The sequence below is a fragment of the Thermus kawarayensis JCM 12314 genome (assembly GCF_055393575.1).
Window position 1 is genome coordinate 222,646 of record NZ_AP043757.1, and the last position, 55,439, is coordinate 278,084.

Genomic DNA, 55,439 nt, shown 5'->3' on the forward strand with positions numbered 1-55,439 from the left:
GAGATCTCTGTGGAGTAGTCACCAGCGTAGAGCCTAGGCCATAGTTCGGCCACTACCTTCACGTCCGGCTTAAGGGCTAGGATAGTGGATTTGAAGAGTTCCCAGGAGTCCCGGCCCCAGGCGTAATCCTGGTTAATCCCTGCTATGGTACGGATGTTGGGGTTAGTCTTGAGAACATAGAGGGCCGCTGCTACGCTGTCCAGGGTAGCGTGGGCTGCCGTCCGGAAGACGTAGGTGTAACGCCGCTCCTCAAAGATCTGGGGAGTACCGCAGTCAAAGAGGATAAGGGGTACCTTGAGCTCTTCGGCCACCGGGGCTACCGCCAGGCAGTCTGCGCTGGAGATGTATCCGATGACCACATCCACCCTTTCATCTAGGACCAGCCGTCGCAGCTCTGCCACTTGCTTTTCCGGACCACCTGCTTCATCCACCACTATTGGGCGGAGGCGAGCACCTGCAATCCCACCCTCCCGATTCCAACTCTCGATGAGCAGGTCAGCAGCGTTCTTTGCAGGGACGCCAAAGACCGATGCGGGGCCGGACAAGAAGGTAACAATGCCCACTTTAACTTCTGAAGGCTTCTGAGCCATCGCCACAAGGCCGAACAAACCCAACCACAACGCCCACAACCTTTTCATTGGTCCACCTCCCCTTTACTTTCCCTGGCGCAAAAGGCCTTTGAGAACCTTCCCTCCCGCATTTCTTGGTAGGCTTTTGCGGAATTCGATCTCTTCCGGGACCTTGTAGTGGGCCAGTCTTTCACCTATAAACCGCTGCAGCTCTTCAGGACTTAGATCTACCCCGGGCCTCGGAACTACCACCGCCTTTACCCTCTCTCCAAAGACTGGATCTGGGATTCCTACAACGGCCGCCTCCAAGACACCGGGGTGCTGGTAGAGAACGTTTTCTACCTCCTGGCTGTAGATTTTTTCTCCCCCGCGGTTGATCACCTCCTTTAGACGGTCTACTACGAAAAGGAACCCCTCTTCGTCCAAGTAACCCAGATCTCCTGAACGCCAGTAACCCTCTTCTGTAAAGGAGCGAGCGGTTTCCTCGGGTCGGTTGTAGTAGCCAGGCGTCACCATGGGGCCTCCAATAAGTATCTCTCCCACCCCATCCAGGCCTGGTTCGGCTATGCGGATTTCCCCCTTAGGAACCGGTTTCCCCACAGAAAGCGGTTTTCTCTCCGTTTGAGAAGCTGGCATAAGCGTGGCTGGGCTTGCTGTTTCGGTGGCTCCGTAGGCGTTGCGCAGATCTAAGCCGGGGAGGGTTTCTCGGAGACCTTGGAGGACTGCCAAGGGCATAGGAGCCCCCCCATAGGCGGCAAGCCGCCAGGAGGATAGGGATCGCCCCGCGAGTCCATGAGCGAGGAGAAAAGCATAAATGGTAGGCACGGCAAAGGTGAAAGTGATACCCTCCCTTTCCAGAGCATCTAGGAAGGTTTCTGTCTGATATTTAGGCAGGAGTACGCTGGTACCGCCAACAAGTAACATGTGGAGAAACTGACCAATAAGGCCCGTTACGTGGAAGAGAGGGACAGCCACAAGGGTGCGATCCTCGGGAACCGTACCGAAAACTTCTCGGTAATGGAGGAGGCTATGGATTACGTTGAAGTGGGTAAGGATTACACCTTTGGGGCGCCCAGTGGTACCAGAAGTATAAATCAGAAAAGCCGGGTCATCCTCGGAAAATCCTTCCTCCACTCGGGGGGCGTTTTCACCCTCCACTTCTTCAGCCTTTACCACAGTGTAACTAGAAAGAACGGAGCTTAAGTGGAGAGCCTCTTCTCCAGCTACAACCAGCTTGGGGAGGCTATCTGCAAGGATGACGCTCACCTCTTCTGGGTGGAGGCGAAGGTTCACGGGCAAGACGACAGCCCCTGCTCGGAGAGTTGCTAGGGACCACAGGGGGAAGAAAACGGTGTTACCCAGGGCTAGTGCAACCCGATCACCAGGTTGTATCCCTCTCTTTTGGAGCCAAGCGGCTAGCCTTTCTACCTTGTCTGCTAGCTCGGCGTAAGTAAGTCGGGCACCCCCTATTTGGACTAAAGAGTCCTTATCGCTAAAACTTTTTGTGCTCTCAACAAGGATACTTTCAAGGCGCCTAGGGCGTTGAGGATACACCCGCACCTCTCTTTTGTAGTGGATTTCCGTTATAGCCTCCATACTTGGTCTCCCCTCCCAAGCGGGAGACTTCCTTTACCCCGTTTTTCTAAACCTGCGCCCTTTTGGCAGAAGAGGCTTTTCTGACCAAACCCCACTATCTGCTTCCGGAGGAGCTCCAACTGCAGCGCCTCCAAACGGCTTCGAGGAAGGGTCTCTACCTCGGGTTGCCAATACCGGGACACAGGGGCCTCCGCTGAGAGGTTTGCCCATACTATACGCGAAGCGCCCGGGACATGTCAAGTATGAACATGCGTGTACATCTTGGACAGCGCGTGGTACATTGGGGTTGTGGAGTCCTCCCTCCCCTCCCTCTACTCCCTGAGCGACCTGGCCCGGGCAGCGGGGATCAGCCGCAGAATCCTCCAACACTACGCCCAGCTCGGGCTCCTGGAACCCGGAGCCCTAACCCAGGGAGGGCGGAAGCTCTACACGGAGTTCGCCCTCTTTCTAGTCCAGGATATTCAGGACTTGAACCAGCTCGGCTTTTCCCTGGAGGAGATCCGCAAGATCATGCTCCTCAAAAAGGCCATCTTCCGCCCCGACGGCACGTACCGGGAAGACTGGAAGCGGGAGGACATCCCCCTCTCGGACGAGGAGCTCCTGGCCATGTGGAGGAAAACGGGGGAGGTGCTGGCCAGCATGGAGCGACAGGAACGCATGATCCGGCGCTTCTATCGCTTCTTGACCAAGCACTTCGCCCCGGAGGAGGTGCAGGATGGACTTCGGCCTGGACCGGGAGACGGAGGCGCTTAGGGAAAGGGTGTGGGCCTTCCTGGAGGAGGCGGTCATCCCCCGGGAAGTGGAGGTGGCCCGGGACCTGACCCGCCTGGAGGCGGTGACCCAGGAGCTCCAGCGGGAGGCCCGGGCCCGGGGGCTTTTCCTACCCCATCTGCCCAAGGAGCTGGGGGGGCTTGGGCTTTCCTGGACCCAGCTCGCCGTGGTCCTGGAGGAGGCGGGGCGGAGCCTCCTCGGGCCCAGGGCGCTGAACGCCGCTGCCCCGGACGAGGGCAACATGCACCTCCTCCACAAGGTAGCCAGCCCCGAGCAGAAGCGGCGCTACCTGGAACCCCTGGCCGCCGGGGAAGTCCGGAGCGGCTTCGCCATGACCGAACCCATGGGGGCCGGGGCCGATCCTACCCTCCTGAAGACCACCGCCAGGCGGAAGGGGAAGGGCTTCGTCCTGGAGGGGCGGAAGTGGTTCACCACGGGGGCCGAGGGCGCGGCCTTCTTCCTTGTCCTGGCCCGGGCGGAGGAAGGACCCACCATCTTCCTGGTGGACCGGGAAAACCCCGGCCTCAAGCTGGTGCGCACCATCCCCACCATGGACCACTGGACCGTGGGCGGGCACGGGGAGCTGGTCCTCGAGGGGTGCGAGGTGGGGGAGGAGGCGGTCTTGGGCGAGGTGGGGAGGGGCTTCGAGTACGCCGAGCTCCGCCTGGACCCGGCCCGGCTCACCCACTGTATGCGCTGGCTGGGGGTGGGGGTTCGGGCCACCGAGCTCGCCCAGGAGTATGCCCTCCGGAGGGACTCCTTCGGACGGAAGCTTGCCGAGCACCAAGGGGTCCAGTTCATGATCGCCGACAGCCACATGGAGCTTCACGCTGCCCGGCTCATGGTCTGGCACGCCGCCTGGAAGCTGGACCAGGGAGAGAGGGTCCGCCACGAGGCCTCCATGGCCAAGGTTTTTGTGGCCGAGGCAGTGGGCCGGGCGGTGGACCGTGCGGTGCAGATCACCGGGGGCCTGGGGGTCAGCGAGGACATCCCCCTCTCCATCTTCTACCGGGAGGTTCGGCCCTTCCGCATCTACGATGGGCCCAGCGAGGTTCACCGAGCAAGCATCGGCAAGCGGGCCCTATTCAAGGGGCTTAGGCCATGAGGGAAGCCCTGGAAGCCGCCTTACGGGAAGTCCTGGGACCGGGGGAGGTCCTGGAGCTCAAGCGCCTCCCCGGAGGAGCCTCCAAGGAAGCCTGGGCGGTGGATTACCGGACCCGGGAGGGTACCTATCCCCTCTTCCTCCGCCGGGCAGGAGGTGGGGTGATCTATCAGGGCACCCTCCCCCTGGCCCACGAGTTCCGCCTCCTCCAGGTGGCCCAGGCCCACGGGGTCAAGGTGCCCGAGCCCCTTCACTACTTCCCCGACCTCGAGGGCCGGGAGGCCTTCCTCATGCGCCGCCTCTTTGGGGAGGCCATTGGGGCCCGGGTGGTCCGTCGCCCGGAGCTGGCGCGGGCCCGGGCAGCCCTGCCCGAGGCCATGGCCGAAGAGCTCGCCAAGATCCACGCCATCCCCCCTGCAGAACTCCCCTTCCTAAAGCCCCCACCCCTCCCTCCCTGGCGGGCCGCCCTGGAAGAGGCCTACCGGGACCTGGACGCCCTTCAGGAACCTCACCCCGCCCTGGAGTGGGGCCTGCGCTGGCTCTTGGACCACCCGCCCAGGGAGCTTCCTCCCCTGGTGGTTCACGGGGACTTCCGCATCGGGAACCTCCTGGTGGACGGGGAGGGACTGGTGGCGGTCTTAGACTGGGAGTTCGCCCACCTGGGCGACCCCCGGGAGGACCTGGCCTGGCCCCTGGTGCGGGCCTGGCGCTTCGGGGAGGACGGGAAGCGCCTTGGGGGAATCGGGGAGGTGGGGCCTTTCCTGGAGCGGTACAACGCCCTCACCGGACAGGGCATTGCGGAGGAGGAACTCTTCTGGTGGGAGGTTTTGGGCAACGTGCGCTGGGGGCTCGGAGCCCTGAAGCAGGCGCGTAGGCACCTTAGAGGGGAGGAAAGGAGCGTGGAACTCGCCGTGCTAGGAAGGCTGGCCTCCGAGATGGAGTACGAGGTCCTCTACCTGCTGGAGACCCATGGATAGGCCCAACCTGGACGAACTGCTGGAGGCCCTCGGGGAGTTCCTGGAAGAAGAAATCCTCCCCGGACTTACCGACCCCCGGCTCCGCTTCCGGACCCTGGTGGCCTTAAACGCCCTGGGCATTGCCCGGAGGGAGCTCCTTCTGGGAGGGGCCCTGGCGGAGGAAGACCGGAGGGAACTCGGGGCCCTTTTGGGCCTCGAGGCACCTTTGGAGGAGCTCTTGCGGGCTCTAGGGGAAAAGATCCGCGAGGGCAGGGCCCCGCCGGGGACCCTCTCCTTCCTCAAGGCTCACGTAGCCCGGAAGCTCCAGGTGGCCAGCCCCAAGTACCTGGAACGTTACCCATGAGGAGGCGGCTTCTCCTTTTGCGCCACGGGGAGGTGGAATATTTCCCTCAAGGGAGGCCCGTCCCCCCCGAAGGGGTAAGGCTCACGGAGCGGGGAAGGGTCCAGGCCCTGGCGGTGGGGGCTCTCCTCCGCAAGGTTCCCCTGGACCTCGCCGTCCACACCGACCTCCCTCGTACGGAGGAAACCCTGGCCCTGGTGCTGAGGGCCAGCGGCAGGGAGGTGCCTGTGGAAGCGTGGCCCGAGTTTCGGGAGATCCGCCCAGGCAGGCTCAAGGACCTACCAGATCCGGAGCGGGCCTTCCGGGAAGCCTTTTACCCCAGAAGCCTCGAGGAGCGTTTCCTCGGGGGGGAGTCCTACGGTGCCTTCCTGGAACGCATCCTTCCCGCTTACGAGCGCCTCCTCGCCCGAGAGTGGAACACCCTCCTCCTCGTGGCCCACGGCGGCGTCATCCGGGCGCTCCTCTCGTACGCCCTCACCGGCAACCGAGGCTTTCTGCCCCTGGAAATCCACCCTTGCGGCCTCTCCGTCTTGGACATCGGAGAGAAAAACCTCCTCAGGGTCCACAACCTCCTCGTCTACGACCCCCTCCCCGACACCCGCCTTACCAGCATGGAGGAGCTGTGGCAGGCTTACCGGAGCTAAGTGCCCACGCATAGACCTTGCGACACCCCCTGCCCCATCCGCTCCCGCAGCCTCTCAAGGGCCTCGGCCACCGCCCCCCTCAGCTCCCCCACGCTCCCGTAGTGCCTCCGGGGCGTCAAAAACCCCTTCACCCGCCGCCACACCCCCTCACCGGGTTCAGGTGCGGGCTGTACCGCGGCAGGTAGGCCACCACCTCCCCCGTCCCGCACCGCCTCCCCCTTCCTCGCCCAGGCGTAGGTGGGAGGCAGGGAGAGCCCAAACCCGCTCTCATCCAGAAAGAACACCCTCAGCCCCCCCTTTCCGCCTCCCCCAGGGCCGCCTTGAACCCCTCCACCTCCTCCTCCTTGGGCTTCCCCGTGGGCACATAGCGCGTCCGTTTCCACCGGTAGCCCATCTCCAGAAGCCTCCGCCGCACCGTCCCCGGGTGGAAGGTCACGAAGAAGCGCCTCTCCAGAGCCTCCAGAAGCCGGGGGGCCGTCCAGGCCTCCTCCCCCCGCAGAAGCTCCCGCAGGAAGGCGCTCATGGCCGGGGTCCACCGGGGCCTGGCCCCGGGGGGCTTACCGTCCTCAAGCCCCTCTATCCCTCTCTCCAGCCACCGCCTGAGGTCGCGGTGGAGGGTGGTGCGGTCCAGGCCCAGGTGGCGGGCGATCCGGGGGGCCGTCCACCCCTGGGCGGCCAGGCGTACCGTCTGGGCCCGGCGCCGGACCTTGTGGGGGACCACGGGGTTGGTCTCCAGCTCCCGGAGCTGGGCCTCCTGCTCGGGGGTCAGGTGGATGCGAAGGGGGGCAGGCATGTAGATAGTTTAATGCATGGACACTTAGTTACTAGGGGAGGTTAGCCCGTTTCAATCCTCTATGAGGCTAACGAGCTTTGCAACCGCCTGGGCGAAGGCCCGTTCCTCCTCCGTCCACCCGTTTCAATCCTCTACGAGGCTAACGAGTTTTGCAACCCTCCAAGACCCTCAGGTGCGGGCTACGGTGGAAGTGTTTCAATCCTCTACGAGGCTAACGAGTTTTGCAACGCCGGGGGGCTCGATCCCTTCACCGGGGCCCACGCGTTTCAATCCTCTACGAGGCTAGCGAGTTTTGCAACACTCCCGTTCCGGGCTCGCTGGGGCCGGTCGTGGGAGTTTCAATCCTCTACGAGGCTAACGAGTTTTGCAACGCTCCACCCGGTCGTGTAAGGATTTATGTGTAAGGGTCCGTGTTTAATAGGGGGGCACACCTTAGCACGAGGAGGTGCCCCGTGGACCAGGATACCTTGCGGATCTTGCTGAGGGAAGCGGTGCGGGAAACAGTGACCGAGGTTTTGCAGACGGTTCTGGAGCTGGACCGGACGGCCTTCCTGCAGGCGCACGGGGGCCGCAGGAACGGCTACTACCCCCGCAAGCTGGAGACCACCTTCGGCCAGGTGGACCTGAAGGTCCCTAGAGATCGGGAGTCTCGGTATTACCCGGCTTTCCTTAAGCCCTACGCCCGCCGCCTGGTGGACGTGGGAGAGGTGGCCGTGGCCTTGTACGCCGCCGGGGTCAGCCAGCGCAAGGCGGCCGAGATATTGAGCCTGCTCTTAGGCCACCGCTACTCCCACGAGACCCTAAGCGCTCTGACCGACCAAGTCCTGGAGGCGGCAGGAGCCTTCCGCACCCGGCTTTTGCCCGAGGAGATGGCCTTCGTCTACCTGGACGGGCTTTCCCTAAAGGTCTTCAGGGAAGGAGAAGGGATCGTGCGGGAAAGCGTGTATGTGGCCCTGGGCATCGCCCCTGATGGGGAGAGACGGGTCCTGGGGTTCTGGCTTTTGCCCACGGAGAGCGCCCTGGGATGGGAGGGGGTCCTGGGGGAGCTTTGGCAGCGGGGCCTGCGGCGGGTATTGCTCTTCATCACCGACGGGCTGCCCGGGCTTCCCGAGGCGATCCGCAGGGTCTACCCTCAGGCGGAGTGGCAGCGGTGCGTGGTGCACGGGGTGCGGTGGAGCCTGTCCCAGGTGCGGGCGCGGGACCGGGCCCTGCTGGCCGAGGACCTGAGGCGGGTGTACGGGGCGGAGAGCCGGGAAGAAGCTCTTGGGGCCTTGGAGGAGGTGAAGGCCGCCTGGGGTTCGCGGTACCCGGGGGTGGTGGGGCTGTGGGTGGGAGACTCCGGGGCCTTCCTACGCTTCTACGGGTACCCCAAGGTGCTTTGGCCGTACTTGCGGAGCACCAACCTGATGGAGCGGTTTATCCGGGAGGTACGGCGGGGGACGAAGGTGCGGGACCACAAGTTTCCTAAGGAAGAGGCGGTGTACAAGCTTCTTTACCTGGAGTCGGAGAGGCAGGCTGCTTCGCGAAGCGAACATCTTGCAGGGAAGTGGGCAGAACGGAAACTAAAGGGGTTCTCGGAGGTGAAGGAGGTGCTGGAGAAGATGCTTCAGGAGCGGTATGCCCCCCGTACACAGACTCTTACACAGAGTCCTTGACACGACCCTCCACCCAGAAGGGGGCGGTGATGGCGGGGCGCGTTTCAATCCTCTACGAGGCTAACGAGCTTTGCAACTCGTTGAGCTTCTCGGCTCAGTTGTCCCCGACATGATGGTTTCAATCCTCTACGAGGCTAACGAGCTTTGCAACGTGGGGTGTGTCGTAAAGTTCCCGCTGGACCCGCATGTTTCAATCCTCTACGAGGCTAACGAGCTTTGCAACCATGAACTCCGAGGGGGAATCTGCATCTGTTGTAGTGTTTCAATCCTCTACGAGGCTAACGAGCTTTGCAACCCGCCCGCTTGACCACCTCTTGGGCGTCCATACCTGTTTCAATCCTCTACGAGGCTAACGAGCTTTGCAACTCTTCGGCCAGGTGATCATGCTTGAAGGATACTGCACCCCGTTTCAATCCTCTACGAGGCTAACGAGCTTTGCAACTGAAAAGATCACTCCTAGTAGTCACAGGCATTTCACGTTTCAATCCTCTACGAGGCTAACGAGCTTTGCAACCTTGTAGCGGTCCAGGAGGGCCCGGTGTTCGTACTGTTTCAATCCTCTACGAGGCTAACGAGCTTTGCAACTAGCGGTGTGCCCCCCGGCCGTAGCGCCTAGGCTCGCGGTTTCAATCCTCTACGAGGCTAACGAGCTTTGCAACGGCTCCAGTAGGTGCTCCTGGCCCGCAGCGTCCCGGTTTCAATCCTCTACGAGGCTAACGAGCTTTGCAACACCCCGTGGAGGAGATCCGCCACCTGGCCCTCGCCTTTGTTTCAATCCTCTACGAGGCTAACGAGCTTTGCAACCCTGCACCTGGCGCAGGGTGGCGCTGGCCTGGTCCCTGTTTCAATCCTCTACGAGGCTAACGAGCTTTGCAACCCGGACAGGGCGGACACCTGGACCGTCTCTCCCCGTTTCAATCCTCTACGAGGCTAACGAGCTTTGCAACGCCGCTCCACGTGGACGAAGCCGGGAGCCACGAGCCCGTTTCAATCCTCTACGAGGCTAACGAGCTTTGCAACCCGTCCTCCTCGTACCCGTGGAGTTGGTAGAGCCGCCAGGTTTCAATCCTCTACGAGGCTAACGAGCTTTGCAACCCGTACATCTCCGACGCGGCCCCGTACGTTTACGCGGGGTTTCAATCCTCTACGAGGCTAACGAGCTTTGCAACGGCGATGACCGCCATGTGCCCGTTGCGCACACTCTGTTTCAATCCTCTACGAGGCTAACGAGCTTTGCAACGGGCGGCCTCCTCCAGGCGCTTCGCCGCCTCGTCGGCGTTTCAATCCTCTACGAGGCTAACGAGCTTTGCAACGCTGCGGGCCGCCCAGGGGCTCGCCGAAGCGTTCGCGGTTTCAATCCTCTACGAGGCTAACGAGCTTTGCAACATCCGGTCTACGACCGCTTGCGGCGGGCGTACCCCAAGTTTCAATCCTCTACGAGGCTAACGAGCTTTGCAACGGTGTAAACGCCCCGACTTCCAACGGGGCCATAGGCGTTTCAATCCTCTACGAGGCTAACGAGCTTTGCAACGCCGAGGCCAGGAAGCCCTTCAGGGCCTCCCGCCCGGTTTCAATCCTCTACGAGGCTAACGAGCTTTGCAACGGTGGCGATGCGTTCCAGAACACGCCCCCACTCCGGGGTTTCAATCCTCTACGAGGCTAACGAGCTTTGCAACCCTCCAGGCGGCCCACGAGAACGGCGGGAAGCTCAAGGTTTCAATCCTCTACGAGGCTAACGAGCTTTGCAACTCCACCGCCTCCTTCAGCTCGGCCACGATGCGCCAGTTTCAATCCTCTACGAGGCTAACGAGCTTTGCAACAGGATAGGGATGGCTATGCGAGCCGGCGCTTCTCGTTTCAATCCTCTACGAGGCTAACGAGCTTTGCAACTCCCCGAGGAGGTTATCACCCTTCCGCGGGGCCAGGTTTCAATCCTCTACGAGGCTAACGAGCTTTGCAACCGCCTGCCCGTATTGGACCCGGAGGGCCACGCCGCGGTTTCAATCCTCTACGAGGCTAACGAGCTTTGCAACTCCCCGTGGTGCCCGCCCGCCCCGAGCGGGATAAGCTGTTTCAATCCTCTACGAGGCTAACGAGCTTTGCAACAGGATGGCCGCCATAAAGGTGGCCCAGATACAGGAGTTTCAATCCTCTACGAGGCTAACGAGCTTTGCAACATACTTGGAGATGTACCGGAATAGGTACTCCCGGCTGTTTCAATCCTCTACGAGGCTAACGAGCTTTGCAACGCTCACCACTGTGGAGGTCATCTGGGGCGAGGACATGTTTCAATCCTCTACGAGGCTAACGAGCTTTGCAACCTCCCGGGCAAGGCGCTCCCAGGACATGCCGCTCTGGTTTCAATCCTCTACGAGGCTAACGAGCTTTGCAACTGACCACGCAGTACGCCGCCACCACCTCTGGCACGGCTGTTTCAATCCTCTACGAGGCTAACGAGCTTTGCAACAGGGCTGGCATTTCGGGGAGCCACGCTCCCCTCCGGGTTTCAATCCTCTACGAGGCTAACGAGCTTTGCAACCAGAGCATGCTACGCCCAGTGTGCTACCGGGAGTTAGTTTCAATCCTCTACGAGGCTAACGAGCTTTGCAACGCTCATCTGGGCCCGGCTGGTGTCCACGGCCCCGATATGTTTCAATCCTCTACGAGGCTAACGAGCTTTGCAACTCCTCCAGCTCGGTGAGCCGGGCCTCCAGGTCCCGGTTTCAATCCTCTACGAGGCTAACGAGCTTTGCAACGGCGGACCTCGCGGAGACTGGGGCCGCCAAACGCCTGTTTCAATCCTCTACGAGGCTAACGAGCTTTGCAACGGGTGCGGACGCGGGAGAGGGTAGCCTGCTGGGCGTTTCAATCCTCTACGAGGCTAACGAGCTTTGCAACCGCCATGGCCCTGCAGGTGGTGGGAAAGGGGAAGGTTTCAATCCTCTACGAGGCTAACGAGCTTTGCAACCCCCTGGGCCCGGTCCTGGAGGGAGATGAGGTAGCTGTTTCAATCCTCTACGAGGCTAACGAGCTTTGCAACCTGGTGCCCGGCACCCGTCTCCTCCTGGAGGTCTAGTTTCAATCCTCTACGAGGCTAACGAGCTTTGCAACATCCGAGAGGCCGCCCGCGTCCGTGGCGGACACGGAGTTTCAATCCTCTACGAGGCTAACGAGCTTTGCAACCTGGGCGATGACCGACCGGGAGGTGGAGCGGGTAATGTTTCAATCCTCTACGAGGCTAACGAGCTTTGCAACTGGGAAGAGCGCTGGGGGGCTAGCCTCCCAATGCGCGTTTCAATCCTCTACGAGGCTAACGAGCTTTGCAACCCTCATGGCCTGCTCGTGCGCTCTCCGCTCCTCCTCCGTTTCAATCCTCTACGAGGCTAACGAGCTTTGCAACACCATAGACACCTACCGCTCCGTCCTAGCCGACTTCGTTTCAATCCTCTACGAGGCTAACGAGCTTTGCAACCGTGCTCGCCACGGAGGAGAAGTGGCGGAAGGTGGGGTTTCAATCCTCTACGAGGCTAACGAGCTTTGCAACCGCGAGGGCTGGGGCCCATGGTGGGAGCTCCTGGAAGTTTCAATCCTCTACGAGGCTAACGAGCTTTGCAACGTGAGCGGTAGTAGATGGGCACGGGGTCCACTGCGAGTTTCAATCCTCTACGAGGCTAACGAGCTTTGCAACGGTTTGTTTCCCGTGAGCTTCGTGGCTTCTGTTCTCGTTTCAATCCTCTACGAGGCTAACGAGCTTTGCAACCCGCTCTCCGGGGCGGGGAGTGTACCCCTCGTAGTAGTTTCAATCCTCTACGAGGCTAACGAGCTTTGCAACCATACGACATCAACCCTAGAGCGGTGGAAACCTACAAGTTTCAATCCTCTACGAGGCTAACGAGCTTTGCAACCGCCAGTGGAAGGAGAACCGGCCCTTCGGGTCCCCCGTTTCAATCCTCTACGAGGCTAACGAGCTTTGCAACGCCTGGCACTTAGCTAGGAGCATACGCCGTTTTCTTGTTTCAATCCTCTACGAGGCTAACGAGCTTTGCAACGGGGGGCTCGCCCTGACCGCCGTCGCCATCCACAACGGTTTCAATCCTCTACGAGGCTAACGAGCTTTGCAACGGGAGCTTTCCCCCGAGGGCCTCCTCCGCCTTCTTCTCGTTTCAATCCTCTACGAGGCTAACGAGCTTTGCAACTTCAGGCGGTTGATCACGTGCCAGTAGTAGCGCTCCTCGGTTTCAATCCTCTACGAGGCTAACGAGCTTTGCAACCGGAGATCTGGGCCACCTTTTCCCCAGGAGGAGGTTTCAATCCTCTACGAGGCTAACGAGCTTTGCAACCGAGCGCCACTCCACCCCCACAGCAACCTCCACAGGTTTCAATCCTCTACGAGGCTAACGAGCTTTGCAACTTCTCCCCCCGGTCCCTCTCGGGCGCCTTCTCCACCTCGTTTCAATCCTCTACGAGGCTAACGAGCTTTGCAACTTTCTTGCCTCCGGTTGGGGTAGAACTTCGCCCTGGAGTTTCAATCCTCTACGAGGCTAACGAGCTTTGCAACCCACATGGCGGCCAACGGCCCGGCTAGCCAGGAGGTTTCAATCCTCTACGAGGCTAACGAGCTTTGCAACGGCCCCCTCCAGAAAGCGGCTCCAGGCGGGGGATCTTGGGGTCATTTTCGCACGCGGGAGGATTATGCGTCAAGCTGGGGGAGGAGCCGTGCGACTAAAGTGGGACTTTTCTTCTCCAGGACGAATGCGCACGCGAACGAGGGAAGAGGGCGAGTATGCAATTCAAAAGAGCAGCCTTCTGTATAGCAAAAACCCCCGATATGGCACCGAGGGTTTACATAAGGTGGCCTTCGCACTCGCTAGAGGGGGACTACCAGGCCCATGCCGTAGGGGGTCTTAGCCCCCACGCCGCTGAAGAAGGCTAGGGCGTGGAGGCGCCCCAGGGCCTCCCGGGCCTCGAGGCTCTGGCTCCAAAGCCTTAGGGTCATCTCACCCGTGAAACCCGGGAAAAAGCCCTTCCCCGCCTGTACCCGGTGGAAGCGCAGGTTGCGGAAACCCCCCACCTCGAGGTCCAACTCAAAAAGCTCCCGCAAGGCGGCCTCTTCCTTTGGGTTGTAAGCAAAGGGGCTGTGAGCCTGCCACTTGTCCAGGAGGGAGCCTGCGATAAGGCGGGGGTCGGGCAAAGGAGTGTAGCGGGTGCGCCCGCCCGGCTTAGAAGTGGCGAAGACCGTGGGGGTGAGGAAACGAAAGGCGGCCTTTTCCCGCTTGGGAGCCTCCTTGAGCTCCTCCCAGGAGGTGGCCCCGGCCAGGGGGTGCCCCTCGCGGGTAGCCAGGACCCGCGCCAGCCGGTAGGGATGATCCCCCAGGAGAAGCCCCTCCGTGGCCGCTTCCAGGAGGACCCGGAGAAAGGGGGCAAAAAGACCATCGTCCAGGGCGGTAAGGCGGAGCCTCAGGGTCCCCTTCAAGGTAGCCCCTTCGGAGCCAACCCTGGGAAGCGGCGCCAGGGTAAAGGGCTTGCGCGGAGCCTCGTGGAGCTTCCGGGCTAGCTCCGGGCTCACCCGGGAAAGCAGGGCAAAGAAGAGGCCGTGGGCATAGCGGGCGGGGTAAAGGGGGGATTTTTCCCCCACGAGCTCGAGGACCACGGCCTGAGGCATCAGTCCCCCTCTTCTTCCTCTTCCTCGGTTTCTTCGGCCGCCTCCCCCCTCTGGGCGGGCTCCGCCCAGGCCGACTCTCCCAGATACCAGAGAACCCGCTTTTCCCCACTCGTTACCTGATCGGTGTCCATAACGCCTTCCGGCGCATGGCCCGCATCCTTTTCCGGGGCGTAGAGAAGCTGGACCCGTTGGGGGTCGGGATGGCGAAGGCGCTGAAACACCTTGGGCAACTCCACGAAGCCCAGCTCTGCGTCGTATGGGTAGGGGTAGTCCAACACCAGCTCCCGCCCGTAAAGCTCCCCAGAGCGCAAGGGAACCTCTTCCCAGCGCCGGTTGCCCTCTTCTCCATCGGTCAAAAACCGCTCCACAACCCGGACGGGAGTAAGCTCCTCTTTCCGGCCAACAAGCCGGTCTATGGGAACCTCCACCTCGTCCTCCCCCTTGCGCAGGCGAACGCTGGGCGTCCAGCTTCGGGTAGCCACAAAGCCCTTGCGGTGGAGGGGCTCTTGGGTAAGGTCCAACCCGTAGACGTAATCCTGCAAAGCTTCAAAGAGGGTTTCCGCCCGAGGGTCCAGGTACCGGGGGTAGCGGATGGCCTGCCGAAGAGCCTCCTCCCCCCCTTGGGCCAGGTCTTGCCCGTGCAGTTTCTTCAGGAGTTCCAAGTAGCCCTCCGGTAGGCTCCCCAGGTAGTCGGGGTAGGTTTCCCCAACCACGTAGGCTTCCCCCTGGCCCCTTCCCCTCCGGTTCACCCTTCCCAGGCGCTGCAAGAGGTTTTCCGGCGGGCAGGGGGTCGTGATAAGGACCTCCGCGTCCAGGTCCACGCCCACTTCAATGGCGGGGGTGGTAATCAAGGTGTAGGGTTCCTTGACCTCGTCCCGGCGCTTGACCTCCCCAAAGACCCTTCTCCTTTGGCACTCCGCCAGGCGGCCATGGTAGAGGAAGACCCCCTCCCCTTTGAGCCCCTTGTAAAGCTCCGCCGCCTCCTTGACCTCCTCCAGAACTACCAGAACCCGCTTGCCCAGGTTGATTCGGATGATTTCCATGAGGTTGCCCCGGGGCATGTAGTGGAGTACCCGGCTCGGCCGCTTTTCCAGAGGGTGCTCCAGGGTGCCCTCGAGGAGCAGCTCCTCCCGGTACGTCCTGGGCATGGTGGCGCTCATCACCAGAAAGCGCACGCCCGCCTTGTACAAGGAGGCGATCAGGTGACGGAAGTTCACCCAGGCGGTGGCCTCGTAAAGGTGCACCTCGTCAAAGACGAAAAGCGTCCTCCGGTCGTGGATCCGCCGGGGGAAGGTGTAAGATTTGGCCCCCTCGGCGTAGCCGAAGTAGCGGTAGAGGAGCTTGTCCAAGGTGGTGAGGATGACATCGGCGTGGTAAAGGTGCCGCTCCTTGGTGGCCTCCTCCTGGCCATCTGGGCTAAAGCGAAAGCGCGCCTGGCGGTGGCCGGTATCCACCACCAAGACCTTGGGCCGCCCCTCCCCCTGGGCCAGGGTTTTGAGGTAGCGGCGAAAGCGCCCCTCCAAGTCGTCCACCAGGCTCCGCGTGGGCAGGGCGAGGACGAGCCGCTCCCCCCGGGCCAGGGCGGGGAAGGCTACGGCCTCGGTCTTCCCCGTTCCCGTGGGGGCGAGGAGGAGGTGGGCCGGACGGCCTTGGGCCACCTCGAAAACCTCCCGCTGAAAGGGAGTGGGCTTTAGGCCAAACCGGGTGTAGAAGGCCTCGGGGTCGTCCGTTTTCCTCGCCCCGCCCGCCCAGGGCCTGAGGCGCACCCGGCGCCTTTCCTCTTGGAAGGCCTCGGGCACCTTCCCCTCTTCCAAAGCTCCTACCAGGGCCCGCCCCCATCCCTCCACCACCTTGGCCTCCTCGCCCCGGTAGGGGTGGAAGTAGACCAGGAAGTCCAGGGCGACCTCGTCCACCTGGAAGGGCCAGGGGTCCAAGAGGAACTCGCCTTCGCCGTCAGGTAACAGGTCAAACTCCACGAAGGGCCGGACCTCCCCTGCCCGCCCCTCCCATAACCGCACCGCAAGCTCCGCCTCCAACTGGTCGGCCATCATGAGGAGGAAGAGGTCCTCGGGGAAGCGGTGGCCCAAGCCCTCCTCGAGGAAGTCCGCGGCCAGGTTCACCACCTCGCGGGTGGAGTAGTCATGATGGCCTCGGATAAGGGCCTGGGCGTAGGGGTCTCGGACGGCCTGGGCTACCCGGAAGCGGTGCCCGCGGAAGCTATAGATGAGCCCGCCCTTCCCGTCGGGAACGATGCGGAAGGTGAAGCGCTTTCCGTCATCGTGGTACTGCGCCGCAAGGAGGAGGCGCTCCTTGGTCTTTGGAGAAAGCGCTAAGGGCTCATCCCCTTCCCGCCACGACGTCAGGAGCTTGACCACAAGCCCCTGGTGGTTGGAAAGGGGCTGGAAGCCCACCTTGTCCTCTAGAAAGAAGACCCTCCCGATGCCCTCGCCCATAGGAACTCCACCAGATCCCAAGCGAAAAACCGCCCTTCCAAGGAAAAACCTTTGGCCGAGCCCCGCCCGTGGGGGAGGACAAAATAGGCCCCCTCGTACCCTATGACCGGACTGGGGTCAGGGCTTGCGGGGTCCGGGTCTTTGGCTTCCCCAAAGCGGAAGCGGTAGAGGGGGTAAGCCCCCTGGATGGCCCCGCCCCAGGTTTCCGCCCGCACGGGGGTGAAGGGCCCATCCCCCTCCTCGGGGCGGACCTCCAGGGGCTCGCCCACGGCCTCGAGGTAGGCGAAGCCCTCCTTGCCCAGCTTAGCCCCGTAGCCCACCAGGCCCTTGAGGCGCCGGAGGTCCTCCTCCTTCTCCGCCAAAACCGCCCCCAAAAACTCCTCGGCCAGCAGGTACTCCCAAGTGTGCAGCTGAAGGTCCCCTCCCTTAGGGGGCTTGCCTTCCCGGCGCAGGCGGGAAAACTCGCTGTGGGTGAAGGCCCTTGGCCCATGCCGATGGGTGCGGTGGACCCTCCACTCCCCCACGGGGTACGCCCCCAGGGGAAGGTACCGCCGTGGGAGGACGTAGAAGCGGGGAGTGTTCCCCTCCCTCTGGTCCGGGGGAAGGAGGCCCCTTTGAGCCCAGAAGAGCCGCCTTAGCCACCCCGAAAGGGTGGTGGGCGGGACAAAGGGGTAGGTGGCGATGTCCAGGATGGAGCCGGGAAGCACCCGGAAGGTGAGGGCCGAGGTGGGCTGGATCCTGAGGGCGATGGCGTACATGTCAGGAAGCGGAAGCCAGGGCCGGAAGGTCTTCCTCCACAAAAGCCTTGGCCAGCTTCTGAAGCGCCTCCAAGGCCGCCCTCCCCCGGTGGCGCTGGAAAAGGGCTTCTCCTTGGGGAGCATCCTCCGCCCGGCGCCGGAACTCCGCCAGGGCCTCCCCGGGGTCCTTAAGGGTGGGTGGGAGGACCACCCGCCGCCCCAGGGGGGCCTTGTAGCGGTCCAGGACCAGGTAGGGGCCGAAGGCCTCGTCCTCGTAGAGGTCCAGCCCCTTGGGGTTCCCCGCCCCGAGCCGGGGAAGGCTTTCCAGGAAGGCGTAGGCCACCGCCCGGAACTCCCTTTCGCTCGCGGCAAGGACGTGGTTGTACACGGGGAAGAGGAGGCCCGGAGCTCCGTACTGCCGCCTGAAGGGCTGGGGCTCCTCCCCCGACTCCCGCCTGAGGTCCGAGGGATGCATGGCCCGCTGCTTCTCCAAGGGCTCCAGGGCGGGTATGGCCACACCACCCCCATGGGTCAGCCGACCGATAAAGGTAGTGCGTTCCACGTTTCCACGCTTCTCGGTAACCAAGGCTCCATAGACCCGGCAGACGGGGCAGGTTTCCCGGCCACAGGTGTTGGGGATGCCGCAGTCCAGGAGGTCGGTGAGGTAAAGGTGCTGTCCATTCCGCTCCACGGGGGCGTAAAGGAGGGCCCGCCGCTCCACCCCGCGGCGCTTGGTGGGGGAAAGGTAAACCCGCTCGCTGCCGTCGGGGAGGCTTACGGTCTCAATGAGGTTCACGTTCACCTGGGTCTCGTGGCCGAAGTAGACCTCCTGGGGGGCGTAGAGCAGGGCGTAGATGTCCCAGTGGTAAAGGGCCTCGCCTTTGGGGGTGATTCCGCTCGCCATCCTAACCCTCCTTCTCCATCCGGATGTACTGGGGGAACCTCGAGGCCAAGCTCAGGCGGACCTCGTAGATAAACCCTTCCCAGGCCTTGCCCGGATAGCGCGCCGCCAGGTGCGTGTAAACCTGGTGGAGGTCGTCCTGGGAGACGGCCAGGAAGCGGCCCGAGCCTTCCTCCGCCTCCTGCACCCTGGCCCCCGCCTCCTGGAGGAGCCGCTTGGCCTCCTTGTAGAAGAAAGCCCCGCCCACCTCGTAAAGCCGGGCCTGGGTGCTGTCCAGGTGGTAGGCGGCCACGTACAGGAAGTCCCCGGGGCGCTCTAGGTTGTCCAGAAGCTTCACCACCGCCCGTTTGGCTTCCTGGGTGTTCCGGCCCACCTGGCCCTCCACGTACCCCACCCAGGCGCTGAGAAGCCCGGTGAGGCCGGCCACGTCCCGGAAGCGTTGGGAAAGCTCCACGTTTTCCTTCATGCCCACCTCCTTTTCCAAAAGGCCCGCATACCGCATCAGGCCATCCTCCAGCGAAAACCGATCGGCCACCCGGCCATAGCGCCGCGCCAAGGTGTACAGGGCGTGCCAGGGAAGGTCGCTCAGGGCGTAGCGCAGGGCTTCCCCCAGGGGGCGGTTGACCTTACCGCCCTCATCCGGCCGGGAGGCAAAGGCCCTTTGCAGGACGTGGGAAAGCCAGAGCGCTCTAGGGGGAAGGGGGATTTCTTGCGCGCCCTCCACAAGGTAGAAGGGAAAGCGCTCCAGGACCTTAGGGTTTGCCTCTTGCCCCAAGGCCTGGAGGGCGTAGACCACGCGGCCCAAGGCTTGGGCCAAGGGCTTTCCCCCCACCTGTGGGCTATTCAGGAGCAGGTAGCGCCCAGCCGCCACGTGCAGGGTCCCCGTAACCAGGAGGCGGGCGAAGTGCTTGGCCGCCTCCGGAGCCCCATAGCTTCCCACCCGCACCAAGACGCTCCCCTCCCCGGGTTTGATGGGGGAAAGGAGAGCAAGGGCGGCGCAGGAAGGGCAGACCCAGGGCTCTTCCTGGACGCTTCCGCTTTGCAGGCGCTGGCTCGGGCGGGCGAACACCAGCTTGCTGGCCTTGAGCTTGCCCTTATCCAGGGGGCGCCCGCACCCGTAACAGACATCGGCTTTATCCCCCGGCTCCCTTAGGTCCAAGGTAAAGGGGGTTTCGGAAACCGGAGGCGGCACCTCCACATCAGGGGACGAAAGGCTGAGGAGGCGGAGGAGCTCCTCGAGGATTTTGGTAAACTTGTCGCCCGCGGGGGTGTTGAGCTGCCCTTTGGCCAAAGGGCCGAAGCGCCCCAGGTACGGCTTAAGCCTCTGGATCGCCCCGGGAGCCTCAGGGCTTTCCGGGTCCAGCCACGTCCAAAGCCGCCCGGGGTCCTCCTTGGCCTGTTCCAGACCCTCCAGGGCCCACTGGGCGAGGGGAGGCTCGAGGGCCCGGAGCTCGTTCTCAAGGCGGGGCCTGTCCTTGGGCTTGGCCCTTTGCAACCGTTCCTCCAGCTTACGCCGCTTTTCGGCCCTTTCCTTCTCCTCTTGGACGATTTTTTTCCACTTCTTCCGAAGCGCCTCCCCGTATTTCCCAAGCTCCTTCTCCTGTTTCCGCCGCTGCTTTTCCAGCTCCCGGAGCTTCCTGGACCTCTCCGCACCCTCAGGAAGGCGGGAAACCTCCTCCTCTAGGCGGCGTATCTCCTGATCCCGCCAGGCTAGGCGCTCTTTGACGGAAAGCAGGTTGGCGAGGTACCAGGCGGCGAGGAAATCCCGGGCTTCCAGGGTGGGTACGGGCACCTTGGGGGCGCTGATGCCCTGCCCGGCTAGCCGCACGGAGTTCAGGAGGGGAAGAAGCCTGGCCGAAAGCCCTTCCAGGCTAAAGGCTGCCTCTATGTAGGCCTTCCAGGACCCCTCGAGGTCCAAGGGCGGGGCCTTAGGGCTGACGTACACCTTCACCCAGCCTGTACCCCGCTCCACCACGGGGTAACCCTGGGCCTCCAGGTGGTCCAGGAAGCCCTCGAGGGCCACCTCGTAGGCCGCCCGCATCTGGCGCTCACCGGGCAAGGGATGGAGGTACAGGAGCAGGTCCTTGCCCTTGGGAGAGAGGGCTTGCGAATCCCCAGGCGCCACACGCAGGTAGCGTATAAGCCGGGGCTCTATCCGCTCCAGGAAGGCCCCAAACTCCGGGTCGGCAAGCACCTCTTTATAGGCCAAAAGGGCTTCCCTAAAAGCCTCGCCGAAACGCACATCGGCCACAAGCCGCTTGGCCCTAGCCACGGTAGAAGCTTGCACCATTACCCGCTCCATCCTAACCCCAGGCCAGGTTAACCCAGCCCCGTCACCCCTTCCGGTGACAAAACGCCCTCGTTTGCCGCCACCGCCCCCTTCGCCCACGCCACCACCCGCCGCCTCAGCTCCTCGGGCTCCAGCACGGTGGCGTGGGGGCCGTAGCCCGCGATGAGGTGCACCAGGTCCTCGGAGAGGGGCACCTCCACCTGCCAGACCACGCTCCCGTCGGGGAGGTCCTCCACCACCTGGGTGGGGTGGCGGCGGGTCCGGCGGATGAAGCCCGCCTTCTCGGGACTAAAGCGCACCCGGACCCGCACGGGAGGGCCTTCCCCGGCAAAGGCCCGGAAGCGGCTTTGCGCATAGGCCCTCACGTCAAAGCGGGGCTTCCTAAAACGCTCGCGAGTAAGCCGGAGGTCCAGAATCTGGTCCAGCCTAAGGTCCTTCACGGGGTCGTGCCCCGCCCGCCGGGAGTTGTGGTTGGCCCCCACCAGGTAGAGGTGGGGGTCCCGGGCGATGAGGGCGTAGGGGTCAAAGCGGTAGGTCTTGACCTCCCCCTTGGCGTTCTTGTAAGTGACCTGGCAGGTCCGCCGCTCCCTGATGGCCCGCACCGCCCGCTCAAAAAGCCACTCAGGGTACTCGTCCACGAGCGGGGTGTAGACCACGGGTTCCTGCCACCCTTTCCCCGTGGAGGGGAGAGCTTTGAGGGCCAAGTGCTCCAAAGCCCTACTGGCCAAGGGGGTAAGGTGCGCCACCCGCTCCACCGCGGCCCTTAAGGCCTCGGCCTCCTCGAGGGTAAGGCGGAGGGTCACTTCCAAGGGAGCCTCGAGGCGCATCCACCCCGGGGGGACCTCGGGGTTTTCTCCATGGGTTTCCACCCACACCCCGAGGCTTTGGGCCTTGTCCCTCAAGCGGTAAACGCTCTGCCGCCTCACTCTGAGCCGGGCAGCGATCTCCCGCACGGGAAGCCCTTTGGAGTTTTCCCTAAGCAGGCGAAGGAAATCCGGTAGGCGGCTTTCCATAGGTTGGCCCCATTCTACCACAAACCCCTTCTTCCCTCAAAGGTCACCCGGCTTACCGCCCTTCCCCCAGAAGCGCCGCCATCTTTTAGACCAAGGGGCCCTTCCCATAGGAAAAGCCCGAGCTCTGAACGCGGGCCCGAGAGAGGGAAGCAGCCGTTAGGGGCATCCACGCGCCAGCTGGCCTCCTGGCTCGAGCGGGTACCCCGGACTTCCCCCACGTACACCCACCCAACGTCTAAAGAGGGCGTAGTGGGAACCGGAAAGAACTCCGCCCTGGTCGTGGAGGATAAAGCGCGTGGTCATAGCGTCATAGGGATAGTTCCGGTTCGTGGCCACACCTTCCCAGGTGCCGCTGGCGTTGTACCTACCACCGTTGCGGGCGGCCAGTCCCAAAACAAGAAGGGTCAAAGTGCACCGTAAGCGCAAGGCTCACCTCCAAAGCGCCAACCTAGAGGCTTTTGGTCACCCCTCTCGGTGACAGGCCGGCGTCACCTAAGGGCGTGACGCCCCTGGGGTAGGTCTAAGGCATGGGCCATGGGGAAGCCATGGAATACCTACCCCTCTCCAAGGTGAACACGGTGGTCTACTGCCCCCGGCGCTTCTATCTGGAGTACGTCCTGGGAGAGGTGCACACCAACCACCACCTGATCGAGGGCCACTACCTCCACACAAGGGCCTACACCGAGCCGGGGGAGGAGAGCGGGCTTTGGGTGTGGTCGGACCGGCTTGGGCTTCTTGGGGTGGTGGATCGGCTGGAGTGGCGGCGGGGGGAGGCCTGTCCCGTGGAGTACAAGCTGGGCCGGGCCAAGGAAGAGGCCTACCTCTCCGATGCCGTGCAGCTTGCCGCCCAGGCCCTTTGTCTCCGAGAATCCAGGGGTATTGAGGCCCAGAGGGGGTTCGTCTACTACCACAAAAGCCACACCCGCCGGGAAGTGGTTTTCACCCCGGAGCTCTTTCACGCCGTGGAGGCGGCTGTAGCCCGAATGCGGGCCCTTCTCCAAAGCCCTCGCCTCCCAAGGGTAGACGTTCCCCCCTCCAAGTGCGAGGGGTGTAGCGTGCGGGGCGCCTGCCAGCCCGAGCTGTGGCGGAAGGGAGGGGTGGGATGGGCGTAGTCTACATCCTGGAAAATGAAGCCTACCTTTCCAAGGAGGGGGGAACCCTCAAGGTGTCCCGGCGGGCTGGGCGGGAGGTGCTCCTGCAAAAACCCCTCATCACGGTGGAGGAGATCGTGATCCTGGGCAACGCGGTGGTAACCCCAGCCCTCCTCAAGCACTGCGCCCAAGAGGGCGTCGGTATCCACTACCTCTCCCCCACCGGGACCTACTACGCGGGCCTCACCCGTACCCTGTCCAAGAACGCTCCTGCTCGGGTAGCCCAGTTCAAAGCCCACCTGGAGCCTACGTGGAAGCTCACCCTGGCCCAGCGCTTCGTTTTGGGGAAGATCCGAAATGGCCTCGTCTTCCTAAGGCGCAATGGGGCCGAGGGCTGGGAAAGGCTCAAGGAAACTCTTCTAGAAGCCGAGCGCGCCCAAGATGAGGAGGCGCTAAGGGGCGCTGAGGGCCGGGCTGCCGACCTCTACTTCCGGGCCTTTGCGGAACTTTTGCCGGAGGGGTTCGCCTTTGGGGAGCGGAGCCGCCGCCCACCCCGGGACCCGGCCAACAGCCTTCTCTCCCTGGCCTACACCCTCCTCGCCAAGGAGTGTGAAAGCGCCCTCCTCGTGGCCGGGCTTGACCCTTATGTGGGCTACCTCCACGAGGTGCGCTACGGCCGCCCCTCGTTGGCGTTGGACCTGATGGAGGAGTTCCGGAGCGTCCTCGCGGACTCGGTGGTTCTAAGCCTTCTCAACAACCGCCGGGTGACCCTCGAGGACTTTGACGACAGCGAAGGTTTCCCCCGTCTACGGAAAGAGGCGTGGCCCAAGTTCTTGAGGGCTTGGGAAGAGCGACTAAACGAGCGGGTACAGCACCCCCTTCTGAGAAAGCGCCTGGCCTATCGCGAAATCCTCTTAGCCCAAGTCCGGATCCTGGTCAAGCACCTTTTAGGGGAGCTTCCCCGCTACGAGCCCTTTGCGGTGCGATGAGGGAACTGTACCTGGTCATCGCCTACGATACTCCTGACGACCGTCGCCGGGCGCGGCTTGCTAAGCTGCTAAAAGGCTTTGGTGAAAGGCGGCAGTACTCCGTGTTTGAAGCCCGATTGACCCGGGAGCAGTGGGCCCACCTCAAGGGCAAGCTGGAAGCCCTGGTCAACCAGGAGGAGGACGTTTTGGCGGTGTACTTCTTGCCCCCAGAGGCGGTGGGACGCACCTGGCGCATCGGCCACGAGGGGTTGAAGCGCCTTGAGGATCCCGACTTCGTCTAGCGAGCGCGAAGGCCACCTTATGCAAACTCCTGGTGTCAAACCGGGGGTTTCCGCTATCTGGAAGGTCTTTTCTTGGATGCGCATACCCACCTCCTCTCCCTCGTCGCGCTCGCACCGCTCTAGGACGGGGAAAACACCCTTTTCCCTCAAGCCTTCCTCCTACACGTTGACGCATAATCCTCCCGCGTGCGAAAATGGCCTCAAGATCCCCCGCCTGGAGCCGCTTTCTGGAGGGGGCCGTTGCAAAGCTTGTTAGCCTCGTAGAGGATTGAAACCGCCCATCATCCGCCCTCCCCCCATGCCTGAAGGCGGTTGCAAAGCTTGTTAGCCTCGTAGAGGATTGAAACATAACGCCTCCCGCAACGCGCCGAGGGCGCGGTAAAGGGGTTGCAAAGCTTGTTAGCCTCGTAGAGGATTGAAACAATCCCACCGACCGCACCTCGCATCATCTGGGTGACGTTGCAAAGCTTGTTAGCCTCGTAGAGGATTGAAACCGGAGGAGCGGTATGACCTGCTCGGCGCTAAAGCCGGTTGCAAAGCTTGTTAGCCTCGTAGAGGATTGAAACGCGGTGCGGGCCGCCCGGGAGCTCGGCCTCCTGGGGATGTTGCAAAGCTTGTTAGCCTCGTAGAGGATTGAAACTGACCAAGGAGGATGTGGGCGAGGGGGACTCCTTGAAGGTTGCAAAGCTTGTTAGCCTCGTAGAGGATTGAAACCGGGTTGCCGAAGCGGGTGGGCCTTCCCACGTAGACGTTGCAAAGCTTGTTAGCCTCGTAGAGGATTGAAACCCCCGACCTTGCCATGCGGTACTTGGGGGTGAACACCAGTTGCAAAGCTTGTTAGCCTCGTAGAGGATTGAAACACAAGCGACCCCACGGTTGAGTTTGCCCCACGCCCAGTTGCAAAGCTTGTTAGCCTCGTAGAGGATTGAAACATGGCAAGGCGGGCCGCCCTGCCTATGCCGTCCTTAGTTGCAAAGCTTGTTAGCCTCGTAGAGGATTGAAACCGGGACGCGGTCCTCCTGAAGCCCGGGAGGCTCACGGTTGCAAAGCTTGTTAGCCTCGTAGAGGATTGAAACCCACCACCGCCACGCCAGGGCGAAGACCTCCTGGGTGTTGCAAAGCTTGTTAGCCTCGTAGAGGATTGAAACAGGAGGGACCGCACCAAAAACCCCATCCCGGCCAGGGGTTGCAAAGCTTGTTAGCCTCGTAGAGGATTGAAACCCGGGATGTGGCGGAAATACGGGATCGCCTGGCCCGGAGTTGCAAAGCTTGTTAGCCTCGTAGAGGATTGAAACCAGGACGTCTTTCCACTCCATCAGCAGACCACCCCCGTTGCAAAGCTTGTTAGCCTCGTAGAGGATTGAAACAAGGAGCTTCGGGAGCGGGTGGAGGCGCTGGAGGTGGTTGCAAAGCTTGTTAGCCTCGTAGAGGATTGAAACTGGGAGGACGCCCAGAAGGGAGCTACCGCCGCCGTGGGTTGCAAAGCTTGTTAGCCTCGTAGAGGATTGAAACGAATAGGCCTAAGGTGGGAAACCTGCCCCCGGAGGAAGTTGCAAAGCTTGTTAGCCTCGTAGAGGATTGAAACGAATAGGCCTAAGGTGGGAAACCTGCCCCCGGAGGAAGTTGCAAAGCTTGTTAGCCTCGTAGAGGATTGAAACCCGGACCGCTCCACGGAACCCGTGGGGAGCTTCGCGTTGCAAAGCTTGTTAGCCTCGTAGAGGATTGAAACATCGCTGAGGGGAATGTGGAAGGCATCCTGGCGGCCACCGGTTGCAAAGCTTGTTAGCCTCGTAGAGGATTGAAACTCGAGGAGGTCCTGGCGCATGGCGGGGGCCTTGCGGGCAGGTTGCAAAGCTTGTTAGCCTCGTAGAGGATTGAAACGTGGAGCTCGTGCTCCCGGACAGGGCGGACACCAGAGTTGCAAAGCTTGTTAGCCTCGTAGAGGATTGAAACGCGGTCAGCCCCTCCTGGATGCCCTGGGCTATCTCGCGTTGCAAAGCTTGTTAGCCTCGTAGAGGATTGAAACAGGGGTTGGAGGAGCCCGTAAGCCCGGGCCTGCCAGAGTTGCAAAGCTTGTTAGCCTCGTAGAGGATTGAAACCAGGACGTTTTTCCACTCCATCAGCAGACCACCCCCGTTGCAAAGCTTGTTAGCCTCGTAGAGGATTGAAACAAGGAGCTTCGGGAGCGGGTGGAGGCGCTGGAGGTGGTTGCAAAGCTTGTTAGCCTCGTAGAGGATTGAAACTGACCAAGGAGGATGTGGGCGAGGGGGACTCCTTGAAGGTTGCAAAGCTTGTTAGCCTCGTAGAGGATTGAAACCGGGTTGCCGAAGCGGGTGGGCCTTCCCACGTAGACGTTGCAAAGCTTGTTAGCCTCGTAGAGGATTGAAACCCCCGACCTTGCCATGCGGTACTTGGGGGTGAACACCAGTTGCAAAGCTTGTTAGCCTCGTAGAGGATTGAAACACAAGCGACCCCACGGTTGAGTTTGCCCCACGCCCAGTTGCAAAGCTTGTTAGCCTCGTAGAGGATTGAAACATGGCAAGGCGGGCCGCCCTGCCTATGCCGTCCTTAGTTGCAAAGCTTGTTAGCCTCGTAGAGGATTGAAACCGGGACGCGGTCCTCCTGAAGCCCGGGAGGCTCACGGTTGCAAAGCTTGTTAGCCTCGTAGAGGATTGAAACCCACCACCGCCACGCCAGGGCGAAGACCTCCTGGGTGTTGCAAAGCTTGTTAGCCTCGTAGAGGATTGAAACAGGAGGGACCGCACCAAAAACCCCATCCCGGCCAGGGGTTGCAAAGCTTGTTAGCCTCGTAGAGGATTGAAACCAGGCGGTTTTGAGCGCCAGCGTAGCCCGAGAGGAGTTGCAAAGCTTGTTAGCCTCGTAGAGGATTGAAACCCAGCAGAGCCTGCCAGGGGATGGGCAGTATGCGTTTTCCTCTTCTCATCTCTCCTCTTGCTGTGAGTTCTGGACGGCAGAAACCCCGAAAAACCCCCGTTATTCGCCCCACGCATATTCCAGACTTCATCTTTCTCACAAACCTCCCCTCCCGGAACCCCGTCCAGGACGAAGTTCTCAATGGGGTAGAGTTGCAAACCACTTAGCCCCGTAAGGGGATTGATACTGTCTTGAACGTCAAGCCACCCCCTGGGCCCACCGACCGGCGTAGTACTCCCTGAGCCTCCCCATCATCCGCCTGAGGAGCTTGTGGGCCACAGCCACCAAGGCCTGCTTCTTCCTCTTTCCCCGCGAGAGCAGGCGGTGGTAGAAGGCCCGCATCTCCGGGTCGTGCCGCACCGCCACCAGGGCCCCCATGTAAAGCTTCCGCCGCAAGAGAGGAGGCCCTTTCCTGGAGAGCCGGCTCCTCTCCACGCTCTTCCCCGACTCCTCCCGCTCGGGAATGAGCCCCGCGTAGGAGGCCGCCGCCTTCGCCCGGCCCCAGAGCTCCGGGGGCAGGAGGGCCAGCACCGCCGCCGCCACCTGGGGCCCCACCCCGGGCAGGCCCATCAGCACCTCCGCCTCAGGGAGGGTGGCCAGGAGGGCCTGGACCCTGGCCTCCACCTCCCCAAGGAGCCCCCTCACGCAGGCCAGCTCCCTCTGGAGGAGGGCGAGGACCCCCTCACTCCCCGCCCACTCCACCGCCTCCATCTGGTTCAGGATGGCCCGCTCCCGCCCGGCTAAGTCCTCCCGGTAGCCCACCAGGGCCCTGAGCTCCCGGAGGGCTTCTGGGGGGAGGGTGTAGGCCCGGAGCTCGGCGTGGTAGACCCGGGCGTAGCGGGGGAGGGGGAGGGCGTCGTGGCGGTCGGTCCCGTGGCGCTCCTCCGCGGCCCTGCGGAGGGAGGATGAACGGTAACAAAGCTTGGCACAAGACGGCTCCAACCCTCAACCACACGAGCATGAGCCGATAGGTGCGAGGAAAATCAAGTTGTAGTCCAGGTTACCGGGAAGTTTCGGAATAATCTGAATTGATTCCGGTTTATCCTGCGGTGATGTTGACTTCCCTTAGTTGATCATTAAGAAGATCTTTTGAATAAATGATGATCATCAACAGGGGGCGGGGGCCGGGGCAGGCCAGGCCCGTGGGGGACGCAAATGGGCTCTGCGAACTCCCCAAGTCTTCCGATAGAACTCCCCAAGTCTTCCGATACCAACTCCCCAAGTCTTCCGATACCCCAAGGCCCCAACTCCCCAAGTCTTCCGATAGAACTCCCCAAGTCTTCCGATATCAACTCCCCAAGTCTTCCGATAGGGGGGAGGCGCAAACTCCCCAAGTCTTCCGATACCCCAAGGCCCCAACTCCCCAAGTCTTCCGATACCGGGGCAGGGGCTAAAAGGCCCTTCGGGATGGCCTTTTCTGGCAGGGAACCCCTCGGGGCCTAGGGCCACGCCCCAAGTCTTCCGATACCTACTCCCCCAAGCGATTCCGGAAGGAGTCCAGCCACTCCTCCAGGGTTCCCCTGGCCGAGGCCTCTTTCAGCTCCTCCACCAGGGCTTTGGGGTCCAGGACGTCTTCCTCCATGAGGCGGGCCAGGTCCTCCAGCTCTCCCACGCTCACCCGGGAGCGCAGGACCAGCTGGGCCACCTGCAGGGCACGGCGCACCCGGGCGTCCTTGGGCAGGCTCTGCCACTCCCGCTCCGCCTCCTCCTCCACCCGCCTGGCCTCCTCCTCCTCCAGGCGGGCCTGGGTCCTGCGAGCGTTAGGGGAAGGGAGGGCCTGGGCGTACTTGCCGCTCTCGTCCCGGATCACATCCACAAGGAAGCCCAGGCGATTTTTGGGCTTGTAGCCCGAGGCCAGGATGGCCCTGAAACGCTCCACCCGCGCCCGGATGTGCTCCAGGGAGTAGCGGCGGGCCAGGGAGTAGGCGGAGGTGAAGGAAAGCCCCTCGGCCATCAGGAGCTCCACCGCTTCCGCGTCGGGGACGGAGCCCGCTTCCTCGCCGAAGACGTAGACCACGGTTTGGTTCTGGCCCCGGCCCACGTACTCCACCGACTGGAGGTAGCGCCGCTCCAGAAGCTCCTGGTGGGCGGGCTCGAGGGTGCGCCGCACCTTGTCGGGCCGCTTGTGGACGATCTTGCAGGCGGCGGCCCACTCCATGAGGTTCACCTCAAACCGGGGTAGGGGAGAGGGGTTCTCCGGGGAGAAGCGCTGGGCGTCCAGAAGGCGGTAGAGGGCCCGGCTCAGGGGCCTTCTCAGGCTGGCCATGAACTCTATGTCTATGGGCTTCACGTACTGGTTCTTCAGGGAGCGGACGATCTCCTTGGCCAGGGTGATGCGGAGGACGCTGGAACGGTCCAGCTTTCCCTGGGGCGAGCTGGTGTACTCCAGCTTCTCTATGTAGCGAAAGGTGACGCTCTGCCAGCGCCCGTTCTCCCGCCAGGCCTCGGAAAGGACGTAGGTGGCGGTGGTAAGGCGCATCAGGCTCTCCTTGAGGGCGTTGTAGTAGTAGCCCGAGGTGTCCAGGCCCATGAGCTTGAGGATCTGGTAGGGGGTGGCGGTGAAGGTGCCGTCCTCGGGGCTGCCGGCGTTGAAGTAGAGGGCGATGAGGGCCAGGGAGACCTCGTTGTCCAGGCCGTGGGGCACGCCCCCCACCTTCTCGCTGGCGTAGCAGGCCAACTTCACGGGCTTCCCCAGAAACTCAAACTCCTCCTCCCAGGAGGCGTAGCCCTCGGGGATGCGCTCCTGGATGGAGATGAGGCCCAGGCGGGCCACGTTGGCCTCGTCAAAGTGGCGGGGCTTGGCCAGGGTGGGCTTGGGTGGGTCCTTCTTGGAGGCCATCCTGCCCCCCAGTCTAGCGCGGGCGGGAGGGGCCTAGGGCTCGCTGAAGCCTAGGGTCACCAGGAAGCCCTCCCCCTCCTCCACCGCCTGTAGGCTCCCCCCCTGGGCCTGGGCCAGGGCCTTGGCCAGCCGCAGGCCGAGGCCCGTGCCCGGTTCGGGGTGGCTGGGGGCGTTGTGTACCCAGAGGTGGCTCCCCCTCACCCCCACCCGCACGCTTCCTCCTTTGGCGGTGTGCCGCAGGGCGTTTTCCAGCAGGGCCACCACTATCGCCCCGAGGGCCTGGGGGTTGGCCAGGACGCGGGTGGGTTCTTCGGGGAGGTCCACCAGTAGCCGCAACCCCCTGGCCTGGAAGGCCGGGCGCAGGGCCTCGGCCTCGGTGAAGACCAGGGTGTCCAGCTCCACCGGGGCCCGCGCCAAGGCGTCCACCTCCGCCCGGGCCAGCAGGAGGAGCTGTTCCACCAGCTCCCGCAGACGCTCGGCCTGGGTTCGGGCCTCCTCCAGGCGCCCCCGCTCCAGGTGGCCCAGGAGCACGGTCAGGGGGGTGCGCAGGGCGTGGGCGGCCTCCTGGGCGAAGCGTCGCTCGGAGGCCAGGGCTTGCTCCAGGACCTCCAGAACCCGGTTGAAGGCCTGCACCACCTTCCCCACCTCGTCCGGGTTAGGGGGGGTGGGCAGCCGGTGGCTCCAGGCCTGCTCTTTCGCCAGGGCTAAGGCGGCCCGGGTGGTCCGGGCCAGGGGGACCAGGGCCTGGGTGGCGAGCCCCAGGGCCAGGAGCACCGCCACCCCACCTCCCAGGAGAAGGACCCAGGGCAGCAGCCGGTCCAGGAGGGCCACCACCTGGCGCATCCCTTCCAGCCGGCGCGCCGCCAACACCCGGACCCCGCCCACCGGTTGTTCCCGTATGAGGTAGCCCTCGGCCTTCCCCTGGGCCAAGGCCTCCAGCTCCCCCGGGGAAGGGAGCAGGCCCGCCGCGTCCTGGACCCCTTCCGGGCCCACCACCAGCACGAGGGTGTCCGGCTTCAGGGAGGAGAAAAGCGCCCCGTCCAGGTCCAGGCGCAGCGTCCCTTCCTCGTCGGGAAGCAGGCGCGGAACCACCGCCTGGAGCAGGGCCCTGAGCTCCCGGTCGGCCTGGCTCAAGAGAAAGGCCCGCAGACCCTCCCTGAGGGCCAGGGCCGAGACCCCCAGGGCCAGGGCTACCGCGAGGGCGGCGTAGAGGGCGAAGCGGGTGCGCAGGCTCATCCCAGGAAGCGGTACCCCAGCCCGCGCACGGTCTCGATGGCATCGGGGGCCAGTTTGCGGCGAAGGTACTTGATGTAGGTGTCCACGGTGCGCGGGTCCACGCTCTCCTCCCCGCTCCAGACCTTTTCCACCAGGTACTCCCGGGGGCAAAACCCCTCCCCCCGCAGGGCCAGGGCTTCCAGGAGGGCGTACTCGCGGGCGGATAGCCGCACCTCCTGGCCCTGCCAGAAGGCCCGGCGCCCCTCTATGTCCAGCTCCAGGCGCCCCAGGCGCAGCCAGTTCTCGGCCAGGCCCCGGCTTCGCCGCAGGAGGGCTCGAGCCCGGGCCACCACCTCCTGCGGGTAGAAGGGCTTGACCAGGTAGTCGTCGGCCCCCTGTTCCAGCCCCAGGACCCGGGCCTCCGGGGCGTCCCGGGCGGTGAGGATGAGCACGGGCAGGGACATCTTCCGCAGGCGGACGGAGCGGAGGACCTCGAGGCCGTCCCCGTCGGGCAGGGCCAGGTCCAGTACCAGAAGGTCGTAGGGAAAGCCTTCCAGAAGTCCCAAGGCCTCGGCGACCCCGGTGGCCTCGTCCACGGCCCAGCCCGCTTCCTCCAGGACCTCCCGCAGGAGGCGGAGCACCTCCGGTTCGTCCTCCACCAGGAGGAGCCTCACCGCCGGAGCACCTCCTTTCCCGTGGCCGCCTCCAGCCAGACCTCGCCGAAAGGCCCCTTGGCCTCCCAGACCAAGACCCCCTCCTTGGGCTTGGGCTTCAGCTCCAGCTTCCAGGGCTCCCCGTATCGGGCCCGCACCAGCCCCAGGGCCTTGGGAAAGGGGATGTGGGGCTCGGCCAGGTGCTTGGGCGGCTTCTTGGGCCGGTACAGCACCACCCGCCGGCTACCGGCCTCCAGCCAGACCTCCACCCCGGGCAGTTGAAACTCGTAGACCAGCCACCCCTCTTTCCGCTTTAGGCCGTACTCAAACTTGTAGATTTGCTCCAAGTTACCCTGGCCCAGGTACGCCCTGACCACACCGAAAGCCTCTTCGGGGCTGAGGGGGCGGGGTGCTTGCCCCCAGGCCCAGGCGGAGAGGAGGAGAAGGGCAAGCACCACACCCGGCATTTTAGGGCTCCTCGCGTAACAGGTCCACCAGCGCCTCAGCCCGGGCGGCCAGGGCTTCCGCCCGCGCCACCTCCCCCTGGCCCCAGGCCTCCCAGGCCTCCACCACCAAGGCCCTCACCCGTTCGGCCTTTTCTGGGGGCAGGGTGCTGGCCTGCTGCCGCAGGGCCACGAGCCGCGACACCAAGGGACCTTCCCTGCGCGAGGGCAGGCGAAGGGCGCCCCCGGCCCACCCCTGGCGGCCACGGCCCGCCAGCCACCAGGTGGCGAGCACCCCCAGGCCGACCACCAGGCCGAGGAGGAGCAGGGCTTCTAGGGTGTGGGCGAGAAACTCCGCCTCCTTGGGTCCCCAGAACCGGGGTTTGGGGTCAGGGTAGGGCACGCAGGCCGTCAGGGCAAAAATCCCCGTTCCCAAGAGCAGAAGCTTGCGCATAAGACCTCCCAAAAAAGCGAGGGGGGGATTTCCCCCCTCGAGGCCAGAGGACTAGAACCCGCGTTCGGCCTTGATGAGGTGCCGGGCCGCGTCCGCCAGGAGGCGGGCCGCCTCCGCCCGTGCCAGGTCGCTCCCCGAGGCCAGCAAGCGCTTGGCCTCGGAGATTAGCCTGCCTACCAAGGGCTGGTTCACCCGGTAGTAGCTGGCCTCGTACTCCGCGCGGGCGATGGCCTCCTGGGCGCGGTAAGGGGCCTCGTAGGCCTTCCGATCCTTAGGGCCATAGGGGGCCGCTTGCCAGGGGGCCACCTCCTGGAAGCGCAGGGCCTCATAGACTTTCCCGGCGGCTTTGGCCAGCTCCTTGGCCCGGAAGTAGGCCTGGGCCTGGTACTCCTGCTGGGCCCGCCGCAACAGGGCGTCGGCCTCCCCCTTGAGGGGCGCCTGGCCCACGATGCCGGCCAGGTACTGCGCCCGGCGGATCTCCCGCTGGGCCTTCTCCGCCTCGCGGTAGTCGTAGGGTGTGGCCATCGGGGGCGGAGCCATCCCCGGGCCACCGGGGGGCGGAGGGGCGGGCTGGGCCAACACCGGAAGGGCCAAGAGCGCCGAGGCGGTCAGAAAGTGGAGCATCTGCTTCTTCATGTTTCCTCCTTCGCCCCTTGGGGTCTTCCATCCCCAGGGGCGTCCACAAGGGTAGTCCCTTTGTGTGGGAAGACGGTGGAAAAGGGGTCCGGGCCCGGCGCCTTAGGGCCTCCCCTCCGGCGAAGGCCAAAACGGGGCACCCGGCCCAGGATGCCTTCAGACGAAGAAGAGCTTCTCCCTGTCCAGGCCTTGGAGTGAGCTGAGGCCGATCCTGCCCACCTCCCGGACCAGGCGGTCCGCCAGGTGGAGGGGGGCGGGCAGGCTGGGGAAACGGTAACCGCTGGGCGGGTAAAGGCGAGACAGGTGGTAGATCTGCCGGGCCAGTTCCTCCACCGGGGTGGACCCCGCCTCGTGCACCACTTTCAAGGGGCGGGGTGTGCCCCCCATCCTCCCTTCTCCGGGGTAGGCGGTGAGGAGGAGGAAGGCAGCCCTGCCCTCCGAATCGGGCAGGGGCACGTAGAGGCCGTCCGTGAGCCTCTCCCCCTGCTGCGGGTAGATCCTGCCCCCACCGCTTTTGCGCACGGAGACCAGGTCGTAGCCGATTCCCACCCTGGCGAGTTCCCGAAGGGCTAGGTCAAACTCCTGTCTTTGGGTTTTGCCGTCCCGGAGGAGGAGCACGTGGGAGGGCCATCTGCCCGCCCTTCGTCGGAAGGCCAGGAGGGCCTCCCGCACCATGCCCCAGACCACTTCCCCGTGGATCTTCTCCCCCTTCTGCGCCTCTGGGAGGATCCACGCGAGGAGCCCGCCATCGGCGGTCACCGCGCAGGCCGCTCCTCCGTACCGGAGGCTCCGGGACCCGTCCGCACCGGCGTCAAAACCGATGGCGAGCTCCGCTGGGTAAACCCCCTCCAGGGCCATCACCCTCCACCCCAGCTTGCTCGCCAGGCCGAGGAGGACGTTGTCCAGTTTGTGTTCCGACAAAGGGGGGTTGAAGAACTGGCTGGGGAGCCCTCGCTGGAGGCAAGCCCGCTTAAGGCCGTTGCGCTCGTTCGGGGAGAGGGGTGGGGTCTGTACCAGGAGGGCGGCCACCCCCACCTCACGGGCGAGATGGTCCAGGGCGGCGGCCAGGTCCAGGGTCAGGAGGTCCCTTCTCGCCACTCCTATGGGCGCCACCGGCTCCAGGTTGACCCCGCTGGCGCGGCCCATATCCACGAGAGCCCTTCTGAGGAGGTCGGGCCAGAAGGGGGCTCCGTCCACCACCAAAAGTCCCACCTTGGCGCCTTGCCCCAAAAGGACCCCCTTACGGAGGGCGTCGGCTGGCTTGCGGATCCTCTGGCCGCCCCCGGCCTTGAGCTGGGGTTGGGGGAGGGGGTGGGCGAAAACCTCCAGGGGTTTGGGGTCCGGTACCTGAAAAACGCCCCGGGCCACGCTCCTTGCGGTCCCCGCGGTGAGTGAAAGCCGGTCCTGGGGCGGGATCTGTAGGTTCAGGGCCCCGTCGTAGCCGAGTTCGGAAAGGTCTTCCAGGGTGAGTACCGGTTGGAGGAGACCTGCCAGGTGGAACACCTCCTGCCCCCTCTCGTCGCGCACCCTGACCACCCTTCCCGCTTGCCCCTCGTGAGCTATCCTACCCCTCTGGACGTGGTAGTCCAAAAGGTTCACCCCTCCCACGCTCACCTCTCTGGGGGCAAGCCCCTCCTCTATGGCCACCAGCTCCCAGGTCTGCCGTCTTCCCCACCGGGTGGGGTAGGCGTTCCGGACCCTCCTGGGCGTGGGATTCCGGGCAAGCCACTCTTCCAGGGTGAGGGTGGGCAGGATGCGGTGAGTGATGTCCAGCTCCAGGAAAAGCCGACCCTCAGCGTCCACTAAGGCCCTGAGGTAGGACCCCCGGTGGACCTTCCACCCTTCTCCCGCGTGGACCTCCTTCCCCAGGAGCAGGTTCCCCTCCACCTCGTACCGGCGCGCGTAGAATCTCTGCAGTCCCACCTCCAGGCGCTTCTGAGCCAGCCGGGAGAGGGCTTCCCGGTCCTGGGGTCTGGAGGGGTCCAGGAGGACCCCCCCCGCGGGGCGGAGGGTGAAGTGATAGGTCCCCTCGAGACCCCTGACTTCCCCCTCTTGCAGGTGGGGCGGGGACCAGGCCAGGAGGCCCCCGGTCCACGGGATGACCAGGTCCCCCACCTGGCCCGCCACCCTTCCCAGGAGGCGGTAGGGGTTCTCCTCCCGGGGGGGGATGGGGTCAAAGCGCACCTCCAGGAAAAGAGGCTTGCGCTCTCCCCCTTCTAGGGGCCTCAGGAGGAAGCGGTTGAGATAAACCCGCCTGCCCTTCATTGGGTTTATTGTACCCTCGTGCCCTGTCCCATCCGGATTCCGGGGGCGTGAAAAGGGGGAGGTCTGGGCCTCAGGATACGGGCTTCGCCCGTGAGCCGGACCGCGGGCACCCCCCTTGACGCAGAACCCCCCGAGATGCGTTAAGGTAGGAACAAATGGAACGCTACCGGGCAATGCTGGACCTTGCGGGCCAGGGAGTGCTGGTGGTGGGGGCGGCCTCGGGCATCGGCCGGGCTTCGGCGGAGGCGCTTTCGGCCTTTGGCGCCAAGGTGGTGCTGGCGGACCGGGACGAGGGGGGCCTCGAGGCCGCCCTGAAGGCCATCCGGGAGGCCGGGGGGGAGGCGGAGGCCCTGGCCTTGGACGTGACGGAGCCGGGGGCCGGGGAGCGGGCGGTGGCCTTTACCCTGGGGCGCTACGGCCGCCTGGACGCCCTGGTTTCCACCCCGGCCATCAACGTCCGCAAGCCCCTCCTGGAGTACACCGACGAGGAGGTGGACCGGGTGGTAGACCTGAACCTCAAGGCCACCCTCCGCCTCCTTCGGGCCGGGGGGCGGGCCATGCGGGAGCGGGGTGGGGGAAGCCTCATCGCCCTGGCCTCCATCCGGGCCCTGGTGGTGGAGCCCGGCCAGGGGGTCTACGCCGCCACCAAGGCGGGGGTCCTCCAGGTGGTCCGCGCCCTGGCCGCGGAGCTCGGGCCCTATGGGGTGCGGGCCAACGCCGTGGCCCCCGGGCCCATCGAGACCCCCCTCACCGCCCCCATCAAGGCCCATCCCGAGTGGTACCGGGCCTACGCCGAGAAGACGGCCTTGGGCCGCTGGGGCAGGCCCGAGGAGGTGGCCATGGCGGTGGTCTTCCTGGCCTCCCCCGCCTCGAGCTACATCACTGGGACCCTCTTCCTGGTGGACGGGGGCTGGACGGCGGTGGACGGCCGTTTCACCCCGCCTCTCTGAAGGTGAGGATATGGAGAGGGCCCTCTTGGCGGCGGAGGCGGTGGAGGAAAGGGAGGTGGTGGACCTCCTCAGGGCCTTGGTGCGGATCCCCAGCCACTACCCCGGGCCGGGGGAGAAGGGCGTGGTGGACTTCCTGGATGACTACCTGAAGGAGCGGGGCCTTAAGGCCTTCCGCCAGGAGGCGGCCCCCGGGCGGCCCAACCTGGTGGCGGACCTGGGGGAAGGGGAGGGGGGCCTCCTCCTGGAAGGCCACACCAACGTGGTCACCCCCGGGGACGAGGCCCTCTGGCGCCACCCCCCTTACGAGGGGGTGGTGGAGGGAGGGAGGCTTTTTGGCCGGGGGGCCTGCGACATGAAGGGGGGCCTGGCCGCCCTGGTGGGGGCCCTGCTGGCGGTGAAGCGGGCCCTGGGGAAGCTACCCCGCCCCCTGCGCCTCGCCGCCCTGGCGGACGAGGAGGGGATGATGCTGGGGGTGAAGGTCTTCGTGAGGGCGGGCCTCGCCCGGGGCTTCCGGGGGGCCTTGGTGGCCGAGCCCGAGGAGATGGAGGTCTGCCTCTTTCAGAAGGGGGCCCTGCGCCTCCGCCTTCGCTTCCCGGGAAGGATGGCCCACGGGGCCATGCCCTACGCCGGGGAGAACCCCATCCCCAAGGCGGCCCGCTTCGTCCTGGAGCTAAAGGAGGTGGAAAAGCGCCTGCAGGAGCGCTTCCCCCATCCCTACCTGGGCCCGCCCTACCTCACCCCCACCCGCCTCCTGGCCACGGCGGGGGAGGGGCAGCTCAACGTCATCCCCGCCGTGGCCGAGCTCTCCCTGGACGTGCGCACCACTCCCGGGGTGGACCACGCCGCCCTGGTGGGGGAGCTCGCCGCCCTCGCCGGGGTAGGGGTGGAGGTGCTGGAGGACCGCCCCCCCGTGGAGACCCCCAAGGAGGACCCCCTGGTCCAGGCGGCGGAGGAGGCCCTGAGGCTCCTCGGCCTTCCCGTGCGGCACGGGGGGGTCCCGGGGGCCACGGACGGCACCTTCCTCCGGGCCTGGGCCGGGCTTCCCGTGGTGGTCATGGGGCCCGGGCGGAAGACCCTTCCCCACCAGGTGGACGAGTGGGTGGACCTGGAGGAGGTGGTCCGGGCCGCCCGGGTCTACGCGGCCCTGGCGGTGCTCTACCTGGACTGAGGCCCTTCCACGCTTCCACGGCGTGGTAAAGTGGCCGGAAAGGAGGAGGGAGATGCGCAAGCTTTCGGCTTTGGTGCTGCTTTTGGGCCTGGCCCTGGCCCAGACCCGGGGCGGGGAGCTGAGGGTGGCCGTTTTGGCCGAGCCCCCGGTGCTGGACCCCACGGCCTCCACCAGCCAGGAGATCCCTAGGATGCTTTACGACAACGTCCTCCAGGGCCTGGTGAAGTTCAACGAGAAGGGGGAGATCGTCCCCGCCCTGGCGGCAAGGTGGGAGGGAAGCCCCTCGGGGCTCACCTGGACCTTTTACCTCAGGAAGGGGGTGCGGTTCCACGACGGGAGCCCCTTCACCGCCGAGGACGTGCTCTTCAAGTTCCGCCGGGCCAAAGACCCCAGGTCCGGCCACACCCACCCGGAGTACTACCAGGACATCGGGAGCGTGGAGGCCAAAGACCCCTACACCGTGGTCTTCCGCCTGCGCCAGCCCAACCAGGACTTCCTCTTCAACCTGGCCCGCCCCGATTCCGTGATCGGGCCCAAGGGCCGGGTGGAGGAGCAAAAGACCCAGCCCGTGGGCACCGGACCCTTCCGCTTCGTGGCCTGGGAGCGGGGGGTGGGGGTGCGGCTGGAACGGTTTGACGGCTACTACGAGCCCGGCCTCCCTTATCTGGACCGGGTCTTCTTCCGCTTCCTCCCCGATCCGAACGCCCAGCTCGCCGCCCTCCGGGCCGGGGACCTCCACGTCATCGGCCTGGGGGTGAGCCCGGAGAACGCCCTGGTCCTGCAGAGGGACCCCAACTTCAAGGTGGTCACCGGCTTCACCACCACCGAGATCACCGTGGGCATGAACAACGGCCGCCCGCCCTTCAACGACCCAAGGGTGCGGCGGGCCATCCAGCACGCCGTGGACAAGAAGGCCCTGGTGGAGGGGGTGATGCTGGGCTTTGGCACCCCCATCGGGAGCCACCGTTCCCCCGGGGAGAGTTGTTACGTGGACCTCTCGGGGTTTTACCCCTACGACCCCGCCCGGGCCCGGGCCCTGTTGCAGGAGGCGGGGTACGGGCCCGGCAACCCCTTGCGCTTCACCTTCACCTTGGCGGCCCCCTACCCCTACGAGCGCCGCATCGGCGAGGCCATGGCCGGCATGCTGGCCCAGGTGGGCGTGCAGGCCAGGCTGGAGGTGGTGGAATGGGCCACCTGGCTCTCCCGGGTCTTTAGGGGGGCGGACTACCAGATGACCATCATCGGCCACTCCGAGCCCAACGACATCGGGATCTACGCCAACCCGAACTACTACTTCCGCTACGACTCCCCCAGGTTCCGGGAACTCTACGCCCAGTACCTGCGCACCCCCGACCCGAGGAAGGCCTGCGACCTCATGAAGGAGATGCAACGCCTCCTGGCCCAGGATGCGGTGAACGTCTGGGTCATGAACGCCCCCTACCTGGCGGCCATGCGCAGGGAGGTCATGGGCTGGTGGCCCAACCAGCCCACCCCGAGCCTCAACGTGACCCGGGTCTACCTGGCGCGGTAGATGGGGGGGTTCCTCGCAAGGCGCCTCCTCTTGGCCTTGGCCACCCTTTGGCTGGCCAGCAGCCTGGTCTTCGCCTTCCTCCTCTTGCTCCCGGGGGACCCCGTGCAGGCCATCCTGGGCCTCGAGGCCTCCCCCGAGGCCCGCGCCGCCCTGGAGCGCTCCCTGGGCCTGGACCGGCCCCCCCTGGAGCGCTACCTCGGCTGGCTTGGGGGCCTTTCCCGGCTGGACCTCGGCTGGTCCATCCGCTACGGGAAGCCCGTGGCGGAGCTGGTGGGGGAGAGGCTTCCCCTCACCCTGGCCCTCGTCCTCCTCGGGCTTGGGGGGGCGCTTTTCCTGGCCCTGCCCCTCGCCCTCCTCGCCGTGGGCCGTGGGCCCCTGGACCTGGCCTTGAGCGGCCTCATGGGCTTCCTGCAGTCCCTCCCCACCTTCTTCCTGGGGGTGGTCCTCCTCTACGCCCTGGCGGTCCACCTTCCCCTCCTCCCGGCGAGCGGCTTCCCGGGCTGGCAGGACCCCGGGCAGGCCCTCCGCCACCTCCTCCTCCCCGCCCTCACCCTGGCCCTTTCCCGGGCGGCCATCCTCTTCCGCATGGCCCGGGGAAGCCTCTTGGAGGTCCTCTCCCAGGACTACATCCGCACCGCCCGGGCCAAGGGGGTCCCCGAGGCCCGGGTTCTCTGGAAGCACGCCCTGAGGCCTGCCAGCCTTCCCCTGGTCACCCTCCTGGGCCTGGAAGGGGGGTTCCTGCTCACGGGGGCGGTCATCGTGGAGGCGGTCTTCGCCCTGCCCGGCCTGGGGAGCCTCGCCCTCACCGCCCTCGAGGCCCGCGACTACCCCCTTCTGCAGGGCCTCGTCCTGGTCATGGCGGCCCTCATCGTCCTCTTCAACCTGGCCGTGGACCTCCTCTACGGCCTCCTGGACCCCCGGGTGGAGTATGCGTAGCCCGAGCCTTTTCCTGGGCGGCCTCCTCGTGGGCCTCTTTCTCCTCATGGCCCTGGCTTCCTTGCTCTATCCCGTGGACCCCAACGCCCCCGACTTCCTGAACCGCCTCGAGCCTCCCTCCCCCGGGCACCCCCTGGGCACGGACCCCTTCGGCCGCGACCTCCTGGCCCGCCTCCTCCACGGGGCCAAAAACGCCCTCCTGGTGGGAAGCCTCGCCGTGGGGGTGGGGTTTTCCCTGGGGGTGGCCCTGGGCCTTCTGGCCGGGTACCTGGGGGGGCTTTGGGACGGGGCCCTGGGCCTCCTCATGGAGACCCTCTACGCCCTCCCCGCCCTCCTCCTGGCCCTCCTCTTGGCCGCGCTTATGGGCCCGGGAGCCCCGAGCAGCATGCTGGCCGTGGGCCTCTCCATGGTCCCCGCCTTCTTCCGGGTGGCCCGGGCGGGCGCCTTAAGCCTGAGGGCGGCGCCCTTCGTGGAGGCGGCCTTGGCCCTGGGGGCCTCCAGGGGAAGGATCCTCCTCCGCCACCTCCTCCCCAACCTTCTGGGCCCCCTCCTGGTCCAGGCCAGCCTGGCCTTCGCCGCCGCCCTCCTGGCCGAGGCCGCCCTCTCCTACCTGGGCCTGGGGGTCCAGCCCCCCGACCCCAGCCTCGGGCGGATGCTCCGCGAGGCGCAAAGCTTCCTCTCCCTTTCCCCCTACCCGGCCCTGGTGCCGGGCCTGGCCCTTTCCTTGGCCGTCCTCGGCTTCAACCTCCTGGGGGACGGCCTCCGGGACCTGCTGGACCCCAGGCGCTGAGGGGGCTTCTCTCCAGGAAAAGGCCGAGGAGGGACGCCATCTCCTCGCTCACGGGGGCCTCGAGGAGCCTCCGGGCCACCCCCGGGGGGAGGGGCGGGCGGAGGAGGCGCCCAAGCCGCTCCGGGTCCTCCAGAACCCGGGGAAGGAGGCCCAGGGAAAAGGGCTCCTCCACCCAAAGCCCCCGCGCCCCAACCCGGAGGAGGCGGGGCTCCGCCCACCAAAGCCCCGTGGCCCCGGGAGGCCTCCCCGGCCCCGGCGGGCAGAGGTACAGGGTGGCCACCCCCCAGGGGACGGCCAGGGCCCCGGGGCAGAGCGGGGCCTCGGGGGGCCTTTCGGGCCTCGCTTCCCGGAGGGCGGCCCAGAGGAGGGCGGGGAGGTCCTCCGCCGCCTCCTCGGGCACCCTCCAGAAGGCGAGCCTCCTCCCCTCCAGGTCGTAGGCCAGGGCGGGGCGGAGGCCCCCCTTGGGCCTCCCCAGGACCACGCCCCGCACGCCCCGGGCGGGGAGGAGGCGGAGGGCGAGGGCGAGCCTTTCCGCCAGGGAAAAAGAGGGGCGCGGGGAAGAGGAGGAGTGGACCGCCCGGGTGAAGAGGAAGCTGGCGGCCCAAATGAGGGCGAGGTCCTTGTCCACCCAGGCGAAGAGTAGGAAGAAGACCAAGGGGAAAAGGACCAGGAGGAGGTCCACTCCCAGCCCCTCCCGCCAGAGGAGGCGAAGCTTTAGCCCGAGGTGGCCTCCGGCCGCGGCTTTCGGTTCGGCGCACTCCATTCCTCGACCTCCACGGATGGGTTCCGGCCGCCCTTAGAGAAAAGAATAATCCTCCGGTCTTCAGACCGGGGACACATGGACTTCCCCACGTTTGCCGGAGGCGGACATAGCATGGTGGGCGGTCGTCTCGCGGTATCATGCGCGTGTGCCCGAAGAGCGCACCCGAGTCCCAGGGCGAATACCAGGATTAATTCGGGGTGCGGTAGGGGGTGTGTGGGCGGGATCTTGGCCGCCTTTGGCCTCTCCCACCGGCTTTCCCCTGGGGAACACCTCTCACGCCGACGGCCGGGGCCGGCCACGCCCACCCCTGACGCTCCCCTGACAGGGGCCCTTCAGGATGGAACCTGGAGGTGAGGGATGAAGCGCAGGGATATCCTGAAAGGCGGTTTGGCGGCGGGGACCCTGGCCCTTTTGCCCAGGGGTGTGGCCCAGGGAGCGCCGCAGAACCAGCCCGCTCTCGGGCGGAGGTACCGGAACCTCATCGTCTTCGTTTACGACGGCTTTTCCTGGGAGGATTACGCCATCGCCCAGGCCTTCGCCCGCAGGCGCCAGGGGCGGGTTTTGACCCTGGAGAGGCTCCTCTCCCGCTACCCCACGGGCTTGGTGAACACCTACAGCCTGACGAGCTACGTCACCGAGTCCAGCGCCGCCGGGAACGCTCTTTCCTGCGGCGTGAAGACGGTGAACGGGGGCCTGGCCATCCACGCCGACGGCACGCCCCTCAAACCCTTCTTCGCCGCCGCCAAGGAGGCGGGGAAGGCGGTGGGCCTGGTGACCACCACCACCGTCACCCACGCCACCCCGGCGAGCTTCGTGGTCTCCAACCCCGACCGGAACGCCGAGGAAAGGATCGCCGAGCAGTACCTGGACTTCGGCGCCGAGGTCTACCTTGGGGGAGGGGACCGGTTCTTCAACCCGGAGAAGCGGAAGGACAAGAAAGACCTCTACGCTCTTTTCGCCCAGCGGGGCTACGGGGTGGTGCGCACCCCTGAGGAGCTTTCCCGGACCAACGCCAGCAAGCTCCTCGGCGTTTTCTGGGACAGCCACGTGCCCTATGAGATCGACCGGCGCTTCCAGGGGCTCAAGGTGCCGAGCCTCAAGGAGATGGTCCAGGCGGCCCTGCCCCGCCTTGCCGCCGCCCGCCAGGGCTTCGTTCTCCAGGTGGAGGCGGGCCGGATCGACCACGCCAACCACTTGAACGACGCCGGGGCCACCCTATGGGACGTCCTGGCCGCCGACGAAACCTTGGACCTCCTGGCGGGCTTCGTGGACCAGCACCCGGACACCCTTCTCCTCCTGGTCTCCGACCACGCCACCGGGGTGGGCGGCCTGTATGGGGCGGGCCGCAGCTACCTGGAGAGCTCCCTCGGCCTGGACCTCCTAGAGCCCCAGCGGGCCAGCTTCGAGCAGATGCGGCGGGCCCTCGGGGGTAGCCCCGACGCCGCCCAGGTGAAGGAGGCCTTCCGGGCCATGAAGGGGGTGGCCCTCCAGGACCAGGAGGCGGAGATGGTGGTGCGGGCCATCCGGGAGAAGGTGTACTGGCCCGAGGGTGTGCGCCAGGGGGTCCAGCCCGACAACACCATGGCCTGGGCCATGGTCCAGAGGAACGCCAAGAAGCCCGACCGGCCCAACATCGGCTGGTCCTCGGGGCAGCACACGGCAAGCCCCGTGGTGCTCCTCCTCTACGGCCAGGGCCTCCGCTTCGTGAACCTGGGCCTGGTGGACAACACCCACGTTTTCCGCCTCATGGGGGAGGCCCTGGGGATCCGCTACCAGAACCCGGTGATGTCCGAGGAGGAGGCCCTGGAGGTCCTGAAGGCCAGGCCCCAGGGCATGCGCCACCCCGAGGACGTCTGGGCCTAGAGGCCGGAGGCTCCTCCTTCCCCCCCGCCCCGGGCGGGGGTTTTCGCGTAGGTTCTGCCCCCAAGCCAAGACAAGGGAAGCCGCAGGGGCTCCCGAAGAGGCCCCCTTCCTCACCCCTTCAACCCGGTGAGGACGACACCCTCCACGATCTGACGTTGAAAGAAGAGAAAGACCAGGAGGACGGGGAGGACCGCGAGGCTCGAGGCGGCCATGATCAGGTTCCAGGCCGTGCCTGCCTCGCCGGAGAAGAGGGCGACCCCCACCGGCAGGGTGCGCATTTCCGGGGTCTGCACCACGATGAGGGGCCAGAGGAAGGCGTTCCAGTTACCCAGAAAGGTGAAGATGCCCAGGGCGGCGAGGGCCGGGCGCACCAGGGGGAGGCCCACCCGCCTGAAGACCCCAAACTCGGAAAGCCCATCTATCCGGGCGGCGTCAAAGAGATCCTGGGGGAGGGTTTTCGAAAAACTGCCGCATGAGGAAGACGCCGAAAGCGCTCATGAGGCCGGGAAAGAGGAGGCCCCAGTAGGTGTTGGTCCAGCCCCGCTCTGCGCTCATCACGTACCAGGGGATCACCAACATCTCCGTGGGCACCATGAGGGTGGAGAGGATGAGGACGAAGACAAGATTTCTGCCGAAGAAACGGAGCCGGGCCAGGGTATAGCCTGCCAGGCTATCGAAGAAGAGGACGGAGACCGTGGTTACCGTGGCCACCAAGAGGCTGTTTAGGAACCAGCGGGGGAAGCCCGTTCCCCAGAGAACCTGCCGGTAGTTCTCTAGGGTAGGCTCCTGGGGAAGGAAGCGGAGCGAGAAAAGTTCGGGAAAGGGTTTGAGGGAGGTGAGGACCATCCAGAGAAAAGGGAGGACCATTATCCCGCTTCCCAGGGTGAGCAGGGCCAGGGCCAGGAGGTCCCCAAGGCGCCTTCGTTCTCTCATAGCTCCACCTTCCGGGTGAGAATCCGCAGTTGCAGAAGGGTGACGAGGAGGATGAGGGCGAAGAGCACCACGGTGACCGCCGCCGCATACCCCAGCTGGAAGCGGAGAAAGGCCAGCTGGTAAATGTAAAGGGCCAGGGTCAAGGTGCTGTTCAGGGGCCCTCCTTGGTCGGTGAAGTTGAGGTTGACCACCTGGGTGAAAAGCTGCAGATACCCGATGGTGGCGATGACGGCGGAGAAGACCAGGACCGGGTTGAGGAGAGGCCAGGTAATGTGCCGAAAGAGCCGCCAACCCTCGGCCCCGTTCGATCCGGGCCGCCTCATAGTACTGGCGGGGGATGCTTTCTAAGCCTGCTAGGAAGAGGACCACCTGGAAACCCAGGTTCTGCCAAACCACCACCCAGGTCACGGTGGGCAGGGCCTGGCCGGGGCTTTGCAGAAAGGGCTGGGGAGGGAGGCCGGCGAGGGCGAGAAGCTCGTTCACCAGGCCGAAGTGGGGGGAGAGCATCCAGCTCCACACCCAAGCTACGGCCACCGCCGGGGTCACGTAAGGAGCGAAGTAAACTGCCCGGAAGAGGTCCCGGGCCACAGGCGTCCTTTGGAGCAGCAAAGCCAGGCCGAGGCCGAGAAAGAGCTGGGCCGGGACCCCCAAGAGAGCGTAAATGAAGGTGTTGAGAAGGGCCTTTCGGAACAGGGGATCCTCTAGAAGGTGGGCGTAGTGGGCTGCGCCCACAAATCGCCGGAGGGTGGGGTCCGCATGCCACTCGTAGAGGGAGAGCCAGAGGGCCTGGAAGGCGGGCAGGATGCGGAAGTAGAGGAAAAAGGCCAAGGGAAGTGCAAGAAAGGCATACGCCCAGAGGCTTTCCCGTCGGCCTAAGGTGAGGCGCACCCTACCTCCAGAACTGGTCCAGGATCTTTTGCTCCTCCTCGGCGGCCATCCTCAGTGACTGGGCCGGGTCCATCCCCTGGAGGAGCACCCGGTTGATGGCGTCCACCATCACCTTGCGCTGGGCGGCTTCATCCACGAAGGGAGTGGCCTTGGCGTAGCCTAGGCTCAGGACGAAAGGGCCGTAGAGGGGGTTAAGCGAGAGTTTCGGGTCGCGGATCAGAGCCTTGCTGGCCGGGAGTTCCCCCACCTTTTCCAGCCAGTAACGCTGGGTTTCCTCCGAGGTAAGGAAGGCCAGGAACTTTAGGGCGGCCTCCCGCTTGGGACCGGTGGCGAGGGGGGTAAGGGCGTGCATCCAGAAGGAGCCGAAGTTGGCCTTCCTACCCCCCGGCCGCTCCACGGGGAGCTCCGCCACACCCCAGTTGAAGCGGGCCCCCTGCTGGACCGTCCCGATGGCGAAGGACCCGTCCACGATCATGCCGATCTTCCCGGCGATGAACCCGTCCCGGTAGCCGTTGTTGCCCGGGAAGAAGCCCGGAACCCCGATCTCGTACTTCCGCACCCAGTCGGTGTAAAAGGCTAGGGTCCTGATCCCCGCATCGCTCAGGTAGGCCACCTTGCGTCCGTCGTCCGAGTAGGGCCGTCCACCGAACTGGCGCAGGAGCACCTCCCGTACCAGGTGGTGGTCCTGACCGTCGGGGGCCACGCCGTAGCCAATCTGCGTGAACCGGTTTCCTTGCTTGACGGTGAGCCGCTTGGCGGCCTCGAGGAACTCGCTCCAGGTTTTGGGAGGCCCAGCGATTCCGGCCTGCCGGAAGAGGTCCTTGTTGTAGAAAAGGGCCAGGGTGCGGACGGCCGTGGGTATACCGTAGAGCCTCCCGGATACCTTGGCTGCCTGGACCATGGGCACGAAAGCCTGGTCTACCTGCTTGGCCCAGTCCTCGGGAAGCGGGACCAGGTAGCCCGCCTTAGCCCAGGTGGGGGCCCAGCCGTAGTAGAGGTTCACCACGTCCGGACCCTGGCCCGCCGGAATGGAAGTGGCCACCTTCTGCTGGTAGGCATCGTAGGGGAAGGTCTGGTGGAGCACTTTGATCCCGGGGTTTTGCGCCTCAAAGCGCCGGATCAGCTCATTGACGGCCTCCACCTTGGTCTTGAAGTCGTACTGCCAATAGGTGATGGTGACGGGTTGGGCCAGGGCCTGGATGGAAAGGAAGAGGGCTAGCAGGGCGATCGCACCTTTTACCATGGTTTGGCCTCCTTTCTTCCCGGGCATCTTACCATATCCCTTAACGTTCGCCAGCCGAGGTGGCTTTGCAGATCGGGTTGGGCCCGCGAAGGCCAAGGGCCCGCCTTCCCCTCGTCCGCTTCAAGAGGCGGAGCTTTCTTGAGGAAGAGGGGGGCGGGGTGATCACAGGGCGCGGTAGAGGGTGTCGTAGGCGAAGTCCTTCCCCTCGGCTAAGGCGGAAGCGTTGATGGGGCTTTGGGCTAAAGCTTCTAGAGCACGCAGAAGATGCAGTGGTATCCTTTTCATTGGGCTTTACTGGTCACCGGGGATCCATTCTATATTGTTGGTAACTGGCCGCAGCGCGTGAGTCCGGTTTCTTGTCTCCGGACGGAGCTCTTAAGGGAGGGGAGTATGAGGTGGTGGGTTCTTGGGTTCACGGCGTTGGTCCTGGCGGCCTGTGGCGAGGTGTCTCAGATCCCTGGAACTTCTCCCTGGCGTGAGGTCTCCTCAGGAACCAGCGACAGCCTCACGGGAGTCGCCTACGGGAATGGGGTATTCGTGGCGGTGGGAGGGGCGTCCGGCAAGTCTACGATTTTGGTCTCCCGCGACGGCCAAAGCTGGACGCGGGTTTCCTACGATGCCCAATCCTTCCTCAATGGGATCGCCTACGACAACGGCCTTTTCGTGGCGGTGGGGTTTGACGAAACCATCCTCACCTCGCCGGACGGGTACTCCTGGACTAAGGTTCATGGCACCGGGTCAGCCCTCCAGTACCTCAACAGGGTGGCCTACGGTGGCGGGCGGTGGGTGGCCACGGGGGCCTTCTCCCAGCTCCTGGTGTCCCAGGATGCCGGGGCCTCGGCCTGGCAGCGAGTGGATTTGAACGCGCGGGAACTCGTGGGCGTAGCCTACGGGAACGGCCGCTTCGTGGTTTCGGGACAGCTAGGCCGCCTCTTCACCTCCACCGATGGGGTGACCTGGCAGGCGGTCTCCTCGGGGACGGACGAAGATCTCGGAGATGCGGTCTTTGGTGGGGGGCGCTTCCTGGTCTTTGTCCCCTATAGAGGCAAAGCCCTTACCTCAACGGACGGCCTGACCTGGACCGAGGTGAGCGGCCTAGGCGCTAGGTCGGCAACCTACGCCAACGGAAAGTGGGTGGCCGTGGGGTGGGGGGAGAAGGCTTTCCTCTCCCAGGACGGCCTCCGCTGGAGCGAGGAGCCCCTTCCCGGCTACAGAAGCCTGAACGCCGTCGCCTACGGCAACGGCCTCTATGTGGCGGTGGGGGATTACGGGCACATTCTGATCCGTAGGGAGTAGAGGGGTTACGAGGCCTCGGCGTTTTTACCCCCTCAGCACCCGCTTGTACCAGACCTTGAGGGCCTCGAGGTCCCAAGCCACCACCGCCCGGCTCCCGTCCGGGTAGAGGCGCACCTCGTGGCGCCTCGGGAACTCGGGGAGGGATACCAGGGAGCGCCTTCTCGGGGCCTTCCTCCGTTACGAATATTCCACGAGCCAGCGGAGGAGGGCATTGGGCGGTGGCGAGGATGAGGGGTACTTCCTCAGGCTACCCTCCACCAGGGGGCGGCCACCACCCGGTCCACCAAGGGGAAGACCTCCTCCCCCCCGTGAAGGAGGAGCCCGCCCGGGGCCTCGGGGTACTCCGCCAGGAAGGCCAGAAGCCCCCGGGCGTCCTTGGGGGTGGGCCTGGGCGTGGCCTTCACCTCCACCGGCAGGAGCTTCCCTCCCGCTTCCAGGACGAAGTCCACCTCCTGGCCGGAGGCGGTGCGCCAGTAGTAGAGGCCGGGGGGCTCCACCTGGGCGTCCCGGAAGGCCAGGAGGTCTAGGAGGACCAGGGTCTCCAGGTGGGCCCCTGAGGGCTTCCTCCCGGTCAGGTAGAGGGCCAGGGCCGGGTCGGGAAGATAGGCTTTAGGGGCTTTGATCAGGCGCTTGGTGCGGCTTTTGGCGTAGGCCCTGAGGCGGACCAAGAGAAAGCTCACCTCCAAGAGGTTCAGGTAGCGGTGCACCGTGGCCTGGGAGAGGCCCAGCTCCCGCGCCAGCTCAGTCTGGTTCAGAAGGTTGCCCGAGCGCAGGGCCAGGGCCTCCAGGAGCTTGCGGAGCTCGGGCAGGTTCTCCACCGCCCGGAGGGCGGGCACGTCTCCCTCCAGGTAGGTCTGCAGGTAGCCGCGGAACCAAAGCTGGCGCTCCTCCCAGTCCTCGAGGTGGAGGGCGGGGACCGGGAAGCCGCCCCGGGCCACCGCGAGCCCCCAGTCCTCCCTCTCGGCCTCTCCCTCGCGCAAGAGGGAGGGCCAGGCCGCCACGGGGGCGGCGAGGAGCTCCCCCCAAGGCCCCGTCCTTCCCAGGCCCCGCTGTTCCCACCGGGTCATGGGCCAGAGGACCAGGTGGGCGGCCCTCCCGGCCAGGGTCTCCGACAGACGGGCGTGGAGAAGGAGGTGGGCAGAGCCCGTGAGGACGAAGCGGCCGGGTACGCGGGCCTCGTCCACGGACCGCTTGATGGCCAGGAGGAGCTCGGGCACCCGTTGCACCTCGTCCAGGATGAGCCACTCCCCCCGGCGGAGGAGGGCGTGTGGGTCGGCTTTCGCCTGGAGGCGGAGGTCTAGGTCGTCCAGGTTCAGGTAAAGGTGCTGGGCCAGGTCGGGTGTGTGGCGCACCAGGGTGCTTTTACCCACCTGCCGGGCGCCCATGACCGCCACCACGGGGAAGACCCGCATGAGCCGTTCCAGGAGGGGACTGGCTGCGCGGGGTAGGAAGGCGATTTCCATACCTGCATGATAATCATTCACAGGCGGAAATGATAGGGGCGTCGTCCGGCCTCGAGGGGCCCGGGGCTTAAAGAGGTTTCCGTAGACGAGGTAACTGCTTTCCCGTCAGGGAAACACCTTGTGGAACACGAGGTGGAGGCCCCACTTGCCGTGAGTCAGCCCGTCAGGGCTACCTTGGGCAAGGAGAGGGGTAGGGCTGGAAAGCGGCCCCTCTGGGAGTAAACGACAAACCCCGCCGCCTCGAGGCGGCGCTTCACCTCCTGGTAGGGAAGCGGCCTAAGCGGCGAGGCCAAGCTCCACCTCTACCGTGCGCACCACGGGGGCGTGCTCCGGGGTGGGGGGCTCGAAGTAGAGCTCCAGGGCCTCCTTGAGGTTGGCCAGGGCCTCCTCTTCGGTTTCCCCCTGAGAGGCCACGTCCACCTCGAGGCACTGCGCCACCCAAAGGTTGCCCTCCCGCCAGAGGAGGGCCGTAAAACGCCGGGTCATGGCCCCATGATAACGCGCCGCCTCGAGGCGGCGAGGGGAAGGTGGCGGGGCACTTCTCCGGGGCTCCACACCGCGACTTCGTGGAGAACAAGCCCCGCCCGGGCGGCCTCGAGCCAGGCCCGGGCCCCGAGGGCCGGGAGGAGGAGGTAGCGGGCGCTTCCGGCCAGGGCCTCCACGCCCACCTCCCACCCGGTTCGCTAGCCCACGGCTTACCCTCCCGTGGTGGGGGAAAGGTGGAGCCTCTGGGGCAGGGGGAGATTCCGGCCAGCCCAGGCCAGGTGGGGGGTCAAGTTTTTCTCCGGGGCCAGGTAGCGGCGGGGCTTCTCCTCCTCGTAGAGGGTCAGCATCACGGGCCCCTCCACCCCCAGGGCGTGGCCTAGAAGGGCGGCCAGGCAGAAGGGGGAGGCGAGGAGCCAGGAGGCCTCCACCCGCTCCCCCTCCTCCAGGGCCCGGAGGAAGGCGGGCTTGAAGTGGACCAGAGCGGTGCGGGCCTCCTCGGGGATGCGGGGGGACACTTTCAGCCCGTCCCCCACGCGGTGGAAGGCGAGGGTGGGGTAGCGGTGGAGGGTGTGAGGGGCTGTGGCAAAAGTCCTCCACGGGCAGTTACGCCGCCTTGGCGAGCCGCTTCCCCAACAAGGGTAGTATGCCTAGGTAGACCCAGGCCTCGCTCGCCCGGGGGTTCTGCACAAGGGAGCCTGACGACTGACCGTGGTCTGTGGACTGACAGGTAGGCAAGAAGGACGGGTACTAAAAAGTGGGCCTCCCATGGCTCAGAAGTGTCTTCCCGCACTTTTTGCCCTTTCCTGGGGGCTCAGGATACTACGGCGGACCCGTAGAGTGGCGCAAAAGGGTGAGGGCCCCGCTTCGGGTGCGTCAGGATGCTGAGCAAAACCCCTGTGCCCTCGAGGCCAGGCCCTAGGCGCCCTTCGCCCGCAGGAGAGCGGGGCCCCTCAGGGGCGCAACCTCCTCCTCCACCAGGTCCAGAAGGGCCAAAGTGTTCCCTTCGTGGTCCACAAACTCCACCATGTACCCCCCGTGGGGGTAGACCAGGACCACGGTCCCCACGTCCCCGGCCTCGAGGCCCCACTCTTCTTTGTCCCGCTTCAGGACCACCAAATCGTGCTCCCGGATCATCGCCCCCTCCACGGGTAGGCCGTCACCAAACGGGCCGCTGCACCCTCATCCTCAAGATACCAGACGCTCTGCAAGAGCACCTCCCGCCTAGGGGCGCGAAGGGGGCTCCTAAGGACCAGCACCAGGCCCTCGCCCAGTAAGCCTGGCCTGCGGGCCACCTCTTCCGCCTCCTCGGCATGGCGGAGCAAGGCCCTTTCCAGGGCCTCGGGATTCCCCGGGGAAAAACCCAGGGCCATGAAGAAGCGGGCCTTGTTTCCTCCCTCGGGATGTTTAGGGTTGAGAAGGTACTCCGTGAGCTTGGCCCTAGGGACAAAGAAGTCCAAGAAGGAAGCTTACCGCGCCCCTTACCCCATGGCCCTGAGGTGCCGGGAGACCACCTTGGGGGCCAGGCGGACCCCAATGCGCCCGGCTAGGGCTTCCGCGAGCTGCGGGGAGGTCCAGACCCTATCCCCGGGCCACCTTGGACAAGCAGATACGGGAGACGCTGGGCCAGCTCGGGGCCGAGGTAGAGGAAGCTTGATCGGGGGAGCGTCCCCCACTCCTGGGCCTTGCGCTGCAGTATCTTGGTAGATGTGCGTACCCTCAAGGTACAGGCCCTGTGGGATGGAGAAGCCGGGGTGTGGGTAGCGGAAAGCGAGGACGTGCCCGGACTCGCCACGGAAGCCGCCACCCTGGAGGAGCTTCTGGCCAAGCTCGCGGTCATGGTGCCGGAGCTCCTTGAGGAAAACGGGGTGGCCGTGGAACTCCCGGTAGAGCTTCGCCTCGAGGCCACCCGGCCCCTGGTCCTCTCCTGATGGCCGACTACGCCCCTGAGGTCAAGCGCCTCCTCCGGGAGGCGGGATGCCGCCCCGTGCGTCAGGGCAAAGGGGACCACGAGATCTGGTTCAGCCCCATCACGGGACGAAGGTTCGTAGTGGACGGCGAGATAAAGTCTCGCCACACGGCCAACGCGGTCTTGAAGCAAGCAGGTTTACCAAAAAAGTTCTAAGGTGTAGCGATCCGGCGTAAACGGTCGTGTAAGGATTTATCCCGCATTCCGCCCCCCTCCTCCCTCTGCGTTAGGATTTTGGGATGGGAGCCACACCCGACCTGCAGGTGTACCACCTCGGCCACCTGGGCCTGGTGGCCGGCATCGTGGACCGTATCGGGCTGGTCCCCCTGAAAGCGGCCATTCTGAACGCCCTGGGCTTCGTCTCTTCCCCCCTCTGCCTCTTCGGCCACTACTGGGAAGGTAAGCCCACGGGGTGGCCTCAGGGTACGGGCCACGCCCGCGACCTGGGAAAGGGCGTCACCCCAGGGCTCCTCAACGAGGACCGCACGGGCCGCATGCTGGACAGCTTTCACGAGACGGGGGCACCGGGTTCCGGCGATCCTCGTGGTGGAGCTGGAGGGCAGGTGGCTGGTCCTCAACCTGGCCCCCATTACGAGACCGCGGCCCACCTTCCGGTGGCTCGGGGTATTACCTGCTGGAGTGAGGGGTGCGGGATGTGGGAAGGGGGTGCGGGATGTGGGACTACGGTCAGCCGTCAGGCTACCTTGTACAGAACCCCCGGGTGAGCGAGGCCTGGGTGTACTTGGGCAAGCTACGCTTGTGGGTGAAGCGGCTGGCCAGGGCCGCGTAGCTTCCGTGGAGGGCTTTTACGACAGCCTTTGAGGGGGTGCGGAAGGTAGGTGGGAGCCATTTGCCAAGGGGTTTTTCATCCATTAAGAAGGGTAAGGACCGCCTCGTAATGCGCCCGCACCTTCTCCGTCCAGAAGTCCATCTCGGGGGGCTCGAGGCCAGCCTCCCGGGCCATGGCGCGAAACTCCCTCCTCCACGCGGCGGGCGGATCGGGAAAGTCCAGCCTGGGTCGGCCTCCGTGGATCGCATAGACGCGTTCGACGGCCCGGGCGAGCATTTGCGGATCCGCCTCCTCGGCGAGTTCGATCGTCAGTATCGCCAGGTCCACGAGGTCTTTGACGCGCGTCTTCTGCCCCGAGGCACGCTCTCGGAGGTAGGCGTGCAGCTTGTTGGCGTACTGCCACGCGAGCGGGGCCATGGACACCTCGGGCGGCTCGAGGCCATCCAGCTCGATGGCGGGTCCAAACCTCGCCCGGACGGGATCGAGCCCCACGGAACCGCTCATGTGAACATCAAGGGCCACCTCCTCAAACAACCTGCCCCCGAGGCGGGCGGTTAGGGTGAAGCGCCTCACCCCGGACGTACGGTCTCGCTGCCGTTCCTGAATGCGGAAGACGAAGCCATCACCAAGGTCCCGGTCGGCCGCTTCCTGTAGGAGTTCCAGCGGATCCGGGACGCTCTCCCAGGCCTCGAGGTCCAGGTCCTGGGTCATCCGCCGCCTGCCGAGCAGGGTCGCGAGGGCGAAGGCTCCCATGACGACGAAGGGGCTGGCCCCCCTGGCGTAGAGTCGCGCCAGGAAGCGCTCGATCGTCAACCGCTTCCGTAGGTACTGAAGGGGTAACCCCTGCACCTCCGAGGTTCGGCGCAGGCGGTCTTCCAGCGCCCTTCGCAGATCCTCGGGGGAGGCAAACCTCTTCACGCCGGCACCGCGCCTGGACCGTACGACCGCAGAGCCCGCTCGAGCCGGGCGCGGGCACGCGCCGAAAGCCCAGGCAGGGCGGCCTCGAGCCGCTGGCGGGAGACGAGCCCGCGATGGAGGGCCTGGTGGACCGCAAGCCAGAGCTGTTCTTCAGGAACGCGCGAAGTCCCGGCCACGTCGAGGAGCGTCCTGAGTGGGGTGGTCACCCGGTAGCCCGGCCGTTCCTCGGTGTCGGCCGGAGCGAGGTCCCGCCGATGCAGAACGACCTGCCAGCGGGGCTTGCGGGAAAAGCCCCGGGGCACGGTGAGGTGGTAGCGATGGGGGAGGAGGTCGGAAAGCCCGTGGAGGGCCAGGGCGGTCTCGTGGGAGAAGGCCGCTAGTCCCCGGTAAGACGAGGCCCAAAGGGCAATGCGCACGAGATCCTCGTCGTGGGAGAGGGGAGCAAAGGAGAGGCGGTAGATGCCTCGCGCGAGCCTCTCCCACAGACCGGTGCGCACACGGTAGCTCGCCCCCTTGCGGTCAATCCCGTAGCGCCGGGCCTGATCAAGGGTGAACACACCGCCCTGGGCCAGGGCCATCCGGTAAAGCTCGCGTTCCCTCCCGTGCCAGCTCACGAGTAAATTCTACACCAGCCCGGTAATCTTGCGATAGTAACGTCCAATACCTTTAGACTATCTGACCCTATTGTGCAACCACCCCCAAGCTCTGGCGCCGGGCGTGGTGAAGGGGGCCTCCTCGGCCCATCCCGGCGAGGGGGAAGCGGGTCCCCTGCGGGCGGCCAGGCCCTCTCCCGGGGCCTCCTCAAGCTCGGTCTCGGTCTGGGTGCGGTGCCGCCCCTTCTGCCCTTACCCCTCCTCCCCCCACCCCGGCACCACCAGGCTCTTCATCCCGGTCCAGTAGGCCACCTTCTCCCTGGGATGCCCCTCCTTGAGGAACCTGCGGATGGCCCGCCAGCGAAGGGGGAGGGCGAGGTCGGCCCGCCTCTTCCCCTCCGCCTTCACCCCGGCGAAGTCCGCGAACTCGGTGAGGATCCACTTGGCCTCCTCCAGGCCCAGGGGCTTCCCCCGCCCCTTCCCGGGGGCGGGCTTGAGGAGGAGATGGGGATAGGGGAGGGGCTGGTGCCCCGCCAGGAACTCCCTCTGGGGGAGCCAGTCCGAGAGGACCTCCCGGGCGAAGGGGGAGAGGGGGACCTCCCGGAGCTTGGTCCCCCGCACCAGGAGGCTCTTCTCCCGCACGTCCTCCTTCCAGAGGTCCGCCACCTCCTTCACCGTGAGGCCCACCTCCCCCAGGAGGACCAGGAGGACCTTGAGGAGGGGACGCCAGTAGGCGAGGGGGTAGACCTCCGCCTGCCGGAGGAGCCTGGCGTACTCCTCCTCGGGCATGGCCCGGGAGGGGGCCACCACGGGGAGCTCCTGGCGGGAGGGGAGGCGCACATGGGGGGGCATGGGGTGCCCGGCCCAGTCCAGGAAGGGGAAGAGGTGCCTGAGGCTCGCCCGGGCCCGCTCCACGGTGCTCCAGGCGAGAGGCCCCCTCTCCCCCCCGGGGAAGCCCTTCTCCTTGGCCTCCAGGAGGAAGGCCTTGGGGTCCTCGGCCTCCAGGTGGGGCCACCGCCTCCCCTTCAGGGCGAGCCAACGGACGAAGTAGCCCACGTAGTGGGGGGCCGCTCGGTCGGGCTTCTTGCGGCGGCGCACCAGGTAGGCCCAGAGGGCCTCCTTGAGGACCCCCTCGTCCCAGCGCCCCAGGGCCTCCCCCACCACCCGCCTCCTCTCCTCCGGGTGGTCCCACACCTCCAGCCCAAGCCCATCGCTCATCCTCACCACCATTTTAGCCCGCACCCCTCTTCCCGCCAACCTGGTGTGTAACCAACGCCCCCCTCTCCCCGCTTTTTCCAATCCCCACACCCTTCCCCACGTCCTGGCCTTTTCCCGGCGGGGTTAAGGGTCGGGTTTGGGGGTTGTTGGGAGCATAAATGAAAGCAGGGATTAAAGAGGGAAACAGATGAAGAACAAGCCAAGCTCGGGCGGGCAGGGGACACCCTGGTGCTGGCGGAGGGGGTCCTGGAGTGGCGTTTTGGCGCCTACCGGGTTCAGCCCACGGCGGAGCCCCGCTTTGAGGCCACCAACCCCAGGCCGCCGCGGCCCGAGGCCTCCGG

The 55,439-nt window shown here is 65.3% G+C and carries 45 protein-coding genes, 6 pseudogenes and 3 CRISPR repeat arrays (2 of these 54 only partly in view); of the genes and pseudogenes, 20 read left to right on the plus strand and 31 right to left on the minus strand.

Features of this window, described 5'->3' with window-relative positions:
- Both ACZ5RK_RS12375 and ACZ5RK_RS12380 read right to left on the minus strand, forming a co-directional pair.
- Window positions 1–638 carry the 5' portion of an ABC transporter substrate-binding protein gene (locus ACZ5RK_RS12375; RefSeq protein ID WP_464910273.1) on the minus strand. The gene continues 634 nt to the left of window position 1, outside the view, so only the first 638 of its 1,272 coding nucleotides appear in the window; the start codon lies at window positions 636–638; the stop codon falls past the left edge of the window.
- A 15-nt stretch (window positions 639–653) separates the two neighbouring features.
- The gene (locus ACZ5RK_RS12380) at window positions 654–2,165 is read right to left on the minus strand and encodes a class I adenylate-forming enzyme family protein (RefSeq protein WP_464910274.1); all 1,512 of its coding nucleotides are present in this window, start codon (window positions 2,163–2,165) and stop codon (window positions 654–656) included.
- Window positions 2,166–2,453: 288 nt separating this feature from the next.
- Here ACZ5RK_RS12380 and ACZ5RK_RS12385 point away from each other — a divergent pair, with 288 nt between their 5' ends.
- From ACZ5RK_RS12385 to ACZ5RK_RS12405, 5 genes are read left to right on the plus strand one after another with little or no spacing between them, the layout of a single operon-like run.
- Window positions 2,454–2,918, plus strand: coding sequence for a MerR family transcriptional regulator (locus ACZ5RK_RS12385; RefSeq protein ID WP_464910275.1), 465 nt, complete (start codon window positions 2,454–2,456; stop codon window positions 2,916–2,918).
- Entirely contained in the window at window positions 2,881–4,041 is a 1,161-nt protein-coding gene (locus ACZ5RK_RS12390) for an acyl-CoA dehydrogenase family protein (protein ID WP_464910276.1), read from the plus strand. The genes ACZ5RK_RS12385 and ACZ5RK_RS12390 overlap by 38 nt, the downstream gene beginning before the upstream one ends.
- On the plus strand, window positions 4,038–5,015 hold the full coding sequence (locus tag ACZ5RK_RS12395) for a phosphotransferase family protein (protein ID WP_464910277.1): 978 nt from the start codon (window positions 4,038–4,040) through the stop codon (window positions 5,013–5,015). Before ACZ5RK_RS12390 ends, ACZ5RK_RS12395 begins: the two co-directional genes overlap by 4 nt.
- Window positions 5,008–5,358, plus strand: a complete 351-nt coding sequence (locus ACZ5RK_RS12400; RefSeq protein WP_054647836.1) for a DUF6285 domain-containing protein — start codon at window positions 5,008–5,010, stop codon at window positions 5,356–5,358. The genes ACZ5RK_RS12395 and ACZ5RK_RS12400 overlap by 8 nt, the downstream gene beginning before the upstream one ends.
- Complete coding sequence (locus ACZ5RK_RS12405; protein WP_464910278.1) at window positions 5,355–5,999, plus strand: histidine phosphatase family protein; 645 nt, start codon at window positions 5,355–5,357, stop codon at window positions 5,997–5,999. Before ACZ5RK_RS12400 ends, ACZ5RK_RS12405 begins: the two co-directional genes overlap by 4 nt.
- On the opposite strand, the pseudogene ACZ5RK_RS12410 reads toward ACZ5RK_RS12405, so the two are convergent.
- Window positions 5,996–6,792 (minus strand): annotated as a pseudogene (locus ACZ5RK_RS12410) (IS630 family transposase). The gene ACZ5RK_RS12405 and the pseudogene ACZ5RK_RS12410 overlap by 4 nt on opposite strands.
- 48 nt (window positions 6,793–6,840) lie before the next feature.
- A CRISPR array of direct repeats spans window positions 6,841–7,163; the repeat unit is 36 nt; unit sequence GTTTCAATCCTCTACGAGGCTAACGAGTTTTGCAAC.
- A gap of 39 nt (window positions 7,164–7,202) precedes the next feature.
- Between ACZ5RK_RS12410 and ACZ5RK_RS12415 the strand changes: the two are divergent.
- On the plus strand, window positions 7,203–8,447 hold the full coding sequence (locus ACZ5RK_RS12415) for an IS256 family transposase (protein WP_464910263.1): 1,245 nt from the start codon (window positions 7,203–7,205) through the stop codon (window positions 8,445–8,447).
- A gap of 41 nt (window positions 8,448–8,488) precedes the next feature.
- A CRISPR array of direct repeats spans window positions 8,489–13,075; the repeat unit is 36 nt; unit sequence GTTTCAATCCTCTACGAGGCTAACGAGCTTTGCAAC.
- 239 nt (window positions 13,076–13,314) lie between these two features.
- Here ACZ5RK_RS12415 and cas6 read toward each other — a convergent pair.
- From cas6 to ACZ5RK_RS12445, 6 genes are read right to left on the minus strand one after another with little or no spacing between them, the layout of a single operon-like run.
- Complete coding sequence (cas6, locus tag ACZ5RK_RS12420; protein ID WP_464910279.1) at window positions 13,315–14,109, minus strand: CRISPR-associated endoribonuclease Cas6; 795 nt, start codon at window positions 14,107–14,109, stop codon at window positions 13,315–13,317.
- On the minus strand, window positions 14,109–16,562 hold the full coding sequence (cas3, locus tag ACZ5RK_RS12425; RefSeq protein WP_464910280.1) for a CRISPR-associated helicase Cas3': 2,454 nt from the start codon (window positions 16,560–16,562) through the stop codon (window positions 14,109–14,111). Before cas3 ends, cas6 begins: the two co-directional genes overlap by 1 nt.
- The gene (locus ACZ5RK_RS12430; RefSeq protein ID WP_464910281.1) at window positions 16,529–17,320 is read right to left on the minus strand and encodes a hypothetical protein; all 792 of its coding nucleotides are present in this window, start codon (window positions 17,318–17,320) and stop codon (window positions 16,529–16,531) included. The genes cas3 and ACZ5RK_RS12430 overlap by 34 nt, the downstream gene beginning before the upstream one ends.
- Window position 17,321: 1 nt before the next feature.
- A complete protein-coding gene (locus tag ACZ5RK_RS12435; protein WP_464910282.1) occupies window positions 17,322–18,203 on the minus strand; it encodes a hypothetical protein in 882 nt (293 codons plus the stop codon).
- 1 nt (window position 18,204) lies between these two features.
- Window positions 18,205–20,472 carry a hypothetical protein gene (locus ACZ5RK_RS12440; protein WP_464910283.1) on the minus strand — a complete coding sequence of 756 codons (2,268 nt, stop codon included), beginning with the start codon at window positions 20,470–20,472 and terminating at the stop codon, window positions 18,205–18,207.
- Between the two features lie 47 nt (window positions 20,473–20,519).
- On the minus strand, window positions 20,520–21,503 hold the full coding sequence (locus ACZ5RK_RS12445; RefSeq protein ID WP_054647074.1) for a helix-turn-helix transcriptional regulator: 984 nt from the start codon (window positions 21,501–21,503) through the stop codon (window positions 20,520–20,522).
- A 545-nt stretch (window positions 21,504–22,048) separates the two neighbouring features.
- Here ACZ5RK_RS12445 and cas4 point away from each other — a divergent pair.
- Genes cas4 through cas2 form a run of 3 tightly spaced genes read left to right on the plus strand, consistent with a single transcriptional unit; the run spans window position 22,049 to window position 23,864 of the window.
- Complete coding sequence (gene cas4, locus ACZ5RK_RS12450; protein ID WP_464910284.1) at window positions 22,049–22,615, plus strand: CRISPR-associated protein Cas4; 567 nt, start codon at window positions 22,049–22,051, stop codon at window positions 22,613–22,615.
- Complete coding sequence (gene cas1 / locus ACZ5RK_RS12455; RefSeq protein WP_054647076.1) at window positions 22,606–23,583, plus strand: CRISPR-associated endonuclease Cas1; 978 nt, start codon at window positions 22,606–22,608, stop codon at window positions 23,581–23,583. Before cas4 ends, cas1 begins: the two co-directional genes overlap by 10 nt.
- Entirely contained in the window at window positions 23,580–23,864 is a 285-nt protein-coding gene (gene cas2, locus ACZ5RK_RS12460; protein WP_464910285.1) for a CRISPR-associated endonuclease Cas2, read from the plus strand. Before cas1 ends, cas2 begins: the two co-directional genes overlap by 4 nt.
- A gap of 239 nt (window positions 23,865–24,103) precedes the next feature.
- Window positions 24,104–26,759: a CRISPR direct-repeat array (repeat unit 36 nt; unit sequence GTTGCAAAGCTTGTTAGCCTCGTAGAGGATTGAAAC).
- A gap of 237 nt (window positions 26,760–26,996) precedes the next feature.
- Here cas2 and ACZ5RK_RS12465 read toward each other — a convergent pair.
- The 8 genes and pseudogenes from ACZ5RK_RS12465 to ACZ5RK_RS12500 form a co-directional block, all read right to left on the minus strand.
- Window positions 26,997–27,689 (minus strand): annotated as a pseudogene (locus tag ACZ5RK_RS12465) (transposase); the annotation flags it as partial.
- 577 nt (window positions 27,690–28,266) lie between these two features.
- Window positions 28,267–29,637, minus strand: a complete 1,371-nt coding sequence (locus ACZ5RK_RS12470; protein ID WP_464910286.1) for a replication initiator protein A — start codon at window positions 29,635–29,637, stop codon at window positions 28,267–28,269.
- Window positions 29,638–29,670: 33 nt separating this feature from the next.
- Window positions 29,671–30,873 (minus strand): sensor histidine kinase, encoded by a 1,203-nt coding sequence (locus ACZ5RK_RS12475; protein WP_464910287.1) that lies wholly within the window; start codon window positions 30,871–30,873, stop codon window positions 29,671–29,673.
- Window positions 30,870–31,526 carry a response regulator transcription factor gene (locus ACZ5RK_RS12480; protein ID WP_464910288.1) on the minus strand — a complete coding sequence of 219 codons (657 nt, stop codon included), beginning with the start codon at window positions 31,524–31,526 and terminating at the stop codon, window positions 30,870–30,872. Before ACZ5RK_RS12480 ends, ACZ5RK_RS12475 begins: the two co-directional genes overlap by 4 nt.
- Window positions 31,523–31,963 (minus strand): hypothetical protein, encoded by a 441-nt coding sequence (locus tag ACZ5RK_RS12485; protein WP_464910289.1) that lies wholly within the window; start codon window positions 31,961–31,963, stop codon window positions 31,523–31,525. Before ACZ5RK_RS12485 ends, ACZ5RK_RS12480 begins: the two co-directional genes overlap by 4 nt.
- A 10-nt stretch (window positions 31,964–31,973) precedes the next feature.
- Window positions 31,974–32,402 carry a hypothetical protein gene (locus ACZ5RK_RS12490; protein ID WP_464910290.1) on the minus strand — a complete coding sequence of 143 codons (429 nt, stop codon included), beginning with the start codon at window positions 32,400–32,402 and terminating at the stop codon, window positions 31,974–31,976.
- Window positions 32,403–32,453: 51 nt separating this feature from the next.
- Window positions 32,454–33,038 carry a hypothetical protein gene (locus ACZ5RK_RS12495; protein ID WP_464910291.1) on the minus strand — a complete coding sequence of 195 codons (585 nt, stop codon included), beginning with the start codon at window positions 33,036–33,038 and terminating at the stop codon, window positions 32,454–32,456.
- Window positions 33,039–33,194: 156 nt separating this feature from the next.
- Window positions 33,195–35,303, minus strand: a complete 2,109-nt coding sequence (locus ACZ5RK_RS12500) for an argonaute PAZ domain-containing protein (RefSeq protein WP_464910292.1) — start codon at window positions 35,301–35,303, stop codon at window positions 33,195–33,197.
- Window positions 35,304–35,458: 155 nt separating this feature from the next.
- On the opposite strand from ACZ5RK_RS12500, the gene ACZ5RK_RS12505 reads away from it, so the two are divergent.
- Genes ACZ5RK_RS12505 through ACZ5RK_RS12525 form a run of 5 tightly spaced genes read left to right on the plus strand, consistent with a single transcriptional unit; the run spans window position 35,459 to window position 40,678 of the window.
- Complete coding sequence (locus ACZ5RK_RS12505; protein ID WP_464910293.1) at window positions 35,459–36,253, plus strand: SDR family NAD(P)-dependent oxidoreductase; 795 nt, start codon at window positions 35,459–35,461, stop codon at window positions 36,251–36,253.
- A 10-nt stretch (window positions 36,254–36,263) separates the two neighbouring features.
- Window positions 36,264–37,421, plus strand: coding sequence for a M20 family metallopeptidase (locus tag ACZ5RK_RS12510; protein WP_464910294.1), 1,158 nt, complete (start codon window positions 36,264–36,266; stop codon window positions 37,419–37,421).
- Between the two features lie 52 nt (window positions 37,422–37,473).
- Window positions 37,474–38,952 carry an ABC transporter substrate-binding protein gene (locus tag ACZ5RK_RS12515; RefSeq protein ID WP_464910295.1) on the plus strand — a complete coding sequence of 493 codons (1,479 nt, stop codon included), beginning with the start codon at window positions 37,474–37,476 and terminating at the stop codon, window positions 38,950–38,952.
- A complete protein-coding gene (locus ACZ5RK_RS12520) occupies window positions 38,953–39,888 on the plus strand; it encodes an ABC transporter permease (RefSeq protein WP_464910296.1) in 936 nt (311 codons plus the stop codon).
- Window positions 39,881–40,678, plus strand: a complete 798-nt coding sequence (locus ACZ5RK_RS12525) for an ABC transporter permease (RefSeq protein WP_464910297.1) — start codon at window positions 39,881–39,883, stop codon at window positions 40,676–40,678. Before ACZ5RK_RS12520 ends, ACZ5RK_RS12525 begins: the two co-directional genes overlap by 8 nt.
- On the opposite strand, the gene ACZ5RK_RS12530 is transcribed toward ACZ5RK_RS12525, so the two are convergent.
- Window positions 40,629–41,441, minus strand: a complete 813-nt coding sequence (locus tag ACZ5RK_RS12530) for a hypothetical protein (protein WP_464910298.1) — start codon at window positions 41,439–41,441, stop codon at window positions 40,629–40,631. The two genes, ACZ5RK_RS12525 and ACZ5RK_RS12530, sit on opposite strands and share 50 nt — an antisense overlap.
- 357 nt (window positions 41,442–41,798) lie before the next feature.
- Here ACZ5RK_RS12530 and ACZ5RK_RS12535 point away from each other — a divergent pair, with 357 nt between their 5' ends.
- Complete coding sequence (locus tag ACZ5RK_RS12535; protein WP_464910299.1) at window positions 41,799–43,304, plus strand: alkaline phosphatase; 1,506 nt, start codon at window positions 41,799–41,801, stop codon at window positions 43,302–43,304.
- A gap of 110 nt (window positions 43,305–43,414) precedes the next feature.
- Here the strand turns inward: ACZ5RK_RS12535 and ACZ5RK_RS12540 are convergent.
- From ACZ5RK_RS12540 to ACZ5RK_RS12555, 4 genes and pseudogenes are all read right to left on the minus strand, one after another.
- Window positions 43,415–44,237: pseudogene (locus tag ACZ5RK_RS12540) on the minus strand (carbohydrate ABC transporter permease).
- Window positions 44,234–45,125, minus strand: a pseudogene (locus tag ACZ5RK_RS12545) (carbohydrate ABC transporter permease). The pseudogenes ACZ5RK_RS12540 and ACZ5RK_RS12545 overlap by 4 nt, the downstream one beginning before the upstream one ends.
- A gap of 1 nt (window position 45,126) precedes the next feature.
- Window positions 45,127–46,368, minus strand: coding sequence for an extracellular solute-binding protein (locus ACZ5RK_RS12550; RefSeq protein WP_464910300.1), 1,242 nt, complete (start codon window positions 46,366–46,368; stop codon window positions 45,127–45,129).
- Window positions 46,369–46,533: 165 nt separating this feature from the next.
- A pseudogene (locus tag ACZ5RK_RS12555) lies at window positions 46,534–46,653 on the minus strand (IS701 family transposase); the annotation flags it as partial.
- 105 nt (window positions 46,654–46,758) lie between these two features.
- Here ACZ5RK_RS12555 and ACZ5RK_RS12560 point away from each other — a divergent pair.
- Window positions 46,759–47,664 carry a WD40/YVTN/BNR-like repeat-containing protein gene (locus ACZ5RK_RS12560; protein WP_464910301.1) on the plus strand — a complete coding sequence of 302 codons (906 nt, stop codon included), beginning with the start codon at window positions 46,759–46,761 and terminating at the stop codon, window positions 47,662–47,664.
- 242 nt (window positions 47,665–47,906) lie between these two features.
- Here ACZ5RK_RS12560 and ACZ5RK_RS12565 read toward each other — a convergent pair whose 3' ends face one another.
- The 6 genes from ACZ5RK_RS12565 to ACZ5RK_RS12590 all read right to left on the minus strand — a co-directional run bounded on the left by ACZ5RK_RS12565 (window position 47,907) and on the right by ACZ5RK_RS12590 (window position 51,070).
- Entirely contained in the window at window positions 47,907–49,127 is a 1,221-nt protein-coding gene (locus ACZ5RK_RS12565; RefSeq protein ID WP_464910302.1) for an ATP-binding protein, read from the minus strand.
- Window positions 49,128–49,403: 276 nt separating this feature from the next.
- On the minus strand, window positions 49,404–49,613 hold the full coding sequence (locus tag ACZ5RK_RS12570; RefSeq protein ID WP_054647900.1) for a type II toxin-antitoxin system HicB family antitoxin: 210 nt from the start codon (window positions 49,611–49,613) through the stop codon (window positions 49,404–49,406).
- Window positions 49,610–49,789, minus strand: coding sequence for a hypothetical protein (locus ACZ5RK_RS12575; protein ID WP_464910303.1), 180 nt, complete (start codon window positions 49,787–49,789; stop codon window positions 49,610–49,612). Before ACZ5RK_RS12575 ends, ACZ5RK_RS12570 begins: the two co-directional genes overlap by 4 nt.
- Before the next feature lie 33 nt (window positions 49,790–49,822).
- Window positions 49,823–50,128, minus strand: a complete 306-nt coding sequence (locus ACZ5RK_RS12580) for a hypothetical protein (RefSeq protein WP_464910304.1) — start codon at window positions 50,126–50,128, stop codon at window positions 49,823–49,825.
- Between the two features lie 400 nt (window positions 50,129–50,528).
- Complete coding sequence (locus tag ACZ5RK_RS12585; protein WP_054647598.1) at window positions 50,529–50,747, minus strand: DUF4926 domain-containing protein; 219 nt, start codon at window positions 50,745–50,747, stop codon at window positions 50,529–50,531.
- Complete coding sequence (locus tag ACZ5RK_RS12590; RefSeq protein WP_054647597.1) at window positions 50,744–51,070, minus strand: DUF6883 domain-containing protein; 327 nt, start codon at window positions 51,068–51,070, stop codon at window positions 50,744–50,746. The genes ACZ5RK_RS12585 and ACZ5RK_RS12590 overlap by 4 nt, the downstream gene beginning before the upstream one ends.
- 249 nt (window positions 51,071–51,319) lie before the next feature.
- Here ACZ5RK_RS12590 and ACZ5RK_RS12595 point away from each other — a divergent pair, with 249 nt between their 5' ends.
- The 3 genes and pseudogenes from ACZ5RK_RS12595 to ACZ5RK_RS12605 form a co-directional block, all read left to right on the plus strand.
- A complete protein-coding gene (locus tag ACZ5RK_RS12595) occupies window positions 51,320–51,541 on the plus strand; it encodes a DUF1902 domain-containing protein (RefSeq protein ID WP_054647596.1) in 222 nt (73 codons plus the stop codon).
- A complete protein-coding gene (locus tag ACZ5RK_RS12600; RefSeq protein ID WP_464910305.1) occupies window positions 51,541–51,735 on the plus strand; it encodes a type II toxin-antitoxin system HicA family toxin in 195 nt (64 codons plus the stop codon). Before ACZ5RK_RS12595 ends, ACZ5RK_RS12600 begins: the two co-directional genes overlap by 1 nt.
- Before the next feature lie 83 nt (window positions 51,736–51,818).
- Window positions 51,819–52,100: pseudogene (locus tag ACZ5RK_RS12605) on the plus strand (DUF4277 domain-containing protein); the annotation flags it as partial.
- A 344-nt stretch (window positions 52,101–52,444) separates the two neighbouring features.
- Here the strand turns inward: ACZ5RK_RS12605 and ACZ5RK_RS12610 are convergent.
- The 3 genes from ACZ5RK_RS12610 to ACZ5RK_RS12620 form a co-directional block, all read right to left on the minus strand.
- Window positions 52,445–53,287 carry a nucleotidyl transferase AbiEii/AbiGii toxin family protein gene (locus ACZ5RK_RS12610; protein ID WP_464910306.1) on the minus strand — a complete coding sequence of 281 codons (843 nt, stop codon included), beginning with the start codon at window positions 53,285–53,287 and terminating at the stop codon, window positions 52,445–52,447.
- Window positions 53,284–53,865: a type IV toxin-antitoxin system AbiEi family antitoxin domain-containing protein gene (locus tag ACZ5RK_RS12615; protein ID WP_464910321.1), complete on the minus strand. Its 582-nt coding sequence runs from the start codon at window positions 53,863–53,865 to the stop codon at window positions 53,284–53,286. Before ACZ5RK_RS12615 ends, ACZ5RK_RS12610 begins: the two co-directional genes overlap by 4 nt.
- A 267-nt stretch (window positions 53,866–54,132) precedes the next feature.
- A complete protein-coding gene (locus ACZ5RK_RS12620) occupies window positions 54,133–55,098 on the minus strand; it encodes a recombinase XerD (protein ID WP_464910322.1) in 966 nt (321 codons plus the stop codon).
- A gap of 228 nt (window positions 55,099–55,326) precedes the next feature.
- On the opposite strand from ACZ5RK_RS12620, the gene ACZ5RK_RS12625 reads away from it, so the two are divergent.
- On the plus strand, window positions 55,327–55,439 hold the 5' end (the start) of the coding sequence (locus ACZ5RK_RS12625) for an endonuclease/exonuclease/phosphatase family protein (protein WP_464910307.1). It continues 664 nt past the right edge of the window; the window shows 113 of its 777 coding nt (coding positions 1–113); its start codon is at window positions 55,327–55,329; its stop codon lies beyond the right edge, outside the window.

What these genes read in the sequence shown, in the direction of transcription:
- ACZ5RK_RS12380 (WP_464910274.1), bottom strand. Translation starts at nt 2,165, where the DNA reads ATGGAGGCTATAACGGAAATCCACTACAAAAGAGAGGTGCGGGTGTAT.
- ACZ5RK_RS12390 (WP_464910276.1), top strand. Translation starts at nt 2,881, where the DNA reads ATGGACTTCGGCCTGGACCGGGAGACGGAGGCGCTTAGGGAAAGGGTG.
- ACZ5RK_RS12395 (WP_464910277.1), top strand. Translation starts at nt 4,038, where the DNA reads ATGAGGGAAGCCCTGGAAGCCGCCTTACGGGAAGTCCTGGGACCGGGG.
- ACZ5RK_RS12400 (WP_054647836.1), top strand. Translation starts at nt 5,008, where the DNA reads ATGGATAGGCCCAACCTGGACGAACTGCTGGAGGCCCTCGGGGAGTTC.
- ACZ5RK_RS12405 (WP_464910278.1), top strand. Translation starts at nt 5,355, where the DNA reads ATGAGGAGGCGGCTTCTCCTTTTGCGCCACGGGGAGGTGGAATATTTC.
- cas6 (WP_464910279.1), bottom strand. Translation starts at nt 14,109, where the DNA reads ATGCCTCAGGCCGTGGTCCTCGAGCTCGTGGGGGAAAAATCCCCCCTT.
- cas3 (WP_464910280.1), bottom strand. Translation starts at nt 16,562, where the DNA reads ATGGGCGAGGGCATCGGGAGGGTCTTCTTTCTAGAGGACAAGGTGGGC.
- ACZ5RK_RS12430 (WP_464910281.1), bottom strand. Translation starts at nt 17,320, where the DNA reads ATGTACGCCATCGCCCTCAGGATCCAGCCCACCTCGGCCCTCACCTTC.
- ACZ5RK_RS12435 (WP_464910282.1), bottom strand. Translation starts at nt 18,203, where the DNA reads ATGGCGAGCGGAATCACCCCCAAAGGCGAGGCCCTTTACCACTGGGAC.
- ACZ5RK_RS12445 (WP_054647074.1), bottom strand. Translation starts at nt 21,503, where the DNA reads ATGGAAAGCCGCCTACCGGATTTCCTTCGCCTGCTTAGGGAAAACTCC.
- cas4 (WP_464910284.1), top strand. Translation starts at nt 22,049, where the DNA reads ATGGAATACCTACCCCTCTCCAAGGTGAACACGGTGGTCTACTGCCCC.
- cas1 (WP_054647076.1), top strand. Translation starts at nt 22,606, where the DNA reads ATGGGCGTAGTCTACATCCTGGAAAATGAAGCCTACCTTTCCAAGGAG.
- cas2 (WP_464910285.1), top strand. Translation starts at nt 23,580, where the DNA reads ATGAGGGAACTGTACCTGGTCATCGCCTACGATACTCCTGACGACCGT.
- ACZ5RK_RS12470 (WP_464910286.1), bottom strand. Translation starts at nt 29,637, where the DNA reads ATGGCCTCCAAGAAGGACCCACCCAAGCCCACCCTGGCCAAGCCCCGC.
- ACZ5RK_RS12475 (WP_464910287.1), bottom strand. Translation starts at nt 30,873, where the DNA reads ATGAGCCTGCGCACCCGCTTCGCCCTCTACGCCGCCCTCGCGGTAGCC.
- ACZ5RK_RS12490 (WP_464910290.1), bottom strand. Translation starts at nt 32,402, where the DNA reads ATGCGCAAGCTTCTGCTCTTGGGAACGGGGATTTTTGCCCTGACGGCC.
- ACZ5RK_RS12495 (WP_464910291.1), bottom strand. Translation starts at nt 33,038, where the DNA reads ATGAAGAAGCAGATGCTCCACTTTCTGACCGCCTCGGCGCTCTTGGCC.
- ACZ5RK_RS12500 (WP_464910292.1), bottom strand. Translation starts at nt 35,303, where the DNA reads ATGAAGGGCAGGCGGGTTTATCTCAACCGCTTCCTCCTGAGGCCCCTA.
- ACZ5RK_RS12505 (WP_464910293.1), top strand. Translation starts at nt 35,459, where the DNA reads ATGGAACGCTACCGGGCAATGCTGGACCTTGCGGGCCAGGGAGTGCTG.
- ACZ5RK_RS12510 (WP_464910294.1), top strand. Translation starts at nt 36,264, where the DNA reads ATGGAGAGGGCCCTCTTGGCGGCGGAGGCGGTGGAGGAAAGGGAGGTG.
- ACZ5RK_RS12515 (WP_464910295.1), top strand. Translation starts at nt 37,474, where the DNA reads ATGCGCAAGCTTTCGGCTTTGGTGCTGCTTTTGGGCCTGGCCCTGGCC.
- ACZ5RK_RS12520 (WP_464910296.1), top strand. Translation starts at nt 38,953, where the DNA reads ATGGGGGGGTTCCTCGCAAGGCGCCTCCTCTTGGCCTTGGCCACCCTT.
- ACZ5RK_RS12525 (WP_464910297.1), top strand. Translation starts at nt 39,881, where the DNA reads ATGCGTAGCCCGAGCCTTTTCCTGGGCGGCCTCCTCGTGGGCCTCTTT.
- ACZ5RK_RS12530 (WP_464910298.1), bottom strand. Translation starts at nt 41,441, where the DNA reads ATGGAGTGCGCCGAACCGAAAGCCGCGGCCGGAGGCCACCTCGGGCTA.
- ACZ5RK_RS12535 (WP_464910299.1), top strand. Translation starts at nt 41,799, where the DNA reads ATGAAGCGCAGGGATATCCTGAAAGGCGGTTTGGCGGCGGGGACCCTG.
- ACZ5RK_RS12550 (WP_464910300.1), bottom strand. Translation starts at nt 46,368, where the DNA reads ATGGTAAAAGGTGCGATCGCCCTGCTAGCCCTCTTCCTTTCCATCCAG.
- ACZ5RK_RS12560 (WP_464910301.1), top strand. Translation starts at nt 46,759, where the DNA reads ATGAGGTGGTGGGTTCTTGGGTTCACGGCGTTGGTCCTGGCGGCCTGT.
- ACZ5RK_RS12565 (WP_464910302.1), bottom strand. Translation starts at nt 49,127, where the DNA reads ATGGAAATCGCCTTCCTACCCCGCGCAGCCAGTCCCCTCCTGGAACGG.
- ACZ5RK_RS12570 (WP_054647900.1), bottom strand. Translation starts at nt 49,613, where the DNA reads ATGACCCGGCGTTTTACGGCCCTCCTCTGGCGGGAGGGCAACCTTTGG.
- ACZ5RK_RS12585 (WP_054647598.1), bottom strand. Translation starts at nt 50,747, where the DNA reads ATGATCCGGGAGCACGATTTGGTGGTCCTGAAGCGGGACAAAGAAGAG.
- ACZ5RK_RS12600 (WP_464910305.1), top strand. Translation starts at nt 51,541, where the DNA reads ATGGCCGACTACGCCCCTGAGGTCAAGCGCCTCCTCCGGGAGGCGGGA.
- ACZ5RK_RS12615 (WP_464910321.1), bottom strand. Translation starts at nt 53,865, where the DNA reads ATGGCCCTGGCCCAGGGCGGTGTGTTCACCCTTGATCAGGCCCGGCGC.
- ACZ5RK_RS12620 (WP_464910322.1), bottom strand. Translation starts at nt 55,098, where the DNA reads ATGAGCGATGGGCTTGGGCTGGAGGTGTGGGACCACCCGGAGGAGAGG.